52 protein-coding genes, 3 tRNA genes and 1 riboswitch (1 of these 56 cut by a window edge) are annotated in these 55,420 nt (G+C 60.3%); of the genes, 28 read left to right on the forward strand and 27 right to left on the reverse strand.

Annotation, left to right across the window (positions count from 1 at the left end):
- Both ACJ8PE_RS02000 and dhbA read left to right on the forward strand, forming a co-directional pair.
- A partial coding sequence (locus tag ACJ8PE_RS02000) for an isochorismate synthase (RefSeq protein WP_442536705.1) occupies positions 1–713 on the forward strand: 713 nt, incomplete at its 5' end.
- 100 nt (positions 714–813) lie between these two features.
- Complete coding sequence (gene dhbA, locus ACJ8PE_RS02005; RefSeq protein ID WP_039565253.1) at positions 814–1,572, forward strand: 2,3-dihydro-2,3-dihydroxybenzoate dehydrogenase; 759 nt, start codon at positions 814–816, stop codon at positions 1,570–1,572.
- Positions 1,573–1,609: 37 nt separating this feature from the next.
- Here the strand turns inward: dhbA and rarD are convergent, their stop codons facing one another.
- Positions 1,610–2,488, reverse strand: a complete 879-nt coding sequence (gene rarD, locus ACJ8PE_RS02010) for an EamA family transporter RarD (RefSeq protein WP_033643705.1) — start codon at positions 2,486–2,488, stop codon at positions 1,610–1,612.
- A 139-nt stretch (positions 2,489–2,627) separates the two neighbouring features.
- On the opposite strand from rarD, the gene alkB reads away from it, so the two are divergent.
- The gene (gene alkB, locus ACJ8PE_RS02015; RefSeq protein WP_147838501.1) at positions 2,628–3,275 is read left to right on the forward strand and encodes a DNA oxidative demethylase AlkB; all 648 of its coding nucleotides are present in this window, start codon (positions 2,628–2,630) and stop codon (positions 3,273–3,275) included.
- On the opposite strand, the gene ACJ8PE_RS02020 is transcribed toward alkB, so the two are convergent.
- Positions 3,258–4,193, reverse strand: a complete 936-nt coding sequence (locus ACJ8PE_RS02020) for a LysR family transcriptional regulator (protein ID WP_089191989.1) — start codon at positions 4,191–4,193, stop codon at positions 3,258–3,260. The two genes, alkB and ACJ8PE_RS02020, sit on opposite strands and share 18 nt — an antisense overlap.
- An 85-nt stretch (positions 4,194–4,278) precedes the next feature.
- On the opposite strand from ACJ8PE_RS02020, the gene ACJ8PE_RS02025 reads away from it, so the two are divergent.
- Positions 4,279–4,908 (forward strand): hypothetical protein, encoded by a 630-nt coding sequence (locus ACJ8PE_RS02025; protein ID WP_096242394.1) that lies wholly within the window; start codon positions 4,279–4,281, stop codon positions 4,906–4,908.
- A 5-nt stretch (positions 4,909–4,913) separates the two neighbouring features.
- On the opposite strand, the gene ACJ8PE_RS02030 is transcribed toward ACJ8PE_RS02025, so the two are convergent.
- On the reverse strand, positions 4,914–5,156 hold the full coding sequence (locus tag ACJ8PE_RS02030) for a hypothetical protein (RefSeq protein WP_015378427.1): 243 nt from the start codon (positions 5,154–5,156) through the stop codon (positions 4,914–4,916).
- Positions 5,157–5,474: 318 nt separating this feature from the next.
- On the opposite strand from ACJ8PE_RS02030, the gene ACJ8PE_RS02035 reads away from it, so the two are divergent.
- Positions 5,475–6,230 (forward strand): glycosyltransferase family 2 protein, encoded by a 756-nt coding sequence (locus tag ACJ8PE_RS02035; protein ID WP_094143562.1) that lies wholly within the window; start codon positions 5,475–5,477, stop codon positions 6,228–6,230.
- Between the two features lie 37 nt (positions 6,231–6,267).
- On the opposite strand, the gene ACJ8PE_RS02040 is transcribed toward ACJ8PE_RS02035, so the two are convergent.
- The 4 genes from ACJ8PE_RS02040 to ACJ8PE_RS02055 form a co-directional block, all read right to left on the reverse strand.
- Positions 6,268–7,908: a Na+/H+ antiporter gene (locus ACJ8PE_RS02040; protein ID WP_442536706.1), complete on the reverse strand. Its 1,641-nt coding sequence runs from the start codon at positions 7,906–7,908 to the stop codon at positions 6,268–6,270.
- 194 nt (positions 7,909–8,102) lie between these two features.
- Entirely contained in the window at positions 8,103–10,469 is a 2,367-nt protein-coding gene (locus tag ACJ8PE_RS02045; protein WP_332108395.1) for a membrane-bound PQQ-dependent dehydrogenase, glucose/quinate/shikimate family, read from the reverse strand.
- 429 nt (positions 10,470–10,898) lie between these two features.
- The gene (locus ACJ8PE_RS02050) at positions 10,899–11,072 is read right to left on the reverse strand and encodes a hypothetical protein (RefSeq protein WP_153303162.1); all 174 of its coding nucleotides are present in this window, start codon (positions 11,070–11,072) and stop codon (positions 10,899–10,901) included.
- Positions 11,073–11,567: 495 nt separating this feature from the next.
- Entirely contained in the window at positions 11,568–12,455 is an 888-nt protein-coding gene (locus ACJ8PE_RS02055; RefSeq protein WP_197762205.1) for a helix-turn-helix domain-containing protein, read from the reverse strand.
- Positions 12,456–13,152: 697 nt separating this feature from the next.
- On the opposite strand from ACJ8PE_RS02055, the gene ACJ8PE_RS02060 reads away from it, so the two are divergent.
- On the forward strand, positions 13,153–14,001 hold the full coding sequence (locus ACJ8PE_RS02060) for a helix-turn-helix domain-containing protein (protein ID WP_442536707.1): 849 nt from the start codon (positions 13,153–13,155) through the stop codon (positions 13,999–14,001).
- 717 nt (positions 14,002–14,718) lie between these two features.
- Here the strand turns inward: ACJ8PE_RS02060 and ACJ8PE_RS02065 are convergent.
- Positions 14,719–16,638: a sigma-54-dependent Fis family transcriptional regulator gene (locus tag ACJ8PE_RS02065; RefSeq protein ID WP_197793370.1), complete on the reverse strand. Its 1,920-nt coding sequence runs from the start codon at positions 16,636–16,638 to the stop codon at positions 14,719–14,721.
- On the opposite strand from ACJ8PE_RS02065, the gene ACJ8PE_RS02070 reads away from it, so the two are divergent.
- From ACJ8PE_RS02070 to ACJ8PE_RS02080, 3 genes are read left to right on the forward strand one after another with little or no spacing between them, the layout of a single operon-like run.
- Positions 16,637–16,861 carry a hypothetical protein gene (locus tag ACJ8PE_RS02070; protein ID WP_197762186.1) on the forward strand — a complete coding sequence of 75 codons (225 nt, stop codon included), beginning with the start codon at positions 16,637–16,639 and terminating at the stop codon, positions 16,859–16,861. The two genes, ACJ8PE_RS02065 and ACJ8PE_RS02070, sit on opposite strands and share 2 nt — an antisense overlap.
- A gap of 57 nt (positions 16,862–16,918) precedes the next feature.
- Positions 16,919–18,091, forward strand: a complete 1,173-nt coding sequence (ssuD, locus tag ACJ8PE_RS02075) for an FMNH2-dependent alkanesulfonate monooxygenase (protein WP_197793369.1) — start codon at positions 16,919–16,921, stop codon at positions 18,089–18,091.
- The gene (locus tag ACJ8PE_RS02080) at positions 18,091–19,470 is read left to right on the forward strand and encodes an FAD/NAD(P)-binding protein (RefSeq protein WP_404768841.1); all 1,380 of its coding nucleotides are present in this window, start codon (positions 18,091–18,093) and stop codon (positions 19,468–19,470) included. The genes ssuD and ACJ8PE_RS02080 overlap by 1 nt, the downstream gene beginning before the upstream one ends.
- A gap of 28 nt (positions 19,471–19,498) precedes the next feature.
- On the opposite strand, the gene ACJ8PE_RS02085 is transcribed toward ACJ8PE_RS02080, so the two are convergent.
- Positions 19,499–20,134: a flavodoxin family protein gene (locus tag ACJ8PE_RS02085; protein WP_197793367.1), complete on the reverse strand. Its 636-nt coding sequence runs from the start codon at positions 20,132–20,134 to the stop codon at positions 19,499–19,501.
- A 115-nt stretch (positions 20,135–20,249) separates the two neighbouring features.
- Here ACJ8PE_RS02085 and ACJ8PE_RS02090 point away from each other — a divergent pair, with 115 nt between their 5' ends.
- The 3 genes from ACJ8PE_RS02090 to ACJ8PE_RS02100 all read left to right on the forward strand — a co-directional run bounded on the left by ACJ8PE_RS02090 (position 20,250) and on the right by ACJ8PE_RS02100 (position 22,227).
- Positions 20,250–21,146, forward strand: a complete 897-nt coding sequence (locus tag ACJ8PE_RS02090; RefSeq protein ID WP_442536708.1) for a LysR substrate-binding domain-containing protein — start codon at positions 20,250–20,252, stop codon at positions 21,144–21,146.
- Between the two features lie 69 nt (positions 21,147–21,215).
- Positions 21,216–21,803, forward strand: coding sequence for a nitroreductase family protein (locus tag ACJ8PE_RS02095; protein WP_033643691.1), 588 nt, complete (start codon positions 21,216–21,218; stop codon positions 21,801–21,803).
- Positions 21,804–21,933: 130 nt separating this feature from the next.
- The gene (locus tag ACJ8PE_RS02100; RefSeq protein ID WP_033643690.1) at positions 21,934–22,227 is read left to right on the forward strand and encodes a DUF2623 family protein; all 294 of its coding nucleotides are present in this window, start codon (positions 21,934–21,936) and stop codon (positions 22,225–22,227) included.
- Positions 22,228–22,239: 12 nt separating this feature from the next.
- Here the strand turns inward: ACJ8PE_RS02100 and ACJ8PE_RS02105 are convergent, their stop codons facing one another.
- Complete coding sequence (locus tag ACJ8PE_RS02105; RefSeq protein ID WP_033651830.1) at positions 22,240–22,809, reverse strand: helix-turn-helix domain-containing protein; 570 nt, start codon at positions 22,807–22,809, stop codon at positions 22,240–22,242.
- A 38-nt stretch (positions 22,810–22,847) separates the two neighbouring features.
- Between ACJ8PE_RS02105 and ACJ8PE_RS02110 the strand changes: the two genes are divergently transcribed.
- Positions 22,848–23,366: a GNAT family N-acetyltransferase gene (locus ACJ8PE_RS02110; protein ID WP_033651829.1), complete on the forward strand. Its 519-nt coding sequence runs from the start codon at positions 22,848–22,850 to the stop codon at positions 23,364–23,366.
- Positions 23,367–23,383: 17 nt separating this feature from the next.
- Positions 23,384–23,824 carry a DMT family transporter gene (locus tag ACJ8PE_RS02115; protein WP_033643687.1) on the forward strand — a complete coding sequence of 147 codons (441 nt, stop codon included), beginning with the start codon at positions 23,384–23,386 and terminating at the stop codon, positions 23,822–23,824.
- A gap of 57 nt (positions 23,825–23,881) precedes the next feature.
- Here the strand turns inward: ACJ8PE_RS02115 and ACJ8PE_RS02120 are convergent.
- Positions 23,882–23,957, reverse strand: a tRNA-Asn gene (locus tag ACJ8PE_RS02120).
- Positions 23,958–24,285: 328 nt separating this feature from the next.
- Here ACJ8PE_RS02120 and nac point away from each other — a divergent pair.
- Positions 24,286–25,209, forward strand: coding sequence for a nitrogen assimilation transcriptional regulator NAC (nac, locus tag ACJ8PE_RS02125; protein ID WP_197793363.1), 924 nt, complete (start codon positions 24,286–24,288; stop codon positions 25,207–25,209).
- Between the two features lie 36 nt (positions 25,210–25,245).
- Here the strand turns inward: nac and ACJ8PE_RS02130 are convergent, their stop codons facing one another.
- Positions 25,246–26,709 (reverse strand): AMP nucleosidase, encoded by a 1,464-nt coding sequence (locus ACJ8PE_RS02130; RefSeq protein WP_197793362.1) that lies wholly within the window; start codon positions 26,707–26,709, stop codon positions 25,246–25,248.
- A gap of 139 nt (positions 26,710–26,848) precedes the next feature.
- Positions 26,849–29,152 (reverse strand): phosphatidylglycerol--membrane-oligosaccharide glycerophosphotransferase, encoded by a 2,304-nt coding sequence (gene opgB, locus ACJ8PE_RS02135; protein WP_197795375.1) that lies wholly within the window; start codon positions 29,150–29,152, stop codon positions 26,849–26,851.
- Between the two features lie 286 nt (positions 29,153–29,438).
- Here opgB and ACJ8PE_RS02140 point away from each other — a divergent pair, with 286 nt between their 5' ends.
- The gene (locus ACJ8PE_RS02140; protein WP_197793360.1) at positions 29,439–30,179 is read left to right on the forward strand and encodes a transporter substrate-binding domain-containing protein; all 741 of its coding nucleotides are present in this window, start codon (positions 29,439–29,441) and stop codon (positions 30,177–30,179) included.
- Here ACJ8PE_RS02140 and ACJ8PE_RS02145 read toward each other — a convergent pair whose 3' ends face one another.
- The 4 genes from ACJ8PE_RS02145 to ACJ8PE_RS02160 are packed head-to-tail and all read right to left on the reverse strand — an operon-like array spanning position 30,180 to position 33,335.
- Positions 30,180–31,115: an ABC transporter substrate-binding protein gene (locus ACJ8PE_RS02145; RefSeq protein WP_197793359.1), complete on the reverse strand. Its 936-nt coding sequence runs from the start codon at positions 31,113–31,115 to the stop codon at positions 30,180–30,182.
- A gap of 35 nt (positions 31,116–31,150) precedes the next feature.
- Positions 31,151–31,918, reverse strand: coding sequence for an ABC transporter permease (locus ACJ8PE_RS02150; protein WP_042784966.1), 768 nt, complete (start codon positions 31,916–31,918; stop codon positions 31,151–31,153).
- A complete protein-coding gene (locus ACJ8PE_RS02155) occupies positions 31,915–32,655 on the reverse strand; it encodes an ABC transporter ATP-binding protein (protein WP_197793358.1) in 741 nt (246 codons plus the stop codon). The genes ACJ8PE_RS02150 and ACJ8PE_RS02155 overlap by 4 nt, the downstream gene beginning before the upstream one ends.
- A complete protein-coding gene (locus ACJ8PE_RS02160) occupies positions 32,652–33,335 on the reverse strand; it encodes a TenA family protein (RefSeq protein ID WP_197793357.1) in 684 nt (227 codons plus the stop codon). The genes ACJ8PE_RS02155 and ACJ8PE_RS02160 overlap by 4 nt, the downstream gene beginning before the upstream one ends.
- Positions 33,336–33,397: 62 nt before the next feature.
- Positions 33,398–33,500, reverse strand: a riboswitch (TPP riboswitch).
- A gap of 149 nt (positions 33,501–33,649) precedes the next feature.
- Between ACJ8PE_RS02160 and ACJ8PE_RS02165 the strand changes: the two genes are divergently transcribed.
- From ACJ8PE_RS02165 to gap, 4 genes are all read left to right on the forward strand, one after another.
- Positions 33,650–34,672: an LLM class flavin-dependent oxidoreductase gene (locus ACJ8PE_RS02165; RefSeq protein WP_042784962.1), complete on the forward strand. Its 1,023-nt coding sequence runs from the start codon at positions 33,650–33,652 to the stop codon at positions 34,670–34,672.
- Between the two features lie 12 nt (positions 34,673–34,684).
- Positions 34,685–35,419 (forward strand): SDR family NAD(P)-dependent oxidoreductase, encoded by a 735-nt coding sequence (locus tag ACJ8PE_RS02170; protein ID WP_197793356.1) that lies wholly within the window; start codon positions 34,685–34,687, stop codon positions 35,417–35,419.
- A gap of 126 nt (positions 35,420–35,545) precedes the next feature.
- Positions 35,546–36,520 (forward strand): GlxA family transcriptional regulator, encoded by a 975-nt coding sequence (locus ACJ8PE_RS02175; RefSeq protein WP_404768926.1) that lies wholly within the window; start codon positions 35,546–35,548, stop codon positions 36,518–36,520.
- Positions 36,521–36,597: 77 nt separating this feature from the next.
- Positions 36,598–37,608, forward strand: a complete 1,011-nt coding sequence (gene gap, locus ACJ8PE_RS02180) for a type I glyceraldehyde-3-phosphate dehydrogenase (protein ID WP_033643676.1) — start codon at positions 36,598–36,600, stop codon at positions 37,606–37,608.
- Positions 37,609–37,662: 54 nt separating this feature from the next.
- On the opposite strand, the gene ACJ8PE_RS02185 is transcribed toward gap, so the two are convergent.
- Positions 37,663–37,738: transfer RNA gene (locus ACJ8PE_RS02185), tRNA-Asn, on the reverse strand.
- A 99-nt stretch (positions 37,739–37,837) separates the two neighbouring features.
- Positions 37,838–38,638: a DgsA anti-repressor MtfA gene (gene mtfA / locus ACJ8PE_RS02190; RefSeq protein WP_197793355.1), complete on the reverse strand. Its 801-nt coding sequence runs from the start codon at positions 38,636–38,638 to the stop codon at positions 37,838–37,840.
- 92 nt (positions 38,639–38,730) lie between these two features.
- On the opposite strand from mtfA, the gene ACJ8PE_RS02195 reads away from it, so the two are divergent.
- A tRNA-Ser gene (locus ACJ8PE_RS02195) sits at positions 38,731–38,820 on the forward strand.
- A 112-nt stretch (positions 38,821–38,932) separates the two neighbouring features.
- Here the strand turns inward: ACJ8PE_RS02195 and ACJ8PE_RS02200 are convergent.
- Positions 38,933–40,306 (reverse strand): MFS transporter, encoded by a 1,374-nt coding sequence (locus tag ACJ8PE_RS02200; protein WP_197793378.1) that lies wholly within the window; start codon positions 40,304–40,306, stop codon positions 38,933–38,935.
- A 255-nt stretch (positions 40,307–40,561) separates the two neighbouring features.
- Entirely contained in the window at positions 40,562–42,457 is a 1,896-nt protein-coding gene (locus ACJ8PE_RS02205) for a bifunctional sugar phosphate isomerase/epimerase/4-hydroxyphenylpyruvate dioxygenase family protein (RefSeq protein ID WP_442536709.1), read from the reverse strand.
- 229 nt (positions 42,458–42,686) lie between these two features.
- On the opposite strand from ACJ8PE_RS02205, the gene pcaH reads away from it, so the two are divergent.
- The 3 genes from pcaH to ACJ8PE_RS02220 are packed head-to-tail and all read left to right on the forward strand — an operon-like array spanning position 42,687 to position 45,036.
- Complete coding sequence (gene pcaH, locus ACJ8PE_RS02210) at positions 42,687–43,424, forward strand: protocatechuate 3,4-dioxygenase subunit beta (RefSeq protein WP_047025389.1); 738 nt, start codon at positions 42,687–42,689, stop codon at positions 43,422–43,424.
- Positions 43,424–44,044, forward strand: a complete 621-nt coding sequence (gene pcaG / locus ACJ8PE_RS02215; protein WP_197761180.1) for a protocatechuate 3,4-dioxygenase subunit alpha — start codon at positions 43,424–43,426, stop codon at positions 44,042–44,044. The genes pcaH and pcaG overlap by 1 nt, the downstream gene beginning before the upstream one ends.
- A 59-nt stretch (positions 44,045–44,103) precedes the next feature.
- Positions 44,104–45,036, forward strand: a complete 933-nt coding sequence (locus tag ACJ8PE_RS02220) for a LysR substrate-binding domain-containing protein (protein WP_122003968.1) — start codon at positions 44,104–44,106, stop codon at positions 45,034–45,036.
- A gap of 9 nt (positions 45,037–45,045) precedes the next feature.
- On the opposite strand, the gene pcaDC is transcribed toward ACJ8PE_RS02220, so the two are convergent.
- Genes pcaDC through ACJ8PE_RS02245 form a run of 5 tightly spaced genes read right to left on the reverse strand, consistent with a single transcriptional unit; the run spans position 45,046 to position 50,111 of the window.
- Positions 45,046–46,200 carry a bifunctional 3-oxoadipate enol-lactonase/4-carboxymuconolactone decarboxylase PcaDC gene (gene pcaDC, locus ACJ8PE_RS02225; RefSeq protein WP_197793377.1) on the reverse strand — a complete coding sequence of 385 codons (1,155 nt, stop codon included), beginning with the start codon at positions 46,198–46,200 and terminating at the stop codon, positions 45,046–45,048.
- Positions 46,191–47,540 carry a 3-carboxy-cis,cis-muconate cycloisomerase gene (locus tag ACJ8PE_RS02230; protein ID WP_197761181.1) on the reverse strand — a complete coding sequence of 450 codons (1,350 nt, stop codon included), beginning with the start codon at positions 47,538–47,540 and terminating at the stop codon, positions 46,191–46,193. The genes pcaDC and ACJ8PE_RS02230 overlap by 10 nt, the downstream gene beginning before the upstream one ends.
- Positions 47,541–47,543: 3 nt before the next feature.
- On the reverse strand, positions 47,544–48,746 hold the full coding sequence (gene pcaF, locus ACJ8PE_RS02235) for a 3-oxoadipyl-CoA thiolase (RefSeq protein WP_197793353.1): 1,203 nt from the start codon (positions 48,744–48,746) through the stop codon (positions 47,544–47,546).
- 10 nt (positions 48,747–48,756) lie between these two features.
- Complete coding sequence (locus ACJ8PE_RS02240) at positions 48,757–49,410, reverse strand: 3-oxoacid CoA-transferase subunit B (RefSeq protein ID WP_046687390.1); 654 nt, start codon at positions 49,408–49,410, stop codon at positions 48,757–48,759.
- Positions 49,411–49,421: 11 nt separating this feature from the next.
- Positions 49,422–50,111 (reverse strand): 3-oxoacid CoA-transferase subunit A, encoded by a 690-nt coding sequence (locus ACJ8PE_RS02245; protein ID WP_033651809.1) that lies wholly within the window; start codon positions 50,109–50,111, stop codon positions 49,422–49,424.
- Positions 50,112–50,300: 189 nt separating this feature from the next.
- On the opposite strand from ACJ8PE_RS02245, the gene ACJ8PE_RS02250 reads away from it, so the two are divergent.
- Positions 50,301–51,113 carry an IclR family transcriptional regulator domain-containing protein gene (locus tag ACJ8PE_RS02250; protein WP_033643667.1) on the forward strand — a complete coding sequence of 271 codons (813 nt, stop codon included), beginning with the start codon at positions 50,301–50,303 and terminating at the stop codon, positions 51,111–51,113.
- A gap of 127 nt (positions 51,114–51,240) precedes the next feature.
- Positions 51,241–51,873: a helix-turn-helix domain-containing protein gene (locus ACJ8PE_RS02255; protein ID WP_197793352.1), complete on the forward strand. Its 633-nt coding sequence runs from the start codon at positions 51,241–51,243 to the stop codon at positions 51,871–51,873.
- A 58-nt stretch (positions 51,874–51,931) separates the two neighbouring features.
- On the opposite strand, the gene ACJ8PE_RS02260 is transcribed toward ACJ8PE_RS02255, so the two are convergent.
- Positions 51,932–52,366, reverse strand: coding sequence for a DoxX family protein (locus ACJ8PE_RS02260; protein ID WP_099782183.1), 435 nt, complete (start codon positions 52,364–52,366; stop codon positions 51,932–51,934).
- 1,609 nt (positions 52,367–53,975) lie between these two features.
- Between ACJ8PE_RS02260 and ACJ8PE_RS02265 the strand changes: the two genes are divergently transcribed.
- Together ACJ8PE_RS02265 and tssB are read left to right on the forward strand one after the other, a co-directional pair.
- Positions 53,976–54,941 (forward strand): ImpA family type VI secretion system protein, encoded by a 966-nt coding sequence (locus tag ACJ8PE_RS02265; protein ID WP_033643664.1) that lies wholly within the window; start codon positions 53,976–53,978, stop codon positions 54,939–54,941.
- Between the two features lie 24 nt (positions 54,942–54,965).
- Positions 54,966–55,420, forward strand: the 5' portion of a protein-coding gene (tssB, locus tag ACJ8PE_RS02270) for a type VI secretion system contractile sheath small subunit (RefSeq protein WP_033643663.1). The gene runs 103 nt beyond the window's last position; 455 of the gene's 558 nt are visible here — the first part of the coding sequence; the start codon lies at positions 54,966–54,968; its stop codon lies off the right edge, out of view.

Below are 55,420 nucleotides of genomic sequence, written 5' to 3' on the forward strand. Positions count from 1 at the left end.
CCCCCCCCCCCCCCCCCCGCCTCCCCAATAACCTGATGGTGCAGAACCCGACCGGTTACCACTTCTCCCTGCCGCTGGCCGATGGCAGCGTGTTGATCGGCGCCAGCCCTGAACTGCTGATCCGCAAGCAGGGCGGCGAGATCCACACCAATCCGCTGGCGGGCTCGGCGCGCCGACAGGACGATCCGCAGCAGGATCGCCTCGGCAGCGAGCGCCTGATGCGCTCGACCAAAGACAAATACGAACACAAGCTGGTGATCGACGATATTCGTCGGCATCTGACGCCGCTGTGCGCCACCCTGAGCGTACCCAGCGGCCCGTCGCTGCTCAGCACCGGCACCATGTGGCACCTGTCCACCCGCATTCGCGGCGAGTTGCTGAATCCGGATCTCAACGTGATGCAGCTGGCCTGCCTGCTGCATCCGACGCCGGCGCTGTGCGGCTTCCCGACCGAAAGCGCCCGCCAGCTGATCGCCGCTCTGGAACCGCACGATCGCGGCTTGTTCAGCGGCATTGTCGGCTGGTGCGACGCCAACGGCGACGGCGAGTGGGCGATCGTCATCCGCAGCGGGCTGCTGCGCGGCAACCGGGTGCGGCTGTTCGCCGGCGCGGGCATCGTCGCCGCCTCGACGCCGCAGTCCGAGTGGATGGAAACCACCGCCAAACTGGGCACCATGCTCAACGCTTTCGGCCTGAACAGCGGCGCGCTGTAGGCCTCTTTGCGGCGCAGTCCGCGCCGCGTCATAGCCTTTCGCAGGAGACAACGATGAACAACAACATGACCCGGCGGTGCGCCCGGATGGCGGTGCGCGCATGAGCATTCAGATGGATTTCACCGGCAAACGCGTGTGGGTGACCGGCGCGGCGCGCGGCATCGGCGAGCAGATCGCCCGCCACTTTTTGACCCAGGGCGCCGAGGTGGTGGGGTTTGACCGAGAATTCGCCAATCCGGATCTGCCTTACCCCTGCGTGACGTTGGACATCAGCCGGCCGGAGCAGGTGGAGGCGGTGTGCCGCCAACAGCTGGCGGAGAACCCGCGACTGGACGTGTTGGTCAACGCCGCCGGCATTCTGCGCATGGGCAATACCGAAGATCTGAGCGTGGATGACTGGCACCAGTGCATCAACGTCAACGCCTCGGGGGCGTTTTACCTGTTCCGCGCCGTGCTGCCGCACTTCAAGGCGCAGCGCAGCGGGGCGATCGTCAGCATCGGCTCCAACGCCGCGCACGTGCCGCGCGCGCAGATGGCGGCCTACTGCGCCTCCAAGGCGGCGCTGACCAGCCTGAACCACTGCGTGGGGTTGGAGATGGCGCCGTTCGGCGTGCGGTGCAATCTGGTGTCGCCGGGCTCGACCGACACGCCGATGCAGCGCGGCATGTGGCAGACCGACGATGCGCAGCAACGCACCATCGCCGGCTTCCCCGAGATGTTCAAGCTGGGGATCCCGCTGGGTAAAATCGCGCGTCCGGACGAGATCGCCAACGCGGTGCTGTTCCTGGCCTCGGATTTGGCCAGCCACATCACCATGCAGGACATCGTGATCGACGGCGGCGCCACGCTGGCCGCCTGAGTCAGACCCGCTGGCGGCGCCACGCTGGCCGCCTGAGTCAGACCCGCTGGCGGCGCAGCAGGTGCCGCGCGCCCTCCGCCGCCAGCAGCAGCACCGCCAGCCAGATCGCCAGATAGGTTGGCCATTCGCTTTGGCTGATGCTCTCGCCGAGCAGCAGCGCGACGAGCACCAGCAGCACCGGTTCCACATAGCTCAGCAGGCCGAACAGGCTGAACGGCAGCATGCGGCTGGCGAGGATGTAACACACCAGCGCCACGGCGCTGATGACGCCGAGCAGCGGAATGCGCCAATACAGCTCGGCATTGATCTGCAGCGCCGCCGCGCCGCCGTCGCCGAAGGCGAACCAGGCCGCCGCCGGCAGCATCAGCGTCAGCTCGCACCACAGGCCGCCGAGATTGTCGGTGCCGAAACGCCGCCGCAAAATAAAGTAGAGCGGATACCCTAGCGCTACCACCAGCGTCGGCCACGATACGCCGCCCGCTTGATACAGCTCATTGCCCACCCCCGCCACGGCGCACGCCACCGCCAGTTTTTGCAGCAGCGACAGCCGATCGCGGTAGATCAAACGGCCCGCCAGCACCATGGTCAGCGGCAGCAGAAAATAGCCGAGCGACACGTCGAGCGCCTTGCCGTGCAGCGGCGCCCACAGGAACAGCCACAGCTGCACTCCCAGCAGCGCCGAGGTGAGCAGCAGGCCCAGCAGACGCGGCGGCCGTTGGCCTATCCCGACCAGCGTGTCGCTCACCTTGCGCCAATCGCCGGACAACGCCATGAACAGCGTCAGGAACGGCAGCGTCAGCAGCGTGCGCCAGCCGTAGACCTGTTCGCCGTTCAGCGGGGTGAGGGTAGAGGTGAAGTAATACATCGCGCCGAACAAGATGGAGGCGACGACCGAAAGAGTGATGCCCTTAATCACACGCATTCCTGGTGAGTGATTGATTTTATGGCGGCTACTGTAGAGAAATTTGCCGCCAACGACAATGGCGCAGCCGGGCGCTGGACAATCGGCGGCGGCGGGTTACAATGGATACTGTGTATTCATACAGGTTTTGGCGATGACAATCGATCTTTTTGAAGACGCGCTGCCGCCGCCGTGGCGTGAAGAGATCGCCCCCGGCGCGGTGGTGATGCACGGCTTTGTGCGCGATCACGGGCCGGCACTGCTGGCGGCGGTGCAGGGCGTGGTGGCACAGGTGCCGTGGCAGCATTTGACCACCCCCGGCGGGCATGTGATGTCGGTGGCGATGAGCTGGTGCGGCAACGGCTGGACCAGCGACAGCCGCGGCTACCGTTACTCGGAACGCGACGCGCGCAGCGGCAAACGCTGGCCGGCCATTCCGCCGATCCTGATGGCGTTGGCGGACGAAGCCGCGCAGCAGGCGGGCTTTGGCCCCTTCGTGCCGGATTCCTGTTTGATGAACCGTTACGATCCGGGCAGCAAGCTGTCGCTGCATCAGGATAAAGACGAGCACGACTTCGGCGCGCCGATCGTCTCGGTGTCGCTCGGGTTGCCGGCGGTATTTCAGTTCGGCGGGCTGCAGCGCAGCGATCGGGCGCGGCGCATCCCATTGGCGCACGGCGACGTGGTAGTGTGGGGCGGCCCGTCGCGGCTCTGTTTCCACGGCATCCTCCCGGTCAAGGAAGGCTACCACTCGCTGGTGGGGCCGCACCGCATCAACATCACGCTACGCAAGGCGCTTTAGCTGCGGCTCCTGCGCCAGGCAGGCGACGAGATAGTCGATAAACACCCGCAGTTTGGGCGGCAGATACTGGTTGGGCGCGTAAAGCAACCACAGGCCGCCGTGATAGCTGCTGAGGAAATCCCATTCCGGCAGTACCTGCACGATCTCGCCCTCGTCGAGCGCCTGGCGGGCGGTAAAGTACGGCAGGCTGCCGATGCCGATATGCCGTTTCACCGCGTCCAGCCGCACGCCGGTGTGGTTGGCGGCGTAGCGGCCGCGCACGTTGACCGTCACCGTTTTGCCGCTGCGGCGGAACTTCCATTGCGCGTCGCTCGGCGTTTCTCCCAGATAGATGCAGCTGTGCGCCGCCAGATCGTGCGGGTGCTGCGGCGCGCCGTGCTGCGCCAGATAGTGCGGCGTGGCACACAGCAGGTGGTCTATTCGCATCAGCTGACGGCCGATCAAGCCCGGCGACGGGCGATCGGTAATGCGTAGCGCCAGATCGACGCGGTCGTCGATCAGATCCATATAACGATCTTCCAGCCGCAGCCTCACGTCCACCTTCGGATAACGCCGCAGGAACGCCGGCATGTGCGGATGCAGCACGAAACGGCCTACCGCCTTGGGCACGCTGACGCTGACCAGCCCTTCGGGCTCTGCGGCGCCGCGCCCGCCGATCGCCATCACCGCGTCGGCCGCCGCCAGCAGGGTGCGGCAGTGCGCAAACGCCTCTTCGCCGCTTTCGCTCAGCCGCAGTTTACGGGTGGTGCGGTGCAGCAGCTGCAGCGCCAGCGCCTGTTCGAGCTTCGCCACGCTGCGGCTGACGGCGGAAGGTGAAGCGCCCAGTTTGCGGGCGGCGGCGGAAAAGCTGCCGCTCTCCACGACCTGGACGAAAACGGCCATTTCGGCCAACAGCGCGTAAGAAAGATTTGTGCTCATGACGCAAAGGTCCATTGTGATGGCGACGGATTATGCTCCGATTATGACATGAATATAATGGCTCTTCGAACCGAGGAGAAAAATGATGACCGAGCGACGTTATTACTACAGCGACGATTTACAGGGCCAGGCGCAGGTATTGAGCTGTGAGCCGGCCGAGGCGGGCGCTTACGCCGTGGAACTGGACGCCACGCTGTTTCACCCGCAGGGCGGCGGGCAGCCGGCCGACGTGGGAGCGTTGAACGGCGTCGCCGTGTTGCGGGTGCAGCAGCAGGGGGATAGGGTGTTGCACTATACCGCGGCGCCGCTGCCGATCGGGCCGGTCAATATGCAGGTCGACGAAGCGCAACGCCGGCTGCACGCCCGCTGGCACTCCGGCGGCCATCTGATCGGCTGGCTGGGGGAAACCCGCGGTTGGCGGCCGGTGAAAGCGCATCATTGGCCGGGAGAAGGGCGCATCACGTTCACGCCGGGGCCGGACGTACAGACGCTGGAGGCGGCGTTTTTACACGCGGAGCTGGCGCGCCTGATCGCCGCCGATTTGCCGCGTCGCCAACAGGCGGTGGACGGGATGCGCCAGATCGGTTTCGGCGATCTGCCCGCCTACGGCTGCGGCGGCACGCATGTCGCCACGTTGGGCGAGGTGGGCGCGATCGCGATTACCGGCGTAAAGATGAAGAAAGGGCAGCTGATCGTGCAGTATGCGCTGGGATAAAAGCGTCAGCGCCCAGCCTGCCGCAGCTGGGTGCAGAAGGCGCACTGGCATCCCGCCACCGGCACCGCCTCACAGCGGCCGATATTCACCGGCTGGGCGTCCATAGCGTGAAAGCCGTAAAACAGATTTTCGATGTTCTGTTCCGCCGCACGCGCCTGTTCGGTGCGCGGCTCGGGCACTTTTGACTGAAACGCCGCAGCCTTGCCGGCCAACAGGCTGAGAAACAGCAGCGAAAGCTGGATTTTCATCGTCGTCTTCCCTTTGCTTTTTTGATACGTTATAACAAAACCAAAGCGCCGCCAAGCGTCGCTCTCGCGCTCGGCGCCCGCCGGCGCGTGAGCCGGTGCGGTGAATTCCCGAGCTTAATTCAGGTTACTCATTGATTTTATTGAGATTGATGAAATGGTCAGATGCCATCATCCAGGGTATGACAGGGCAGCCAATATTCTAAATACTTAATTGAAGAGGCGCTCGGGGCAGGAGAAGCGCTTTGGGCGCGCGTTTTTGCACGGCGCGCCCGCCGTTTTTGGCATGGACTGCATTTTCTCAGTGTCGTGGATTGTAAAATGGATTTTTGTAACCGGATTTCCGTGTGTTTATTGACGTTTAATTCATCGCGCCTGCTGCGTGACGTGTTGCAACCTGTGGCGGCGTTCGCCGATGAAATCATCGTGGTGGATTCGGGCAGTACTGACGGCACCTTGGCCATTTGCGACGACTTCAATATCAAGCCTCTTTATCACCCGTTTGAAACCCATGGCCGGCAAATGAATTACGCCATATCCCGCGCGCGACATGACTGGGTTTTGTGCCTGGACAGCGATGAGATCATGGATGATGAAGCGGTCGACGCGATGCGGCTTTTCAAGCGCACCCCAGGCCCCGACAAAAATAACGCCTATCGCATTCGTCGCGATTGGTTTGTGTTGGGACAGGCGGTCAGAACGCTTTATCCCGTCTCGTCACCGGATTTTCCCATTCGCTTTTTTCATCGCCAGGTGGTGAAGTTCAATGATGCGCCGGTAGATGATGCGGCGGAAGGGGGCGCATCCACCTTGATACTGGCCGGGCACGTTAAACACGACACTTTTTTTTCCATCGAGGAAGTGTTTGCCAAGCTGAACAGCTATACGGCGCGCGTGGTGAAATACAAGGCGATAAGGCCATCGATTCTCCGAGGGGTGATTAGCGCCATCGGCGCATTTTTCAAGTGGTACATCTTCAGCGGCGCCTGGAAAGCGGGCCGGGTCGGGGCCGTGACCGGCGTTTACGCGGTGTCCTACAGCTTTTTGAAGTATTTCAAGGCGTGGTACCACAGATAGCCGAAGGCGGCGGGCGAAACCGCCTTCATCTCCTCGTTTAAACGCTGTCTTCAGCGATCAGCACCTCAGTGATATCAATGCGATGCAGCAGCTTTCTCTGTTTCTCATGGCTGATTTTCTTCATGCGGCGCAGCCGGTACAGCTCTTCTCTTTCTGCGTGCAACGAGGCTAAGTACAGCTGCTTTTCCAGCCGCTTCAGCGCCACGATATTCTTAACGTCTTCTTTGGTCAGGATTTTACGTTGCAGCACGTCCAGCATCCGTCGCGTCGTTTCTTCAATCAGCTCTGGCGTGGCGTCGTCCGGCGGGGCGACGAGCAGCTTTTCCTTGGTTTCGTTGACGGCCTTGGTCGCCGCGCTCGCCAAGGCTTCTGAAACGGAGAAAGCCTCTTCCTGATCTTCTTCCGGCGGCAGATTGCCGCGCAACAGGAAGGGCAGCGTGACGATGCCGACGACGATCGACAGCAAGATGACTCCCGAGGCGATAAACACCAGCTGATACCGCCCCGGGAATGGCGAGCCATCCAATAGAAACAGCGGAATTGACAGCACGCCCGCCAGGGTCACCGCCCCTCGCACCCCGGCAAAGGCGGCGACGAACAGATCGCGCGTGCTGAATTTCGAAAATAACAGCGGATCTTTGCGCATCAGGGTCGCGCTGCCGACCTTCATCAGCCACAGCCAAATCAAACGCACGGCGATCAAACTAAAATAGATGATCACCACGTAAGCCAGCAGCGTCTCCAGGCTGATGGAATGATCGATACCGGTTTGCGCCACGGTGAAGTTCAAGATGCCCGGCAGCTGTAGCCCAAGCAGAATAAACACCATGCCGTTAAACACGAACTCGAGCATTTCCCAAATATTATTGGTGCGTAAACGCACCAGCGGCATGCTGCGATTCACTTTGGATTGGCCAATCATCATGCCGGCGCTAACGGCGGCCAGGATGCCGGATACGCCAATTCTTTCCGCAATCAGATAGCAGGAAAAGGGCAGTAACAGCGAGAAAATAATCTGGGTGGCGGAATCGTTATACATCCATTTATGGATGAACTTAACCATTTGATTATAGAGAAAGACAATAATGATGCCGCACAGCACCCCGCCAATCGATACCTGAAGAAAGGTCAGAAAGGCGCTCTCCAGGGTAAACGCCATCGCGCCGAGCGCGACAGCGATGGAGAAGTTGAGGGAAACCAACCCGGAGGCGTCGTTCATCAGCGCCTCCCCTTCAATTACGCTCATCACGGGTTTGGGCATGCGTCCTTTACCGACGATGCTGGACAGCGCCACGGCGTCCGTTGGCGACAGAACGGCGGCCAGGGCAAATGCGGCGGCGAGGGGGATTGACGGGAGCAGGAAGTGAATCAGATAACCCACCCCGACGACCGTGATGATCACCAGCACCAGGGCCAGACAAAGGATTTCTCTGCCGTAATGGATGAACTCTTGCGCCGGCGTTTTCCAACCGTCGGCGAACAGCAGCGGGGGAATAAACAGCATCAAGAAAAGCTCGGGATTGAAGTCGATATGCAACCCAAACTGCGGCCAGGCCAACACGGCGCCAACGATGATTTGCATCAGCGGAAGCGGGATTTGGAAGGGCAATATGCGCGTCACGACGCCGGACAACGAGACGGTGAGCAATAAGATCAATATGGTGAAGAATGTTTCCATCGTGAACCTTTTGTGGATTTAATTTTTCTCGCCGTTATCAAACGGTTTTTCTGCATGCCGCCCCTCAGGCGGGCTCGTCGGGCAAGGCTGAACAGCGGCCACGGCGGCCGCTGTCGATAAAGAAAGCGCAGTTGAGCAAGGCCGGTCTTCGCCCCGCTTGCCTGTGGAATGGCGCAGGCAAACGGGGCAAAGGGTTAAGGCAGCGCAAACGCCATCACGTAATCGCCGGTTTCTGACGAATGCGCGGCGCCGCCGACCACAATAACAATGTATTGCTTGCCGGTTTTAGGCGAAACGTAGCTCATCGGTGTCGCGCTCGCGCCGACCGGCAGCGCATATTTCCAGACTTCTTTGCCGGTGCTGCTGTTGTAGGCGCGCAGATAATAGTCCTGGAAGCCGGCGAAGAAGACCAGGCCGCCGGCGGTCGTCATGGTGCCCGCGTAGGTGGGCATGCCAACCGGCATCGGCAGGTGCGATCTGATGCCCAGCGGCCCCATTTTTTCGGCGGTGCCGGCCGGTATCTGCCAGGCGATCTTTTTGTTTTTGTAATCGACGGCGGTGATCGTGCCGTAAGGGGGTTGGTTGCAAGGCACTTCGAGCGGCGACATCCACATCAACGTGATCATGCCGTATGGCGTGCCGATCATGGGAGAAGGCCCGTGGCCATCGATCACTTTTTGCGGGTACTGCTTCGCGACGCGTTCATAGCTGTCGCGCGCCACTAACCAAAACACATTCGGGATCCGCACATCGTTCATGTAAGCCATGTGGTTCACAGGATCAATCGACATGCTGCCCCAGTTGAGACCGCCTATATTGCCGGGCTGCTCGAGCGTTGGGCGGGTGCCGATCGGGGTCATGTCGCCCTGGTAATTCATCTGTTTGAACAGGATGCGGCAGGCCATCTGGTCAAACAGGGTGGTGCCCCACATTTTTTCTTCGGTCAGGCGTTCGGCGCCAATGGTCGGCATGCCGACGGAGAACGGCTGGGTTGGCGAGAGGTGCTCTTCCTCTGCGGCGCCTTGGGTCGGCACGGCTTTCTCTTCAACCTGCGCCAGCGGTTTGCCGGTCTCCCGGTTCAGGTAGAAAATCTGCCCGCGTTTGGTGCCGAGCAAAAGGGCGGGTACCGGGCGATGTTGCTCATCAAAACCGTCTACCAGCGCGGGTTGGGACGCGAGGTCATAATCCCAAATGTCGTGATGCGTGGTTTGGAATTTCCAGCGCTCACGGCCTGTTTCAATATCAATGGCGACCAGGGCAGAGTTGTACTCATCCGAATTTTTAGGGCGGTTCATGCCGTAATAGTCGGGTGTCGCGTTGCCGAGCGGCGCGTACAACAAACCCAATTTGTCATCATAGGCGGCGGTAGTCCACATATTGGGGGTGCCGCGCGTATAGGTGCTTCCGGCCGGCGGAGCCTTGGTGATGCCCGGGTTGCCTAAGTCCCACGCCCAGTCCAACTCGCCGGTTTTGGCGTCGAACGCCCTGATGACGCCGGAAGGCTCACCTTTCATCACATTATCGATGACCCAACCGCCGACGATAATTTTCCCCCGGGCGATAGTTGGCGCTGACGTTTGGAAGTAATAACCCGGTTTGACTTCCCCCATATGCTGGCCGAGATTCACCTCACCGTTTTGACCGAAGGCGGGGCATTTCTGGCCCGTTTTGGCATCCAGCGCAATGAGGCGGGCATCGATCGTGGTGTGAACGATCGTTTTCTCGCACAGAGCGCCTGGCGCAACATCCTCATTTTTGTAGTAGCCAAGCCCGCGGCAGCGTTGCCAAACGGGGGAGGTGGAATGCGAGTCAAATTTCCAGCGCGCTTTACCCGTATCGGCATCGATAGCGGTGATAAGACCGTTGGGCGTGCAGCTATACACCACATCATCAATCGCGAGCGGGGTATTTTGGTCCACGCCCGGCCGGAAATCGCCGGTGCGATAAACCCAGGCGAGTTTCAGATCTTTGACGGTTGAACGGTTCACCTGATTGAACGGCGCGTAGCGCGTTCCTTCCGTCGTGCGGCCATAGGCGCTCCAATCGGCAGGCGCATTGTCGCTTTTGCTCTCGATAAACGTCACGTCGCCAGCAGGGGTAATTTCGCCATGGGGAAAGAAGGCGCCGATAAAGAAAGCGACAAAGGCCACGGATAATGCCGAACCGGCGATGTAAGCCTGCTTTTGACTCTTGGCGCCGTGCAGGTATGAGGGAAGTAAAAACGCGGCGATAATAGAGAGGCCGGCGGGCACCAGCAGACGAGGGAACAAGGCCCAGTAGTTAAGCCCCGATTCCCAAAGCGCCCACAGCACCGTCATCAAAAACAGCAGGCCGGTTAAGTAACAAGCCGATTTGCTGCGCTTGAGGACCAGCACTGCGGCGGCGATGTAGCCTATCCCGGTAATGGCATAGTAGAACGATCCGCCGAGGGCGATCAGCCAAATTCCCCCCACGGTTAACGCGACGCCAGAAAAAACCAGCAAGCAAAAGAACGTGATTATTGCGGCTCTCTTACCAAACGATGTTCTAATCATATGTTTTCCTTTGACTTTTAAATCCACATTGGATCACCATCCCATCGCTGCCAACGCGTGAAAATGCCGGCGCGAAAGGCAAGGCATGTCCCGCCTTGAGACTTTTTATTCTTTAACGCTTTAGGGGCATTGAGTTGTCGTTTTGATATCCATTTCAACAGTGGCCATTGCGGCTTGGATCAGTCGCCAGACCAAGATAAGGGGTTTTTATTGGGCGATGACAGAACGCGCGCGATAAAAATAACCATCAACATTTTTATTTAATCCCGGGTTGTAACCGTCTCGCAGAGATACGGTTTTGGGTGCGCTGGGCAATCCGATATTTTATTTCAGTGATAAGCGCATTGAATGAAAGAGCCTCTCTGGACTAATTATTTAGAGTGATGATGAATGCGAAATTGCTTTTAATCACGAGGTTGCGTAGAGGTTTACCTGCGTTGAGTTCAGAGTGAAACATCATTCTTTATCAAGCCGGTGTCGATAGAAACGGCGAAAAAAATGATTTAATGCCATTCTTTCCCCATCGACATAGACAATATAACCTTTCCCGCGTTCGCCGACGGTGACTTTTTCAACATTAACATTAGGATAGTGTTTTTTTAGGTTTTTAGACCATGCTTGAATACTCATAATTCTATTTTCCTGACGCGCTTTATTCTTGTTTAAGGCATATTGATAGCACCCGTAAAAATAAGTCTCGTGGAAATAAAATATCGTCACTACCTGGGGATGTCTACAAGCGTGCAGGCGGGATAAAGCGAAAAATGCCGGTTGCGCTCAGGCGGGGTATTTAGCGCAAATATAATAAAAACAATAAGTTATCCAATCGGTCGCACAAAAAGCAAATGTTGGTAACACATTGATATTTAAGGTTTTGGTACGTAAGTCATATCGAAGTCAACGCTTAACGGATAAGCGGTGATTCCTTGTGGGGCCGAGAAAATCTCATCTTGGCGCGAACTCCAGGGCGATATTGATGTGTTTTCCAATTGGATAAGTCTTAAAGTTGGCGCTTTGCGGCGAGTGGGTAATGAGTGGTTTTGAGTCTAAATCCATCATGGCTCTTTATTGATAAATATAAATCATTACCCTTTTTAATAAATAGCAACGCCGATAGTGACAGGATTACCGTGCTGGCCCTGGCGCTACCTCTTTCTCTCTGTGCTTGATAGGGAAGACAATGGGGATATAGGTCTTCATCTCTATTCTATCGCCGCCTTTGGGGGTGATAATTTCAATGAGAAAGCGATCGATCATGCCAACTTTATTTATCGGGAATGATTTGGTGTAGATACTTTGCGTGAATTTTTGCGCCTCATCACTTGCGCCGTCAAAACTGAACTCTGCATAAAGTTGCATGTCTTTTTTTCCCTGGGCGTCGGCCAGAGAGGCAAGCACGCTGCCAAGACAGTCTTCTTCAGAAATATAAAGGGTCTTCAAATAGATGCTGACGTGATTCTCTTTCTTGATGCTCGCGCCAAAATTGAAAAAGTTAATCACGCCGCTGTCCGTTTTTTTCATGTTATCAATTGCCGCCAATCGCAGCGCGGAAACCGCAGGATGGAAGTGATCTATCTCTGCATCAACGCCATCCCCTGAATCGTCGAAAAATTTTGGCAGGTGCACATAGCGATGCTCGGGAATGCCGTCGAGAAACAGCAATGGGATGGCGGAGGACACGTCCCACGATTTACTTTTGCGATACTGCATCGGCGAGGTTCTGAATTGCTTGCGAAACGCCCGTTCAAAGGATTGATATGACTGAAAGTTCAGCGCTTTAACGATATCGGAAATAGAGAGGTTCGTCGCTTTCAACATAAATGCGGCGCGAATGAGTTTTCTGCCCCTCACATAGCTCCCGAAAGTCATCCCTGTTTCATCTTTAAACGCTTTTTGGATATGCCCGCGTGAATATCCGCTTTTTTCTGACAGCATCTCAACGGTGAGCTTCTCATTGAACCCACTTTCTTCCACCCAGGCGAGCAGCTCCTCAATGACTTTGGTTATAAACATGCAGGAGCTCCCTTTTGGTTATCTGCCTAATGGTTGCGTTGGGTAAAATAACGCGTTATCGGTATTCAGCGATAAGCCCCCAATTTATCCGTTCTTTTAGGCAATATCCTGAGTATAGAGCGCTTGCAATATTAACGCGGTAAATTAAAAAAAATGTACTTAAAAGTGTCATTTACCAGATAGCAGCGTATGGCGAAGAAGGAGAAGGTGCAGGGATACATTTTAAGTGTATTAATTTATTGATTTTTATGAGTTTATGTGAATGAGCCAAGGTAGGGGGAGCACATTTTTTGCTCATTGATAGATAAAAACTCTATATGGCTGTCAATTTATTGACAGTAACATCTTTTCGAATCGAAATAATTAACTATTCTATGTTTAAGAGTGGGTGGTTAAGCGGCAAATAGGCCAGACAGGGGATTGTGCAATTAAATAATGGTTAATCCAAGGGGGTATCAAGGATAATGACATTCAGGGAGGAGTATGAGGGGGGTATTTTCACGAAAAATAGCGTTTGCTATTTATCTTCTGGCTGTGGCCTGCGTTTTTTGAGGCAGAATAAACGCTGAGCGTTGTTCTGTCTTGGCGTCCGTGGTTTATCAGCGTTTTTCCACACGACTTCTTTGTGAATCTCATCTTGTGCGAGAGGGGAATCGGCATCTTTCGCCCTGGAACTGATTTCAGTGCAACGTGATGCGTGGATATATTTGAACGGATATGGGAATGCCATTCTTCGAAAGAAAGCAAGCCGGACAGCTTTTGGTTGCGCAAGAAGAGAGATGCATTCAATAATAAAAATAGCAAGATGACAGGCTTTACTATGGATTGTTCTAACAAGTTCAGACGCAATATTTTAGATGAGATAATCGCTATCATTGAAAAAGCCATTGATACACAAAGCCATGTATCAATAAGGGCGCTATCCATTAAGTCAGGGTATTCCATCGGGCATTTACAGCGGATGTTCTATTTGTATGAAGGGATGAAGATAGGGACTTATATCAGAAAGCGCAGACTAAGCCGCGCGACGTTATTGCTGAAATGTACCGATATGAAGATCTATGAAATCGCGTTGCTCTCCGGATTTAGTTCTCAGCAATCATTTAGCCGTGCGTTTTCAAATCAATTCGGTTGCCCGCCAAGAACATTCAGAACCCTGCGCGATTGGCCTTTTCTCAATTATCAACCGATTATTGGCTTCGATAAAGAGCCTTTCCCCAGCAGCATCGTGTACTTGAATTTGCATGAGTATTACGAGAATAAAAGGATCGTGCAACTGCTTTCGCCGGTAATCAGCCGGGGGAAGATGAAGGTAAACGTAAAGAATCCAATAACCTGTAGCCTGTACAACGCATCGGCAAAGTACATTGCGATCAGACGCAATGAAAAAAAGATGAGCGAAAACGAGTTCATCCTATCGCTCTATGAGGGGGTGTTGGCTTCCCTGGATATCTTCATCATGCAAAGCGTAATCTTTAAAATTCACGATCACTGCCCAGGTGAAAAGGAAAACGTCAGCATGTGGTATTTCATCCCGATAAAATGAGCTTTGTTTATCGCGCGCGGCTGCAGGTTGCCTGATCACAACGGAAAGCTTGGGTTATGCCATCGATATTTTGATGGCGCCCTCCCGTCGACGCCCCATAAGCCTGTTTCCGCCAACGTAACGGTTGGTGAGGAAGAAAAAAACCGACCGCGAGGGTCGGTAAGCATGGGGTATTCAATAGGTATGACAACACTACAATTAAATAATAGCGCGCGTTGAGGTTTTGTCTTTACCGAAAAGTGTTATCTCACGGAACAATGGACTCGGCATGCGCGTATCCTCTTTGGCAATAAGACGTGGGGCCTGCGATGCGCAGGCGTCATGAAATGAAGATAAAAAAAGCCGGCGATTAACGCCGGCCAATGAAACATCGACAATCTCTCTGAGATGCACGGCCCTACACGGGAAATAAGGCCATGCAGTTGCTATGTAATCCTACCTGGTGCGCTTTTTTTTACCAAAAAACGATATTTTTGGCAGGGGAGACGGGGAAATAAAAAAGCCGGTCGTGACGACCGGCGAATGCGAAAATAACAGGGTAACGTTAATTGAAAGTGCACATAAAATGATAGCGAATTAATCCTAGCACTGACATCGGCGGTATATTTTACCTAAAAATGTCTTTGCGGCATTGGCATTACCGCCCGGCTCCGACGGCGATATGAGTTTGCGCGCAGAGGAGAAAGGGCGGCCGATGCTGCGCCCCCCGAAGCCAGGCTAAGATCCCAGCGGCCAAACCGCCTCGCGCACGGCGATCGCTTTGGGCAACAGCCCCAGGGCGTAGAAGCGGTCGGCGATGCTTTGCTGCTGGCGGATCACCTGCAAATCCATGGCGCGGATCTCGTGGCTGCGGCGCGATAGCGCGAGTTCCAGCGAGGCGCTCGCCAGTCCCAGTTCGTCGGAAAGGTGACGAGCGGCTTCTCTCGGCTGCGCGGCAATGTAGCGGCCGGTGTGCTGCAATGCTTGCATCAGCGGCTGCAACAGATCGCCCGAGCGCTCGGCGAAGTCGCGGCGCGCCAGATAGAATTGCTGATTGAGCACCCGTTGGGTGCCGTCGGCGATCACGCGCAGTTCCCCGCTGCGCTGCGCGTCGCTGAGCAGCGGATCCCACATCATCCAGGCGTCCACCGCCTGCAGGTCGGTCGCCGACAGTGGATACTTCGGCGGCGCATAGACGATGCGCACATCGTTCAACGTCATTCCCTGTTCGTCCAACATCTGCAGCAATAAATAGTGCACGTTGGAGCCTTTGTTGAGTGCGATGCGTTTGCCGCGCAGATCGGCGGCGCTGCGTATCAGGCTGTCTTGCGGCACCACCATTGCCACACTTTGCGGCGCCGGCGGCTCAAACCCGACATATACCAGCGCGTTGCCCTGCGCCTGCGCGAAGATCGGCGGCACTTCGCCGGTGGTGCCGAAGTCTATTTCATCGCCGTCGAGCGCGTGCAGCAGCTGCGGCCCGGCGGGAAACTCGCTCCACAGTACGCTGATGCGCTGTGCGGCGAAGTGCTGTTCCAGGCTTTGCCGCGCCTTGAGCACGCCGAGGTTGCCAAATTTTTGATAGCCGATGCGCAGTTCGCGTTCGGGCAGCGGCGCTGCGCTGATGGCCGGCGAATGCGCGGGCGCGCCGACGCTGCGGCGGCGCGGTTTGATCAGGCCAAGATGCGCCAAATGGGTGCGCAGGGTATTGCGGCTGACGCCGAGCAAGGCCGCCGCCTGCAGCTGGTTGCCGCCGCTGCGTTCGAAGGCGTTGCGCACCAGCGCATCCAGCACCCGTTGGTAGAGCTGGGTACCGTCGCCTTGCAACTGCTGCTGCACGAAGCGATCGATGGCGTCGTCACCGCCGCCGCCGTGATCCGTCAGGCGTTGCGTGAGTCGCAGTTGCTGCGGGGCGATCGGCCCCTCCTGGCTCAGCAAGACCGCATTATGCAGCGTGTTCTCCAGCTCGCGCACGTTGCCGGGCCAGGGGTAGTCCAGCAACGCCTGCTGCGCCTCCACCGTCAACTGCAGCGGCGGCCGTCCCAGCCGGCGGGCGTACAGCGCAAGAAAGTGTCTGGTCAGCGCCGGAATGTCCTCCGGCCGCTGGCGCAACGGGGGTAAGGTCACCGCCGCGACGTTCAGCCGGTAATAGAGATCTTCGCGGAAGCGTCGTTGGCGGATTGCGCCGGCCAGATCGACGTGGGTGGCGGCGATGACCCGCACATCGATCTTCAGCGGTTTGCGCGAACCGACGCGGGTGATTTCCCGTTCCTGCAACACGCGCAGCAGCTTGACCTGCAGCGACAGGTTGAGTTCGCCGATCTCGTCCAGCAGCAGGGTGCCGCCTTCCGCCGCTTCGAACCAGCCCTGATGGGTGCCGACGGCGCCGGTGAAGGCGCCTTTCTCATGGCCGAACAATTCGGCTTCCGCCAGGCTTTCCGTCAGCGCGCCGCAGTTGACCGCCAAAAAAGGGCGATGGCGGCGCGCGCTGTGGTGGTGCAGATAGCGCGCCACCACCTCTTTGCCGGTGCCGGTTTCGCCGACGATCAGTACGGTGGCATCGGTAGGGGCCAGCCGATCGAGCACGCTTTGCAGAGCGAGCGACGCCGGATCGATCAGCACCGGTTTGTCGGCGGCGAACGGTTGGGGATCGTACATGGGCGTCTCCTGGCTGACGGCGAAGGGGGAAAAAAATCTTATCCCAGCCCATGAGCGGCCGCGAGAGGGCAAAAGGCGCACGGTGCTGCATTGGCAACAGCTTTTCGTCGCCGCCTGCTGCCAATGCAGCAGCGCTTGGGCGGTGATGTCTTTTCAACGCATTGATATGCATCGCTTTTTAAAATCCGCCACTGTGGCATGCATCCTGCTTTTCGTTTTATAACCAAGCAAGATTTTTCTATCGATAAATATTGGGAATAGTTATATAGGAAAAGCATAAATGACTGAGTCAGCGAAAGAACGCATCAACGTTTTCTGGTTTCTGCCGACCCACGGCGATGGCCGCTATCTGGGCACGGCGCAGGGCGGGCGCCCGGTAGACCTGCCTTACTTGCAGCAAGTGGCGCTGGCCGCCGATAACCTTGGCTATTACGGCGTGCTGATCCCAACCGGCAAAAGCTGCGAGGATTCCTGGCTGGTGGCGGCGGCGCTGGCACCGATCACCCGTCGGTTGCGCTATCTGGTGGCGGTGCGCCCCGGCCTGCAGCCGCCGAGCCTGGCGGCGCGCATGGCCGCGACGCTGGACCGGTTGTCGGACGGGCGCCTGCTGATCAACGTGGTGACCGGCGGCGATCCGGTGGAAAACAAAGGGGATGGCATCTTCCTCAGCCATGCCGAACGCTACGAGGTGACACAGGAATTTCTCACGGTGTATCAACGGCTGCTGCAAGGGGAGAAGGTGGATTTCAGCGGTAAGCATATTCGCGTAGAAGGCGCCGAACTGCTGTTCCCGCCGGTGCAGGAAAACGGCCCGCCGCTCTATTTCGGCGGCTCCTCGCCGGCTGCGCTCGACATCGCCGCCGGGCAGATCGACACCTACCTGACCTGGGGCGAGCCGCTGGCTCAGGTGGCGGAAAAGCTGGCGGCGGTGCGCCAGCGCGCCGAGCGGCAGGGGCGTAAACTCAGCTACGGCATTCGCCTGCACGTTATCGTGCGCGAAACCGAAGACGAAGCCTGGGCGGCGGCCGAGCGCCTGATCGCGCATCTGGATGACGACACCATCGCGGCGGCGCAGCAGATCTTTGCGCGCATGGACTCCACCGGCCAGCGCCGCATGAGCGAGCTGCATGGCGGCTCGCGCGAGAGTCTGCGCATCGCCCCCAACCTGTGGGCCGGCGTCGGCCTGGTGCGCGGCGGCGCCGGCACCGCATTGGTGGGCAATCCGCAGCAGGTGGCGGCGCGCATACGCGAGTATCAGGCGCTGGGCATCGACAATTTCATCCTTTCCGGCTATCCGCATCTGGAAGAGGCCCACCGCTTCGCCGAACTGGTGATGCCGCTGTTGCCGCTGGCGCAGCCGGCCCATCAGACGACCCGCACGATCAATACCGGCCCGTTCGGCGAAACCATCGGCGGCGATCGTCGTCCCGGCCCGGTACAGCGGGAGGGCTGATGGCGAAGCGTACCCATATTATCGTTATCGGCGGCGGTTTCACCGGCGCGGCGCTGGCGATCCAGCTGGCGCGCGGAGCGGTGGATGTCACGGTGATCGAACCGCGCGCGGCGCCGGGCTATGGCGTGGCCTACTCGACCACTGAACCGACCCACCGCATCAACGTCCCGGCCGATCGGATGCAGCTGGCGGATGAGCCGGCGGGGGATTTTGACCGCTGGTATCGCCTGGGCGGCGGATTGGTGGCCGATCCGCAGGCGTTGTGGCACGACGGTAAAGCCTATCCGCAGCGCGGCGCCTTCGGCCGCTATGTCGAGGAACGTTTCCATCAGGCGGCGCAGTCGGGCCGGGCCCGCTTGCGGCACCTGCGCGATCGGGCGCTGCACCTGCAGCCGCAGGCGCAGGGCGCGACCGTCATCACCGCGGGCGGCGAACGGCTGTGGGGCGACTATGTGGTGTTGGCGACCAGCCATCCGCCGCCCGCGCTGCCGCGGCAGATCGCCCCGGAGCTGGCGCGCGATGCGCGTCTGATCGCCAATCCCTGGGCGGCGGAGGCGCTGGACGACGTTGAACCCGGTGAGGCGTTGGCGATCGTCGGCACTGGGTTAACGATGGCCGATACGGTGGCGGCGTTGCACCGCCGCGGGCATCGCGGGCCGATTACCGCCTTCTCTCGTCACGGCCTGCTGCCGCGCCCCAATGCCGAAGGGGAGTACCCGACATGGTCGTTTGCCTCGCCCGCCGGACTGCGCGATGGGGTGCGGCAGGTGCGCCTTGAGGTGGCGCGCGCCGCTCGGCAACGGGTGCCGTGGCAGGCGGTGTTGGACGCGGTGCGCGCCCAGGGGCAGCGCCTGTGGCAAGCGTTGACGCCGACCGAACAGCAGCGCTTTCTGCGGCATTTGCGCGCCTATTGGGACTTGCATCGCTATCGCCTTGCGCCGCAGGTGAGCACGCTGCTGGCGGATCAACAGGCGGCAGGCACGCTGCAGGTATTGGCCGCTCGTTTGCGTAGAGCGGAGCGAACGCCGCAGGGCGTAAGGTTGACGATTCTGCCGCGCCAAGGCGCAGAGCGTGCGCTGCAGGCGCAGCGGCTGCTGATCACCACGGGCCCGGCCCATGCCGGGCTGATCGCCGCCAGCCCCTTGCTCCATTCACTGGCGGAGCAGGGGGCGCTGCGCGCCGATCCGCTGGGGCTGGGGCTGTGGGTCAATGCTGACAGCCAGGCGATCGGCGGCGACGGCCTGGCCAACCCGCGCCTGCTGGTGGCCGGCCCGGCGGCGCGCGGCCGCTTCGGCGAACTGATGGGGCTGCCGCAGGTGGCGGAACACGCCGAAAGCGTCGCGCGTCATCTACTGGCGGCGATCGCCGCCGGAGGGTGACAGCGCGGTTTGCCGGCAGATTCAAGCGTCAGTCCGCCCACACCTGCGTGCTGCGCGGGCTGTCCATCTGATAATCCGAATAGGGGCGGGTGAAGAACTCGCGCCCCAACTCGCGGGCGGCCTGCAGCGGGTTGCGCGGATCGCGGGCGATCTCGCCGCGCTGGTTGCCGGCGCCGTGCACCACGCCGACGAACGCGGAATGGGTGTAGCGGCTGAATTCCTGGAGCTGATGCACGATGCCCAGCGCCGCGCCGGGGTAGGTCTCTTCCGACGCCACTGCCAGCCCGATGCGTTTACCGCTCATGCGCTGGTGCACCTGTTCCGCCTGAGGGTAGGCGTTGGAATAGAAGCTGAACGAGCGATCGAAAAAGGCCTTGGTTTGCGCCGACATGCCGTACCAGTAAATCGGCGTGCAGAATACCGCGCCGTCGGCCGGCAGGAAGTGCTCCAGGAACAGCTCGGCGTAGCGATCGGCCGGCGGCGGCGCGTGGCGCTCATCGCTCAGAAAACCGCTCAGGTAATCGTCGAGAAAATGCAGGCTGGCGACGGTGCCGGCTTCGGCGGCGCCCGCCATGATCGCCTGTGCCAGCGTGGCGCTGTTGCCGTCGCGGCGCGGGCTGCCGACCAGCACCGCCAAACGCTTGGGTTGATGAGTTGCATTCATGTCATATTCCTCTGTGTGAAATGAATTCAGCCTTACTCTAGAAACAAACCCCGGCGGGCGACAAATGACGGCTTTTCTGCCAGGATGAATTCAACTCACCTGGAGAGGCTTCGCCATGTTCGCTACGCTGCCCGTCAACGCATTACGCACCTTCGAATCCGCCGCTCGCCTGCGCAGCTTCAAGCTGGCGGCGGCCGAACTGGCGGTGACGCCGACGGCGATATCACACCAGATCAAAGCGCTGGAGCAGCAGTTGGGGTTTGCGCTGTTCGAACGGGTGCCGCGCGGCGTGCGGCTGACACCGAAGGGGGAAACGCTGTTTGCCGGGGTGCACGGCGCGCTGCTGGACGTCGCCACCACGCTCGAAGGCCTGCGGCCGCAGCCCAGCGCAGGATCGCTGTGCGTTTCGGTGACGCACTCGTTCGCGGCGCTGTGGCTGGTGCCGCGCCTGGGGCGCTTCTATCAGGCGTATCCGCACTATCTGGTGCGCCTGGAGGCCTGCGCCGAGGTGATCGATCTGCAGCAAGACGCCAGCGTGGACGTGGCGGTGCGCTACAGCCGCGCGCACTATCCCGCGCTGCATCAGGCGGCGCGGCTGGAGGAAAGCTTTGGCGTCTACGCCGCGCCGGGGCTGGCCGCCGCCGAGCCGGAAAATCCGGTGCTGATCACCGTCAAGTGGGGGGATTCGGTGCTGTACGACAGCGGCTGGCATGACTGGTGCCGGGCCGCCGGGGTCGATTGGTGGCGACGCCATGCGGCGATGCGCAGCTATCACGAGGAGCATTACGCCCTGCAGGCGGCGGTGGCCGGGCAAGGGTGGGTGCTCGCCAGCTCGGTGATGGTGTCCGAGATGGTGGACAACGGCCTGCTGGCGGCGTACCGGCCGGAGGTGCGCGTACCGGGCGCCGCATACAGCGTGCTGTGCGCGCCGGGGCGCGAGCGGCATCCGCCAGTCAGGGCGTTTCTGGCCTGGCTGCAGCAGGAACTGCCGCAGGACAATGGCACGAAATAAAAGTTTTACCGTCCTAAGCTGTGGGAATATCAGCGAACTTTTGTTTTTACTTCACTGCGAGAACCTATCATGAGCCAGCCAAGAATCTCCGATTACCCGATTGACGCGCAATTTATCGAGCGCTGGTCGCCGCGCGCGATGACCAACGACGCCATCGACGATCAAACGCTGCTGAGCTTCTTTGAAGCGGCGCGCTGGTCGCCTTCGGCCTACAACATTCAGCCGTGGCGCTTTGCCTACAGCAAGCACGGCTCCGACAGCTGGGAGAACTACCTGGAGTTCCTGATCGACTTCAACCGCGGCTGGGCGCAACACGCCTCGGCGCTGGTGGTGATCGTCTCCAAAACCACCAGCCTGAACGGCGAGCGGCTGGTGGACAACCCGACCCACGCGTTCGACACCGGCGCCGCCTGGGCCAACCTGGCGCATCAGGCGCACCTGAAAGGCTGGCTGACCCACTGCATGAGCGGCATTCACCACGACAAGATTAAGGCGGCGCTGCAGCTGCCGGACGATTATGCGGTGCATGCCATGGTGGCGATCGGCAAACCGGGCGACAAATCCCGCCTGCCGGATTTCCTGCAGGAGAAAGAAGCGCCGTCGGGCCGCCTGCCGCTGGGCAACACCGTCAGCGAAGGGCTGAATTTCACGCTGTGATCGCGCGTTCTCGCCGAGGCCCGCTTGGCGGGCCTTTTTTATGCGGCGAGTAAAACTTAGGGAGTATGTTCGCGTTCGCCCATTCGCTGTATATTTTGTTATATAGCGATTGCGTGATAAGGAGGAACCGATGGGGGATCATTTTGGCAAAGGGCTGTTGGCGGGATTAAAAGCGGACAACCTGAAACCGGAGGCGGAGCTGTCGCGCTTTTGCTCCGACTACAAGCGCGGTTTCGTGCTCGGCTATGCGCACCATTTGGCGCAGCGCTGCGGCGACGAGAACCGGGCGGCGTTCGAGGCCGGGCAGCTCAGCCGCGCCTATGGGCTTGGCAGCGAGCCGATGAGCGAGTTCTTCTCCGGTGGCGACAGCCGGTTGGCGGAGAAGTTTTTCCGCGCCGGCTATAACCGCCCGGCGCAGGGTTAGGGCAGACGGCCGTCAGGCGGCGCTCAGCACCGCCACCATATACACGCACGGTTGGTCGCTCTGATTTTCAAATCGGCAGTCCGCCGGCGGGCCGAGCTCAAGGCAGTCTCCCTCGGCCATCTCATGGCGCGCGTCACCCTCGATAAAGACCAGTGCGCCGGATAAGACCCAGATCAGCTGACGTTTGAACGCGTACACCGAAGCCGGCATCGGGATAGCCGCGCCGGCCGGCAGTTCGATGCGCACCAGATCGAGCGGCAAATCGGTGCGGGGCGACACGTGGCGCCGCACGTAACCGCTCTCGGGATCGACCCAGATAGGTTGATCTTCCCGGCGCAGCAGCCGGCCTTCCTGCGTTTCCGCTCGGGCGATCAGCTTGGACATGCTGAGGCCGAACGCGCCCGCCAGTCTGCCCAACAGCATCGCCGTCGGGCTGCTCTCGCCGCGTTCGATCTTATGAACCATCGCGCGTGAGACGCCCGCCCGTTCGGCCAGATCGGACAGCGACCAGTGGCGCGCCTCGCGTTCAATGCGAATGCGTGCGCCGATCAGCTGATTTAGATTGTCTAATTTAATATTCATATCGTAGTATTATAGTGGACAATTGGCCGGGGTAAACCATGATTATACGAAATGCGACGTTCAACGATAGCGCGGCGATTGCCGCTATCTATAACGACGCGGTGTTGAACAGCACCGCCATCTGGAATGAACAAACCGTGGATGCGGCCAACCGCGCGGCGTGGATCGGCGAACGGCAGGCGGCGGGTTACCCGGTGCTGGTGGCGGTGAACGCCGAGGACGAGGCGATCGGCTACGCGTCGTTCGGCGACTGGCGCGCCTGGGACGGTTATCGCCACACCGTGGAACATTCGGTGTATGTCCATCAGGCGCATCGCGGCGCAGGGATTGGCAAGGCGCTGCTGCTGGCGCTGATCGCACGGGCGCGGGAAATCGGCAAACATGTGATGGTGGCCGGCATCGAATCCGGCAATCGGGCCTCGATTAAGCTGCATCTGGCGCTCGGGTTCCGCGACGTGGGGCGCATGGAACAGGTGGGCGCCAAATTCGGCCAATGGTTGGATCTGACGTTCCTGCAACTGAGGCTCGACGAACGGGCGACGCCGCCCGCGCGCTGATCCCGGGAGACAGGGCGATGAATATGCTGTTACTGCTGATCGCGGCCGGGATGGGGCTGGTGGTGCAGAATCTGCTGATGGTGCGCATCACCGAAAGCGTCTCGACCATCCTTATCACGCTGGTGATCAACTCCAGCGTCGGTTTGTTGCTGCTGGTGGGGTTGCTGCTGGCCAAAAACGGCCTCGGCGCGGTGACGGAAGTGACCGGCGCCGCCAGGTGGTGGATGCTGTTGCCGGGGCTGCTGGGATCGCTGTTCGTGTTCGCCGGCATCCTGGGCTACCAAAAACTGGGCGCGGCGGCCACCATCTCGATCCTGGTCGCCAGCCAGCTGTGCATGGGGCTGTTGGTGGACGTCTACCGCGCCGGCCCGGCGGCGCTGCGCGAGAATCTGCCGGCGCTGTTCGGCGCTCTGCTGCTGGTGGCGGGCGCCTATCTGGTGGCGAAACGCAGCTTTTGACGGCGGCTGAAAGGCAAAAAGCCCGCTCGGGTTTCCCTGAGCGGGCTTCTCTAAATATGGCTCCTCTGACTGGACTCGAACCAGTGACATACGGATTAACAGTCCGCCGTTCTACCGACTGAACTACAGAGGAATCGTGTGAACGGGGCGAATAATAGCGGGGCGGTTGCGGCTTGTAAAGCGCGAAAACGCCCGGCGCGCGCGTTTGCTGCAAGATTGCCCAACCTGCTGCTTTTTCTCGCTTTTATCGCTTACCTCACGCGCAGCGCTGCCGGATTGCCCGCTGAGGCGGCGCCGTTGCCTGCCGGTGGTGCAACGCGTGCCCTGCGTTGTGGCGCGCCTCGCCCGATAAACGGCCATTTGTCGCCGTTTTTGGCCTTTTGACGACTCTGGCCTGGATCTTGCTGCGGTTGCATGACCGGATTTCGCCATTCTCAATTTAGCGGCTCGCTGGAGGCACTATGAATCTCAGACGTCTGAAGTACTTCGTGAAAATCGTCGATGTCGGCAGCCTGACCCAGGCGGCGGAGGTGTTGCATATCGCCCAGCCGGCGCTCAGCCAGCAGTTGGCGACGCTGGAGGGGGAGCTGAAGCAACAGCTGCTGATCCGCACCAAGCGCGGGGTGCAGCCGACCGAGGCCGGCAACATTCTGTATGCCCACGCGCAAACCATTTTGCGCCAGTGCGAGCAGGCGCAGAGCGCGGTCAACAGCGCCGGGCAGGCGATGAGCGGCCAGGTGTCTCTCGGGTTGGCGTCGGGGAGCACCGCAGCGCAGCTGGCGCTGCCGCTGCTGCAAACCCTGCGCGATCAGCAGCCGGGCATTTTGCTCAGCCTGCATGAAAACAGTGGCGCGGCGCTGGCCGGACAGGTGGCCAACCAGATGCTGGACATGGCGATGGTCTACGGCGCCAAAATGCCTGCCGGTCTGCACACCGTCGCGCTGATGCGAGAGGATCTCTATTTGGTGGCGACGCGCGCGGTGCCGCATCCCGGCAACAGCGTCGAGCTACTGGACGTGGCGCGGCTGAACCTGTTCCTGCCGCGCGAGGGCGATGCGGTGCGCAACCAACTGGAGGAGGCGATGGCGCTGCGCAAGCTGGCTGTCAACGTGGTGGGGGAGATCGAATCCTCGGGCGCGCTGAGCGCTGCGATCGCCGGCGGGTTGGGGGCGACCGTATTGCCGGAGTCGGTGGCGCGCGCGATGATCGGCCCAGCCAAGGCCTGGATGGCGCGCATCAATGCGCCGACGATGTCGGTGCCGCTGTCGCTGTGCATGTCGGGCCAACAGTCGCTGTCCGCCCCGGCGCTGCTGGTGAAAGACCTGTTGCTGTCGATCGCCGGCGGCCGCAGCCAGGAGAAGCGCGCGCTGGCGCTGGTGCGTTGAGGAAAAAACGGCCCGCCGCAGCGGGCCTGAGCACCGTTATCGGAACGGCGGTTCGTTGAAGGTGCGCAGCTTGCGCGAGTGCAGGCGATCGCCCTCAGCGCGCAACAGATCGATGGCGCAGATGCCGATCTGCAGGTGCTCGGAGATTGCCCCTTCATAGAAGCGGTTGGCCTGGCCCGGCAGTTTTATTTCACCGTGCAGCGGTTTGTCGGAGACGCACAGCAGCGTGCCGTACGGCACCCGGAAGCGGTAACCCTGAGCGGCGATGGTGGCGCTCTCCATGTCGACCGCCACCGCGCGGCTGAGGTTGAAGCGCCGCGCCGAAGCGGAGTAACGCAGCTCCCAGTTGCGATCGTCGGTGGTGACCACGGTGCCGGTGCGCAAACGCTGTTTGACCTCTTCACCGGGCATGCCGCTGACCATCTTGGTGGCGTCGTACAGGGCGCGCTGCACCTCGGCGATGCTTGGGATCGGGATATCCGGCGGCAGCACCGCATCCAGTACGTGATCGTCGCGCAGATAGGCGTGGGCCAGCACGTAATCGCCGATCTTCTGGCTTTCGCGCAGGCCGCCGCAGTGGCCGATCATCAGCCAGGCGCTCGGGCGCAGCACCGCCAGGTGATCGCAGATGGTTTTGGCGTTGGACGGGCCGACGCCGATGTTGATCAGCGTGATCCCTTGGCCGGTGCGCGAGATCAGGTGATAGGCCGGCATCTGGTGGTTTTTCCACGCCAGATCGGACACCGCCTGTTCGGGCGCGCTGGTTTCCGGCGTGATGTAGGTGCCGCCGGCGCTGGAGAGCGCGATGTACGGGCTGGCCGGATCGGCGATCTGCGCGCAGGCCCAGCGCACGAACTCGTCCACATAGCGGGTGTAGTTGGTGAACAGCACGAACGGCTGGAAATGCTCCACCGGGGTGCCGGTGTAGTGCCGCAGACGCGCCAGCGAGAAATCCGCGCGCAGCGCATCGAAATGCGACAGCGGGAAATGGTTGTCGGTGGTGTGGTACAGGCCGTCGGCGGTCTCGTCACCGATCTGCGCCAGCTCGGTGGTGGGGAAATGCTGCGCGATACCGGCGCTCATTGAGCGATCGAGCGCCAGGCTGGAGCCGTCGATCACATAAGGGAACGGGATCTCCTGCTGCGACGGCGCCACTTCGATATGGGCGGCGTAGTCGTGTTCCAGCATCGCCAGCTGTTCGGCCAGATAGTGGCGGAACAGCTGCGGCCGGGTCACGGTGGTGCTGTAGCTGCCGGGATGGGTAAAGCGGCCGAAGGCGCGGGTTTTGTTCGGGCCGGACTGCTGCCCGTCCCAGCTGACGCGCAGCTCGGGATACATGAACAGCCCGGCGGCGCGCGCCTGCGGGTCCGGCAGGGTGCCGTGGCTGATAAAGTCACTGACCGCCTGCCGCAGCGCGTCTACCGCGGCGTCATACAAGGCTTCCAGTTGATCGAGTGCCTGATCGGCGCTGAGGCCGCTGCGAGGTGGGGCATAGCTCATACTTTCTCCTTCGATGTCCCGGCTCTGTGGCGGGATTGGCGGCGTTTCACCGTCACAGGTTAGCCGAAGCAGGGCGTAAAAGCTTGGTCGAAATGACGGGCGCGGCAAAGAAATTACCGCGCCCGTGAAGGCGGGGGGATCAGGAGGCGGGAGCGGCCGCTTCGACCTTCAGCGATACCAGGCCGATGCCCAGCTTCTTCGGCGTGAAGCCGCCGCTGGCGCTCTCTTTCGGCTCGGTCGGTGCCGGCGGGGTAATGCTGATTTTCTGCGCGCCGCGCGGGTTGTCGAAACGCAGGGTGACGGTGCTGTCCTGCTCGCCGAGCGACACGAAGCGCTCTTCGTCGCCGACGCGCACCGAAATCGGTTCGCCGACGTTGTTGCCGTAGGCGCGGGCGCGCAGCACCAGATCGAAGGTTTTCGGCAGCGGATCGACATAATCGATGTCGACCGCCGGCGCCAGGTTGGCGTCGGACCAGCGGCCCCACTCCTCGACGGCGGAGACGCCGGTAATGGCTTTCACCTGTTCCGGCATGCCGGGCAGCATGAACTCGATGGCGTCCGCCCGGTACTTCATCGCCGCGTCGTCCACCTGCAGGCGGGCGACGGCGTTTTGGTAATCGGCGACGCTGTCCGCCGCCGGGCCGGTAAAGTTCACCTTACCGCGGAAGCGCTCGCCGCTGGCCTGCACGATCTGCGGCGGCGAGGCCAGGGTGCCGGAGGCCACGCAGATGTCGGTGCTCAGCGCCAGCTGCGGCGCCCAGACCCGGCCGATCTCGTAGCATTTATCGACCCAGACGAATTTCTCCCCCGCCCCCAGCCCGGCCAGCTGCTTGCGCAGCGGGGTGGAGAGGTAGACGTTGAACATCGGTTCGATGCGGTTGTCGCCCACCCGCAGGATGAACGGCACCTTGTAGGTGACGCCGGAGAAGCTGAAGCTGCGCTGGCGCGTGTCCACGCTGTAGTCGCTGATGCGGTTCGGCAGGCCCCACTGATTGATCACCGCCGGTTTCCAGCCGTTGATCTTCTCTTCGATGTTCAGGAACACCGTGGACAGCGACGGCGCCGACAGGCTGCTGCGGCCAAGGCCGATGTAGTTGTCGCCGCCCATCACGTCCAGCACCGTGGCACCGTTGTCCAGCGTGCTGCGCTTCTCGTTGCGCTGTTCCGCCAGTGGCCGGGTGCCGTCGATGATGAAGAACAGGTTGCGGCGCTTCTGTTTGGTCAGGATGTCGTAGGCGGTGTTGTTCATCGCCAGATGATCGGAGGACACCACGATCACGGTGTTGCTGAAATAGGGCGAGCGTTTGATTTTGTCGATCAGCGCGGCGATGTGTTGCTGGCTGCAGGCCACCGCGCTCAGCGAGCGGTTTTCCTTGTTCTGCCAGGCGTAGCTTTTCTTGCTGCAGCCGGCGGAGATAAAACCGTCCGGGTGATGGGTATCGACGGTCAGGGTAAACAGCGAGAACGGCTGGCGCTGTTTGGACAGCTCGACGAACTTGCCGTACACCACGTCCAGCACGCTGTCGTCGTACCAACCCCAGTCGTTTTTGTAGCTCGGATCGGCGACCTGTTCGCGCAGCTCTTTGAAGCCGTAAACGTGGTCGAAGCCGTGGGATTTCAGGAAGGTGTCTTTACCGGCGAACGCCAGCTCGGCGCCCTGATAGAAAGAGTTGCTGTAGCCGGCGGCCTTCAGCACGTCGCCCAGGCAGACGTTCTCCGGGTAGAAGGTGGAGACCGCGCTGGAGGCGTTGCCGTCGAAGGGGGCGAACAGCGGAATGCCGCACTGCGAGGCGACCATGCCGGCGATGGTGTAACCGGTGCCCGGCAGCTGCTGGGTGTTGCTGAAATCGATGCTGTCCGTGCGCAGGGCGTTCAGCTCGTCGGCCAGGCCGGGAAACAGCTCGGTATCGAAGTAGGTGCGCTCCAGACTCTCGGCATAGATGTACACCAGGTTCGGCCGTTTGCCCTGCACGGTCTTTTTCGGCGCCTTGTAGTAGGTGGTGAAATCGGCGGTATCGCCGACGATCTGGCTCTTGACCAGCAGCGAGATGTCCTGAAACGCCGGGGTGGTGCCGACCGAGAACAGCGCCAGCAGCACGGCGACGACGCTGTAGGCCACGCTGCTGCCTTTGGCCTTGCGGCGCAGCAGGCTGCGGGCCAGCACCGCGAAGATAAGTCCCAGCGCCGCCAGCAGGCCGATAAACGGCAGCACGTATTTGCTGATGCCCGCGCCTTTGAGGCTGCTGGTGACGGTATAGATCACCGCGTCGGTGATGCCGTCGCCGGTGAAGTAGTTGCTGGCGATCAGGATGACGTTCAGCACCAGATAGCTGCCGAGCAGCGTCAGCAGAATGGCGAACCACCAGCGGTTGGCGGCGGCCCGGGTGCGATAAATCAAAATCGACGCCAAAAAGAGAACAAACGAAACGACTGCTAAAACCATCCGCCAAACCTTGTCTGATTGAAATAAAACCGTTGCTGCCCTGGGTTGCGCCGCCGAGTGTGCCGCGGCGCGAAAAGTGAAGGGTATAGCCTATTGCCGGCGGCGGAACAACGCGCGATCTCCCGCTACGGCCGACGAGCGGCGGCTATTGTACATTTTTATGACAATAGTGTGACGTTAATCACGCCGACGGCGGCCTCGGCGGCGAAAGCTTGCTGGTCGGAGGTTTCGCTCTACGCTTAATGAGCGCCACGACGGCGCGTCCATCAGCCATTCAGGAGGAAGTATGCAGACGATTTCCGCAGCGGTACTCGACGATCTGGCCCCGCAAGGCGTGTTGCGCGCGGCGATCAATCTCGGCAATCCGGTGCTGGCGCAGGCCGGGGCCGGTGGCAAACCGCAAGGCGCTTCGGTGGAGCTAGCCACCGCTCTGGCCCAGGAGCTGGGCGTGGCGCTCGAACTGGTCACCTATGACGCGGCGGGCAAGGTGTTCGCCGATCTGGAGAGCGGCGCCTGGAACCTGGCGTTTATGGCCATCGAGCCGGTGCGCGCGGCGCAGATCGCCTTCAGCGAACCCTACGTGATCATCGAGGGGACTTATCTGGTGGCGAACGACGCGCCTTACTCTGAGGTGGCGCAGCTCGACAGGCCGGAGGTGCGCATTGCGGTCGGTCAGGGTGCCGCGTACGATCTGTTTTTGTCGCGCACGCTGCAGCAGGCGCAGCTGGTGCGGGCGGCTACTTCCGCCGAGGCGATCGCGCTGTTTTTCGAACGCGGGCTGGAGGCGGCGGCCGGCGTGCGTCAACCGCTGCTGGCCGCCGCGGCCGCCCATCCCGGCTACCGAGTGCTGGATGGGCATTTCACCGCCATTCGCCAGGCGATGGCGGTGCCGAGGCAAAAAACGCAGGGCGCCGCCTACGTGAACGCGTTTATCGAACGCTGCAAGGCCAACGGGCTGGTGAAGGCGGCCCTGCAGCGCAGCGGCCAGGGCGAGGTGACGGTGGCGCCGCCGGCCGCCTCGGCGTGATCAGTTCAGCTCCACCGCATACTGGTCTACCGGGGTGACTTTCTTGATCAGCTTGTTGTCGAACAGAAATTGTTCGTATGCCTGGTAGCGCGCGCGATCCAACTTGGCCGGATCGCGGGCGAACAGCGGCAGGCTGGCTTGCCACGCCTGTTTGTTCAGCTCGGTATTCAGCTCCGGGTGCGCCTTGGCGAACGCCAGCCAGGTGTCCTGCGGGTGCGCGTGCAGGTAGTCGCTGCCTTGCTTCAGCGCGGCGAGGAATTTGCGGATTTTCGGCTCGTTCACCGCATCTCGGTTGGCGACGATGATCAGCTCGTCGTAGGCCGGCACGCCGTAATCTTCGACGTTGAACACCACCGGTTCTTTACCCTGCAGCTTGAGCTCCAGCGCTTCGATGTTGCGGTAGCCGCCGATCACCGCATCGACCTGGCCCGCCAGCAGGGCGCTGGTCAGCTGGAAGTTGACGTTGATGAGCTTGATGTCCTGCGGCTTGAGGTGTTCGTGTTCGACCATGGTGGCCAGCGTCGCCTGTTCGATGCCGCTAACCGAGTAACCCACCGTCTTGCCCTTGAGATCCGCCGGCGACGTGATGTTTTTATCCAGCGCGATCACCGTATTCAGCGGCGTGTTGATCAGCGTGCCGACGCGCATCAGCGGCAGGCCCTGATCGGCGAAGAAATGCAGCTGCGGCTGATAGGTGATGGCGAGGTCGGCCTGTTTGGCGGCCACCAGCCGCGGCGGCAGCGCCGGATCGGACGGCGGCACGATCTTGACGTCCAGCCCTGCGGCCTTGAAGGCGCCGATCTGCTCGGCCACCATAATTGGCGCGTGATCGGGGTTGATGTACCAGTCGAGCACCAGCGTCAGCTTGTCGGCCGCGCCGGCTTGGCCGGTGAGGGCGGCGCCGAGCAGCAGTCCGCAGAGGGTTTGTTTGATCATGGTCGTTCCTTTATCCCTGGTTATGGTTGCAATCATCAGTCGTTTTCCGGCGCCCAGGCGATCAGGCGCCGCAGCAGCGCATCCACCGCGGCCCACAGCAGCACGGTCATCAGCACCAAAATAAACAGCGCGGCGAAGCAGACGTCGGTCTGCATGCGCGCGTTGGCGTTCAGCATCACGTAGCCCAGCCCCTCGGCCGAGCCGACCCATTCGCCGATAATGGCGCCGATCGGCGCGACGGCGGCGGCCATGCGCAGGCCGGAGCCGAAGGCCGGCAGCGCCGCCATCAGCCGCACGTGCCGCAGCTGCGCCCAACGCGAAGCGCGCATCGTGCGCGCCAGATCGAGATAGTCGTTGTTAACCCGGCGCAGCCCGTCGAAAAAGGCCGACACCACCGGGAAGAAGATCACCAGCACCGCCATCGCCACTTTGGCGCTCATGCCGAAGCCGAACCACAGCACCAGCAATGGGGCCAGGGCGAACACCGGTATCGCCTGGCTGGTGAGCACCAGCGGCATCAGCCAGCGTTGCAGCCGCGGCGAGAAAATCATGCACAGCGCCAGCGCCGCGCCGAGCAACACGCCGAGCGCCAGCCCGCTGACGATCTCCGAAGCGGTGACCAGCGTGTGCCAGGCGAGATAGCCGCGCCCGTCCCACAGCGCCTGCGCCACTGCGCCCGGCGTGGGCAGCAGAAAGGCCGGAATGCCGCTTTGCGCCGCCAGCCACCACAGCAGCAGCAGGCCGATGAAGACCGTCAACCCACGCCGCAGGCGGGTGAAGCCGCGCTCTTTGGCGATATTCATTGCGCTGCCCTCACCATTTGCAGCAGCAGCTCGGCCTGGCTTTTCAGCAGGTCGGCGTCATCCGGCGCGCGCGGCGGTTGCCCGCTGATGCGGTGGGTATCGTCGAGGCCCAGCGGCCAGGGCGATAGCACCAGCAGCCGGTGGCTCAGGCGGCAAGCCTCCATCGAGTCGTGAGTGATCAGCAGCACGGTATTTTGCGCCAGCAGCTCGGCGGCCAGGCTCTGGATCTCGGCGCGGGTAATGGCGTCCAGCGCGGAAAAGGGTTCGTCCATCAGCACGATCGGCTGGCGTTCGTAGAGCGTGCGGGCGATGGCGGCGCGCTGGCGCATGCCGCCGGACAGCGCGGCGGGCAGGCTGCGGCTATGCGCGGCCAGGCCTACGCGCTCGAGCAGGTGCGCTGTCCATGCCCGATCCGGCGCTTCGCCGCGCAGCCGCGAGCCGAGGGCGACATTGTCTTCGACGCTCAGCCACGGGTAGAGCAGGTCTTTTTGCCCCATGTAGGCGATGCGCCCGGCGATCGGCAGGCCGTCGCTGCCGCTCACCGTACCCGAGCTGGCCTGCGCCAGCCCGGCGATGATCTTCAGCAGGCTGGTTTTGCCGGCGCCGCTGGCGCCGAGCAGGGAGACGAAGCTGCCGCCGGCGATGTCGAAGCTCAGCCGCTCAAAGATCGTCTGTTGACCGAAGCGCAGAGTGAGATCCCGCACCTGGATGCCGGGCGGGAGGCGCGGGGAGGTCATGAGGCGTTCAGCCCCATTTGCCAAAATGCCGCTTCCAGCTGGGTGGCGGTGGTGAAAATCTGCGCCAGCTCGGTAAAGCGGCTTTGTGCGCCGCGCTGGTGGCCGACGGTTTCCAGCAGTTCGATGGCGGCGCGCACGCCGGCCAGATAGCCCTCGTCGCCGTAGTTGCGGATCCAGGAGGCGTAAGGATTGCCCTCCATTTGGGTGGCGGGATCGTGCAGCAGCCGCAGGCCGATTTCGGCATAACCGGCCACGCAGGGCAGCAGGCCGGCCAGCAGATCGAGGGCGTCGCCCGCATGACCGATGTCCAGCACGTAGCGGGTGTAGTTCATGGTTTCCGCCGCCTCCGGCTGGGCGGCGATCTGCGCTTCGCTCAGCCCCCATTCGGCGCAGTAGGCCACGTGCAGCGGCAGCTCGGCGACGATGCCGTTGAGCGAGGCGGTGGCGGCGCGCATTTCCGGCAGGGTGCGCAGCTTGCTGACCAGCAGCGCGTAGGCGCGGGCGAAGTGCAGCAGGAACAGGTAGTCTTGGGTCAGGTAACGGCGAAAAGCGCGTTCAGGCAAGGCGCCGGCGGCCAACTGCTGCAGAAACGGGTGATCGACATAATTTTGCCAGTGGCAGCCGGCCTGTTGGCGCAGCCGGCCGTAAAGACCGCTTTCGAACAGGGTGGTGATGGACATGGGACCTCCTTGAGTCAGTGGAGATCCGGGCACGCTGAGGTATGAACAGGCAACGGGTGATCGCGCGGTTGCCTAACCGTCCCTTCGCTGGCATGACCCAGATCAGGTTCAAAGGGTTCGGCTTACGCCATCTCAGCCCGTAACAGGACACCCCTCGGAGCTGCCTGTTATACGACATTTGTTTTTTGATTACAATCGCCGGGCGGCGCGGCGGCAATCGGTTCGTTTAGTGCGATCGGGGGCGATTTTGCTGGCGCAAAGCGTGCGATTTTTGTCACTGTAGGCCCATGTTTTGCCTTTGAGGACGATGCCCGATGAAAAAGATTGGTTTTCTCTCGTTTGGCCACTGGACGCCTTCCGCCCAGTCCGGCACCCGTTCCGCGGCGGATGCGCTGCTGCAGTCCATCGATCTGGCGGTCGCCGCCGAAGATCTGGGCGCGGACGGCGCCTATTTTCGCGTTCACCATTTCGCGCGTCAGCTGGGATCGCCGTTCCCGCTGCTGGCCGCCATCGGCGCCAAAACCCAACGCATCGAGATCGGCACCGGCGTGATCGACATGCGCTATGAAAATCCGCTGTACATGGTGGAAGACGCCGGCGCGGCGGATCTGATCGCCGGCGGGCGGCTGCAGCTCGGCATCAGCCGCGGCTCGCCGGAGCAGGTCATCGACGGCTGGCGCTATTTCGGCTATGCCCCGGCCGACGGCGAAACCGATGCGGACATGGCCCGCCGCCATACCGAAGTGTTCCTGGAAGCGCTGCGCGGCGAAGGGTTCGCCGAACCCAATCCACAGCCGATGTTCCCGAATCCGCCCGGGCTGCTGCGGCCGGAGCCGTTTTCCGCCGGGCTGCGCGACCGCATCTGGTGGGGCGCAGGTTCCAATGCCACCGCCGTCTGGGCGGCGAAGCTGGGCATGAACCTGCAAAGCTCGACGCTCAAGAACGACGAAACCGGCGAACCCTTTCATATCCAGCAGGCCAAGCAGATCCGCGCCTATCGCGCGGCCTGGCAAGAGGCGGGCCATGCGCGCGAGCCGCGGGTTTCCGTCAGCCGCAGCATCTTCGCGCTGGTGGATCAGCGGGATCGCAACTACTTCGGCGGCAGCGGTAAGGAAGGCGACCAACTGGGGTATATCGATGCGCAAACCCGGGCGATCTTTGGCCGCAGTTACGCCGCAGAACCTGACGCGCTGATCGAACAGCTGGCGCAGGACGAGGCCATCGCCGAAGCGGATACGTTGCTGCTGACCGTGCCTAATCAGCTGGGCGTGGATTACAACGCGCACGTCATCGAATCGATTTTAACCCATGTCGCGCCGGCGCTCGGCTGGCGCTAAACGGAGGATGGCATGTCACGCATTTTCATTACCGGTTCGGTGGACGGGCTGGGCCGCGCCACCGCGCAAACGCTGTTGGACGAAGGGCATCAGGTGATTCTGCATGCGCGCGCACCCGGCCGTCTGGACGCGGTGCGCGATCTGCTGGATCGCGGTGCACAGGCGGCGATCGGCGATTTGTCCGATGTACAGCAGACTCGGCAGCTTGCCGAGCAGGTCAATCGCCTCGGCCGTCCGGACGCGGTGATCCACAATGCCGGCATGTTCACCGGGCCGCAGGTGATGCCGGTGAACGTCATAGCGCCCTACCTGCTGACGGCCCTGATCGAACGTCCCAAGCGTATCGTCTACCTGAGTAGCAGTATGCACTTTGACGGCGTGGCGGAGCTGAACGGCGTAGACTGGCTTGGCGGTGCCGCCGGTTCTTATTCGGACAGCAAGCTGTTCGTCACCACGCTGGCCGCCGCCGTGGCGCGCCTGTGGCCCGACGTCATCAGCAGCGCGGTCGATCCCGGCTGGGTGCCGACCAAAATGGGCGGCGCGGACGCGCCCGACGATCTGGCGCTGGGGCATGTGACGCAGGCATGGCTGGTGAGCAGCGATGAACCACAGGCCCTGGCGTCCGGCGGCTATTGGCATCATCAGCAGCGCTTCGAGCCTCACGCGGCGGTACACGACGAGGCGTTTCAAACGGCGCTGCTGGCGCAATTGGCGCGCGCCGGCGGGGTGATCTTGCCGCAGGTTTAAATGGCTATTCCTTCCAGGCCCGTCGGGGTTATCGGCGGGCTTTTTTATGCCTACAGGGTGAACCGGCGGCGCTTTTCTTATACAGTGGCTTCCTGACCTGTTTTGACCGTTCTCTCTATTATCGCCATGCACACATTCCTGATTATCGTCCCTGAAGGGGGCATGCTGTTCGAAGCGGCGGGCATCGCCGATATCCTGATGCAGGCTAATCGCCTGAGCCCTGCCGAGACGCCGCTGTATCAGATCGCGGTCGCCACTACGCAATCTCACCGAGTGGTGCACGGCCTGTCAGGCCTGAGCCTGCTGGCCGACCATCGCCTGGCGGATCTCGATCCGTTCCTGCCGCGCGATACCGTGATCGTCGCCGGCAAAGGGGCGAGCGAAGAAGAGGGCGCCCTGGTGGCGGATTGGGTGCGCCGCGCGGCGCCGCAGACGCGCCGTATCGCCTCCGTTTGCGGCGGCGCACTGTTGCTGGCCGAAGCCGGGTTGCTGGACGGACGGCGGGCGACCACCCACTGGCGACTGGCGGAAACGCTGCAGGCGCGTTTCCCGCAGGTGCAGGTCGAAAACGGCCCGATCTACGTGCAGGACGGGCCGATTTGGACCTCCGGCGGCGTCAGCTCCGGCTTCGACCTGACGCTGGCGCTGGTGGAGGACGACTACGGCTTCGTGCAGGCGCGTGAAGTGGCGCAGGATCTGGTGATGTTTCTGCGCCGCCCCGGCGGGCAGGCGCAGTTCAGCCGCTACCCGCTCAACCAGGCCAAATCGCCGGGCCCGATCCGCGACCTGCAGTCCTGGATCCTGGAAAACCTCGCCGACGATCTCAGCGTCGAACGGTTGGCCGAACGCGTGGCGATGAGCCCGCGCAACTTTACCCGCGTGTTCACCCGCGAGACGGGCATTTCTCCCGCCAAATTCGTCGAAGAAGGGCGGTTGCATACCGCCAGACAGCGTCTGGAGCAAAGTGTGGAAGGCATCGAGCAGGTCGCCCTGGCCACCGGCTTTGGCAACGGCCTTAACCTGCGGCGGGTGTTTGAGCGAAAACTGCAGCTGACCCCGAGCGAATACCGCGAACGCTTTCATGCGCGCAATTTGGCGTAAATTGATCGGTAAACGTCATTTACGCCGCTTCGGGGCAGGGCTAGAGTTGAGGCAAAGCCCAAAACGAGGAGTGCATCATGGTGAGAGTAGGCATTAATGGATTCGGCAGGATCGGACGCAACGTGCTGCGCGCGGCGCTGGGGCGCAGCGATTTTGAAGTGGTGGCGATCAACGATCTGACCGACAGCAAGACGCTGGCGCACCTGCTGAAATACGACACGCTTTCCGGCACGCTGGCGGCCAGGGTCGAAGCCGGCGACAACCAGCTGCTGCTGGACGGCCGGCCGATTCAGGTGTTTTCGCAGCGCGATCCCGCCGAGATCCCCTGGAGCAGCGTGGGCGTGGACGTGGTGATCGAAGCGACGGGCTTCTTTACCGACAAGGCCAAGGCGGAAGTGCACATCACGCATGGCGGCGCCAAGCGGGTGATTATCTCGGCGCCGGCCAAGAACGATGACATCACGCTGGTGATGGGGGTTAACGATCACCTCTACGATCCGGCGCTGCATAAGGTGGTCAGCAACGGCAGCTGCACCACCAACGGGCTGGCGCCCGCCGCACAGGTGCTGCATCAGGCGTTCGGCATCGAATACGGGTTGATGAACACCACGCATGCCTATACCAACAGCCAGGCGCTGCACGATCAGCCGGAAAAAGATCTGCGCGGCGCACGGGCGGCGGCGGAGTCTATCGTGCCTTACTCCAGCGGTGCGGCCAAGGCGCTCGGCAAGGTGATCCCCGAACTGGACGGCCGCCTGACCGGTTATTCACTGCGGGTGCCGGTGCCGGTGGTTTCCATCGTCGATCTGACGGTGACGCTGAAACGCCCGGCGACGGCGGAGGAGATCAACGCGGCGTTCCGCGCGGCGGCGGCGTCCGGCCCGCTGAAAGGGATCCTGGGATACAGCGATGAGCCGCTGGTGTCGAGCGACTACCGGGGCGATGCGCGCTCGTCGATTATCGACGGTTTGTCCACGCTGGTGATCGGCGGCAATCTGGTGAAAGTGCTCGCCTGGTATGACAACGAGTGGGGCTTCTCCAATCGGTTGGTCGATCTGGCGCTGCTGATGGAAAAGCGCGGGCTGTAAACGCCCAACAGCAAAAAGCCCGCTTAAGTTGCCTTAAGCGGGCTTTTCTAAATATGGCTCCTCTGACTGGACTCGAACCAGTGACATACGGATTAACAGTCCGCCGTTCTACCGACTGAACTACAGAGGAATCGTGTGAACGGGGCGCATCATATCCAGCTGCCCCGGGTGTGTCAACGCTAAATTTCCCCAGGCGGTGCGACTGCTCGGTATCTGAGCAATAAGCCTGTCAATCAGCCCATTGCGCGTCGTTTTCTGCCTGGGCGCGCAGCAGGCGCGCCAGCGGATCCTGGCGGTAGAAGCGGCAAAAGTGCTGATACAGCGCCGGGAAGCGTTCGGCCAGCAGCTCGGGGGCGCTGAAGAAGTACTCCGACAGCACGGCGAAGCACTCGGCCGCATCGGTGGCGGCGTAGGCATCCATGCTGGCGGCCTCTTCGCCGACCATGTCGATCTCGTCCTGCAGGCTTTCCATCGCGGCGTGCAGATCGTGCTCCCAGGCGGCCACCTCGCGCAGCGGGATCGGCGGCACGCCGGTGGCGACGCCGCCGTTGCGCATATCCAGCTTGTGTACCGCTTCGTGGATCACCAGATTAAAACCGGAAAGGTCGAAAGAGTCCTGCACGTCTTGCCAGTTGAGCACGATCGGCCCCTGTTCCCAGCTTTGGCCGGACTGCACCACCGGCCCCGAGTGCACCAGGCCGATCTCGTCCTGCCATTCGTCTTCCACCACGAATGGGGTGGGGTAGAGCAGAATTTCGTTGAAGCCGTCGAGGCACTCCGCGCCCAGCTCCAGCACCGGCAAGGCGAACAGCAGGGCGATGCGCGCCTGCATCTGCGAGGTGAGCTGCAGCCCCTGCAGCGGCACGATGCGCTTTTGCTGCAAAATCTGCCCGGCGACGGCCACCAGCCGCTGCCGCTCTTGCTCATTCAGCGGCGAGAGCAGCGGGATCGCCAGCGCGTCCCGCCACTGTGCCTGGGTATCCGCCTCGGAGTGAGAAGGTTGAGTCGCTTTCCACGGCCATTTAATCATCAGGTTGCTCGTAAAGTCGTCACTTGAACGTTCAGCGGTATGCTAATGCTGTAAAAATGCCGTAAAAGCGGGCATGATAGCAAGCGTTGTCAGGAGAGATGCCGGAGCGGCTGAACGGACCAGTCTCGAAAACTGGAGTAGGGGCAACTCTACCGGGGGTTCAAATCCCCCTCTCTCCGCCATTATTCAATCACTTACGAAAAAATCTTTCAACGATCCCCATCACAGTTAAAGCGCCCCGGCCCTGCAGGCCGACACGCCTTCCCCTTTGTTCTCGATTATTTCCCGACGCAATCAAACATCATTCGAACGCGCATCCAGATAGGCGGCATATTGATGCTCTGTCGCTTGACGCGCCTGATGACGCCGCTTGGCGACGATCATCGCCACCGTCAGCAGGGCGGGCAGCGCCAGGACGGCGAAAATGGTGCTGAAGCTCCAACCGAGCGCCAGCATTTCAGCCCCGGCCAGCGCGCTTAAGATAGCGCCCAAACGGCCGATGCCGTGCATCCAGCTGGAGCCGGTGGCTCGCGCTTCGGTGGGGTAAAAGCTGGCCGACAACGCGTTCATGCCGGTGTTGGCGCCCCCGATGCAGAACCCGATGGCCATCGCGCAGCCGCTCATCAGGAGGGGGTAACCCATCGCCATCCCCATCAGCAGAGTGAACAGCGCCCCCAACCCATAAATCGACGCCAACGCGCGATGCGGTTCGGATCTGTCCATCAACCACCCGGAAAATAGCGACCCTAATGTCCCGCCCGCCTGAAACAGCGCGGTGATGACCGCCGCTTGCGCGATGTTGAAACCGCTGTCTTTAATCAGCAGCGGCAGCCAACTGCCTAAGGTGTAGTACAGAAACAGCGCGCTAAAATACGCGCCCCACAGCATTAAACTGCCGAAGCGGTACCGTGCGCTTACCACCAGTTTAACCGGATGAGTGCAGACCTGGCCCGGCGGGGGCAGAACGACGGTAGAATGTCGAAAATCGCGATCGGGCGCCAGTTTCGCCAGAATGCGCTGAATGCCGCCCTGATCTGCCCGTTTCGCCACCAGGAAACACACCGATTCGGGTAACGCCGCCATCAGCACGGGCGCGAACAGCAGGGGCAAGATCCCGCCGAGCAGCAGCACGGCATGCCAGCCGAAGCGCGGCATCAGCCAGGACGCGGCGAATCCGCCCAAGGCGGCGCCAAAGGTGAAGCCGCAGAAAACCACGGTAATCAAGAAAGCGCGGCGTCGGGCGGGCGCGAACTCCGCCACCAGGGTGCCGACATTCGGCATGGCGGCGCCGAGCCCCAATCCGGTGAGCAGGCGAAATAACATCATCTGCTCCATATTTTGAGAAAACGCCGTCACCAGCGTCCAAACGCCAAAAAAGAATACGCTGTTGATGATGACGACTTTGCGGCCGAATCTGTCTGACAATGGTCCGGATAGCATCGCGCCCAGCGACAGGCCAATCAGCGCCGCGCTGATCACCAGCCCCAGTTCGCGGTTAGTGATTTGCCAATCCGCCTTAAGCTCTGGCGCAATAAATCCCATGATAACGATATCGAATCCATCCAGAGCAATGATGCAAAAGCCGAGTAGCACGATCATCTTTTGCCATTTGCCTAACGGGCGGTCGTCGATCAGCGCCCGAACATTGATTGCGTTGTTTCCCGACATGGGGTGCTCCCGGTGCAGTAGTTGAGTGTCATCACTATAAGCAGCCCCTGGGCGGACGTTAAACGGCGATAATCGAAAAAATGTGCGTTTATCGGACAATTGAGCCGGCGGTGAGTGACGAGGCAGTGTTAACTTTATGTTATAAAAAGGGATTGCCGTGAGAATGGCTGCGCCGGAGGCCACTGAGAGTGTGAGCGCGATCATTAACCTTTTCAGTAAGATGGAAGAACAGGCGGGCCGTGATGGCCCGCGCGATTAACGCATGGCGGTGAGCCGAACCGGGGCGTTGGCGGCCCCAAAGCCGCGGTAGCCGCCTCGGCGCTCCAGAAGTTCGAAGAAGAAGCGGCCTTTTTCATAGGGCACGGTGTAGACATGCAGCAATTCTCCGCCCTGATCGTCTCGATCGTAGAGCACATTGCCCGCTTGCAGCTGTGAGAGGAAAGCGGGGTCCAGATCGAAACGCGCTCTGAGATCGTGATAGTAGTTATCGGGAATACGCAGCGTTTTTAATCCGCGCGCCTGCGCCGCTTTCACCATGCTGAACAGATCCTCGCAGCCAAAGGCGACGTGCTGTAAGCCTGCGCCCTGATAGGCGGTTAACGCCTGGGCGATTTGCGTTTCCCGGCTCACCGACATATTCAGCGGCAGCCGGATGGCGTCGTTGGGGCTGCGCAAGACGCGGCTGCGAACCAAACCCAGCGGATCGGGCAATTCCCACTCGTTGTCCTGCACAAAACCCGGCACGCTGCGCAGGAACATGATCCAGTTGCCGCTCGATTCATCCGCCAGCGCAATCGCCAGGTGATCGATGCTCTGCAGCGCGGGCGGCGGCGCGCTGCGATGCGTCAGATGAAAATCGGCGTGATAAATATCGTTCTTGGGATCTTCGTCCGCTTCCACCAGATAAATCAGGCTGCCGTCCGGTGCGCACAGCGCGGGGATTTGCCGCTCGTTGGGGCCGGTTTCGCCTTGCCAGATGGCGTACCCGTAGTCTTGCGCCCGTTGCAGTAAACGCGCTACGCCGCGCACCCGCCACGCCACGGCGCACAGGGAAATGCCGTGCAGGTGATAATAGCCGCTGGCTTGGCTTTCCGGCTGGGCATTCAGAATGACATTCACTTTGCCGTTGCGATAGAGGGCGACGCTTTTGGAGCGGTGCTCGCCGGCGTGAACCAATTCCAGCTGCGTCAGCCATTGGCCCATCGCCAGCCCGTCGTTGTGCGAGACGGCAAATTCGATAAACTCCAGCGCCAGCAAGGGTGGATGCGGCTGCGAATGGAATAAGGAACGTTCCATGAGCGAGGCCATGGCGTTGGGCAGCAGAGGCTGTTTGGCCAACCAGTCATAGGTTTGCTCCTCCAGCCACAACAACGATCGGAAACCGTCCTGGGCCGTGGGGAGCACCGGCGAGGCGCGGAAACCATCGTTAAATATCTCCAGCGACCAGGCGCCGCGATAGCCATGCGCGGAAAGTTGGGTCATGAACTGGGTCAGATTCAGCTCCCCTTGGCCGGGGAAGCAGCGGAAATGGCGACTCCAGGCGAGCACATCCATCTTCAACAGCGGGGCGTCCGCCAGTTGGACAAACACGATTTTTTCGGGCGGCACGTCCTCGAGGCCATCGAGGTTATCGCCGCGCGACAGGATATGAAAACTATCGAGAATGATCCCCAACGCCGGATGATCTACGGCCTTCACGCGCGCCCAGGCGTCGCGCCACATATTCACGTGACGTCCCCAGGCCAGTGCTTCATAACCGACAGTAATATCATACTCGGCGGCCAACTCCGCCAACGCGCGCAAATCGCTCACTTGCGTGGCCATGTCTTCGCTGCTGTCGGGCGAGACATTGCTGCAGAGCAGCATGCGAGAACAGCCCAGTTGCTGCATGACTTCGAACTTGCGCGCTGCGCGGGAAAGGTTCTGCGCCAGCGTTTCGCGCGGGCCTCCTTCGAAGTCCCGAAACGGTTGGAACAGTAAAATTTCCAGGCCCAGTTCGGCGCACAACTCACGGATTTCCGCCGGTGAGCCGGGGTAGTAGACCAGATCGTTATCGAAAATTTCGACGCCATCAAAGCCTGCGGCGGCGATAGCCCGCAGTTTTTCCGGCAGCGAACCCGATACCGAGACCGTCGCGATAGAACGTTTCATCATTGCCTCCAGTTAAGCGGTCATGGATGACCTGAAAGCGACCATTCAGCAGCGAGGCGGACCACCGACGGGAATTGAATCATGTTATGGACCAAATGAAATGTTTCGTCAATTCAGAACATTACATTACTTTTGGTTATATAAAGCGATCGGTTTTCTCACTTTACTTTTACATATTGCGCTTCCTACACTCTGTCGACATGTACCCTCAAATAATAAGGATACCGGGATGAAAAGTGATTGGATGGCGCGAGAACTGGTGCATCGCGATTACAGTCATCACCCGCCGGCGCTGGCGCCGCTGTATAAAACCAGCGTGCTGCGGTCGCCGCGCAATGCATTAATTTCATTGCAAAACTCGCTGTCTGAACTGACCGCTCCCGTCTTCACGCCAACGGATATCGGCCCGATGGATCACGATCTGATTCTGAATTACGCCAAAGACGGCTTACCGATCGGCGAGCGGATCATCGTGCATGGATTTGTGCGCGATGCCTTCGGGGCGCCGGTGCGCAACGCTCTGGTCGAGGTATGGCAGGCCAATGCGGGAGGGCGCTATCGTCACAAGAAAGATCAGTATCTGGCGCCTATCGATCCCAACTTTGGCGGCTGCGGCAGGATGCTGACCGACGACAACGGGTATTACTGTTTTCGTACCATCAAGCCGGGCCCGTATCCCTGGCGCAATCAGGTCAGCGACTGGCGTCCGGCGCATATTCACTTCTCGCTCTCCGGCGAGGCGTTCGCGCAGCGGTTGATCACGCAGATGTATTTCGAAGGCGATCCGTTGCTCGTTCGCTGCCCCATCTTGCAGTCGGTAGGCAGTGACGATGCGATGCGCACGCTGATTGCCGAGCTGGATATGCACGCCGCCGTGCCGCTGGACAGTCTGGCTTACCGCTTCGATCTGGTGCTGCGGGGCCATCGAGCCACGTGGTTTGAGAACCGTACACAGGGAGCCGCGTGATGAAAAAGTATTTGGCTGAAACGGCCTCGCAAACCGCCGGGCCTTATGTGCACATCGGTTTGGCGCCGCATGCCGCCGGCTTTGATATTTTCGAGCGTAATTTTACCCATGTATTGACGCAACCGGAGACGCGCGGGGAGCGCATCGTGGTGGAAGGGCATGTCTATGACGGCTCCGGCACGCCGGTTCGAGACGCGCTGGTCGAAGTCTGGCAGGCCAACGCCGCCGGGCGATATCAGCACCCCGCCGACGGCCAGTTGGATAAACCCGACGATCCGGCGTTTCGCGGCTGGGGGCGAACCTGTTCGGATTTCACCAGCGGCCTGTGGCAATTCGAGACGATTAAACCGGGGCGCGTGACGGGGCGCGACGGCCGGTTGATGGCGCCCCATCTCAATCTGTGGATAGTGGCCCGCGGCATCAACATCGGGTTGAACACGCGTCTCTACTTTGCCGACGAACAGGCGGCCAATGCCGAAGATCCGGTGTTGAATCTCATCGAGTGGGAAAAACGGCGCAGCACGTTATTGGCGCAAAGGCGGCAGCGCGGGGATCAGACGGTGTACCATTTCGACATCTGGTTACAGGGCGAGAACGAAACCGTTTTTTTTGATATTTGATCCTCCGTTCGCCCTGACAATGAGCTTGCCGCGCCGGCGGCAAGTTAATACTATAAATCATGAACATGACTTCTCGCTTTAGCCAACGCATCCGCCTTCGTCATCTGCACGCCTTTGTCGCTACCGCGCAACAGGGGACGTTGGTGCGCGCCGCACAGCAATTGGGCATCACGCAGCCCGCGCTCTCTAAAACGCTCAACGAACTGGAAAGCCTGGCCGGCGAGCGCCTTTTTTCGCGAAATCGGCAGGGGGCGGAACTGACCGCCGCCGGAACGCGTTTCCTGCAGGATGCCAGCCGCGTTTTGGATGCGCTGAATGTGTTGGGGCGCACGCTTGCCTCGGACAGCGAGGCGCTGCCGGCGCCGCTGCATATCGGCGCGCTGCCCACCACGCTGGTGAGCCTGGTCGCGCCGGTCGTGGTGGGGTTGCAGCAGCAATCCCCCGGCTGGCGCATGCAGGTTACGACGCTGGCCAACGATGCGCTGATGATGGCGGTGAGATCGGGGCAATTAACGTTAGGCATCGGGCGCATGTCAGACCCCTCCCGCATGGAGGGGCTCAACTTCGAGCTGCTGTACCATGAAACGCTGCGGCTGGTGGTTGCTCCTCATCATCCGCTGTTGCATTCGGATGTCTCGCTGGCGGAAGCGTTGAGCTGGCCATTGGTGCTCTCCCCGCGGGGTACGGTGCCGCGTCAGAATGCGGAGGCGCTCATTGTCAGCCACGGGCTGGCGGTGCCGGAAGGGTGCGTCGAGACGTTGTCGGTCACGCTGGCGCGCTGCCTGACGCTACAGTATGGCTATGTGTGGCTGGTGCCTTACGGCGCGGTGCGTGACGACTTGTTCAGCAATCACCTGCGTGCGCTGCCGTTGCCTACCCAGGGCATGGCCGAGCCGCTGGGCATCATTACCCGGCAAGAGGCGCTCTCGTCCCCTGAGCAGCAGCGCCTGGTTGCTGCGCTGCGCCAAAGGGTGCTGGATGTGCCGGTATAACCGTGTCTTCTAGTCGTCCGGTCGCCGCCCGGCGTCGTATTCGGCAAAGACGGACTGCGCCAGATGAAAAGCGGCGTTCGAGGCGGGTAAGCCGCAGTAAAGCGCCGCATGCATCAGAACTTCTTTGATCTCTTCACGCGTGACGCCGTTATTGAAGGCGGCCCGGATATGCATTTTCAGCTCAGCTTCGCGATTCAAGGCGATCAGCATCGCGATGGTGATCAGGCTGCGGGTATGGCGCGACAAGCCCGGACGCGTCCATATTTCCCCCCAGGCGTAGCGAGTGATGAAATGCTGAAACTCCTCGTTGAGCGGCGACAGCGCCGCGAGGGTATTATCGACATGCTCATCGCCCAACACCGCTCTGCGCACCGTCAGGCCTTGCTGATAACGTTGCCGCTGCGTGAGCTGCTCATCCAAAAAGGCCCGGAACGCGCGGTTAAATGCCCGCCAGGCTTCGATGCTGGACAGGTGGGCGGCGGGCAGGATGACGCATTGCGCGTCGGGAATGCCTGCCGCCAAGGCTTTTGCATCGTCGACGGTCGTTACCGCATCCTCATGTCCGGCGATAACCAGCGTCGGAACGCGGATGCCTGCCAGCTCGGCGCGTAAATCGGCGGTCGCCAGCGCGTCGCAGCAAGCGGCATAGCCCTCGGGATCGCAGGCGGTGAGCTGTTGCACGACGGTTTGCACCCTCACGGGAGCGGATTGGCAAAATGCCGGGGTGAACCAGCGCGCTGCCGCGCCATCGCTGACGGCGGACATGCCGCACTGGCGCACCCGCGCGGCGCGTTCTCGCCAAAGCTCCGTCACCCCGATTTTCGCGGCGCTATTGGCGATCGTCAGCGTCAGCAAGCGATCGGCATGAAAGCGCGCCAGCCATAACCCCGTCAGCCCCCCCATAGAGATGCCGCAGAAATGCACCCGATCAATCGCCAGAGTGTCCAGCAGGGACAGCACCTGTTCGCCCAGTCGCGCCAGCGAGCCGGGCTGTTCATCGGGCGCAGAGTCGCCGTGGCCGGCAACGTCGTAGCGCAGAATGCGATAGTGGGCGATGAACGCGTCGCGCTGCGGCTGCCACATTGCCAATGAGGTGCCCAGCGAGTTGCCAAACAGAATAACCGGGGCGTTTTCAGGCCCCTCAAGGACATAATTCAACATGATTGCTCCCTCTCGGCCATCGCCAGGACTTGTTGAATGAAACGCTGCGTGCTGCCGGTGGCATTGGCCGGATCGAGCAAGGTTTCCAGGGTTTCCCGGCTGAGTCGGGAAGAGACTTCCGCATCGGCGCACAGAAGGGTTAACAGGGGTTGCTGGGTGGCCAGGGCTTGCCGGCAGCACCGTTCTATATGATGGTGCGCCTGTTGACGGCCGAGGGTGGGGGCCAAGGCCAGGGTAACCGATTCAGCCATGATCAGCCCCTGCGTCAGCGCCAGATTGCGCCTCATCGCCGCTTCATGCACCTCCAGACCGTTAATGAGATCCAGGCTTTGCGCCAATGCCGCCCCGCTCAGCACCAGGAGCTGCGGCAGGCTTTGCCACTCGGCCTGCCAGCCGCCCAGCGCACGTTCGTGCTCCTGCACCAGGCCGGCATACAATCCCGACATCAACGCAGGCAGACGGTTGGCCGCGCTGAGGATGGCGGCACAGAGCACTGGATTACGCTTATGCGGCATCGTGGAGGAGCCGCCGCGTCCGGGGGCCGACGGTTCGCTGATTTCAGCGACTTCGGTCTGCATCAACAAAGACATGTCGCGCGCCAGCTTGCCGAGCGAGCCCGTCAGGCCGGCATACCAACTCGCCAGCTCCAACAACCGATCGCGTTGGGTATGCCACGGCGTGGCGCTGCGCGGCAGGGCCAGCGCTTGCGCCAGCGCCCGCTCAACGCGCTCGCCCTGTTCGCCGAGCGAGGCGAGCGTGCCGGCCGCGCCGCCGAATTGCAACGCGAGCACGCGTGGCCGCATTTCAGCCAGACGAGCCCGATAGCGCAGCAAGGCGTCCAGCGTGCCGGCCAGCTTCAGCCCCAGCGTCGTTGGCAAAGCGTGTTGCAGCCAGGTGCGGCCCACCATTAACGTTGCGCTATGGCGCCGGCATTGCGCCGTCAGCGCCGCAATCAGCTGGTTGAGCAGCGCGTCGGTTTTATCGAACGCGCTGCGCAGTTGCAGCATCAGCCCGCTGTCAATCGCATCCTGACTGGTCGCCCCCCAGTGAACGAAACGCGCCGCTTCCGGTGAGGTTTGCGCCACCAACGCCGTCAATTGTTTGACGAGGGGAATGGCTAAATTGCCCGCCAATCCGGCGGACTGCGTCAGCGCGGCGGCGTCGAGCTTTTCCGCCTGGCAGTGGCTGCGTATGATCCGCGCGGAAGCGTCATCGATAATCCCTGCAGACGCCAGGGCCTGCGCCAGGCCGGCTTCGAAATCAAGCATGCCCTGCAGCAGCGCCGTGTCGCTGAAGCAGGGCGTTAATGGCGAAGCCATAAACATTGCGCTATAGAGAGACATTCGTTATATCCGTTCCAGAATCAAGGCGACGCCTTGCCCGACACCGACGCACATGGTGCACAGGGCAAAACGCCCGCCGGTGCGCCGCAGTTGATAAGCGGCGGTCATGGCCAACCTGCCGCCGGATGCCCCCAGGGGATGCCCCAGCGCGATAGCGCCGCCGTTAGGGTTGACCTGTTCCGCGTCATCCGGCAGTCCCAGGGCGCGCGTCACGGCCAGCGCCTGGGCGGCAAAGGCTTCATTCAACTCGATGACGTCCATTTGCGCCAGGCTCAAACCGGTTTGCGCCAGCACTTTGCGGATCGCGGGAACCGGCCCGTAACCCATGATGCGCGGCTCTACGCCGCAGGCGGACATGCCGATCACACGCGCCAGCGGGGCGAGTCCATACTGCACCGCCGCGCGTTCGCTGGCAATGAGCAGGGCGCTGGCCCCGTCGTTGATGCCCGAGGCGTTGCCGGCGGTGACGCTCCCCTCGGGGCGCACGACGCCTTTCAGGGCGGACAGCGCGGCCAAAGAGGTGCTGCGGGGATGTTCGTCGCGAACCAGGCTGAGCGGCTCGCCTTTGCGTTGCGGAATGCTGACGGCGATCAGTTCCTCATCAAACAGGCCCAGCTCCTGAGCGCGGGCGGTGCGCTGTTGGCTGCGCAATGCAAAGGCGTCTTGATCGGCGCGGCTGACGGCGAAATCGCGAGCCACATTTTCGGCGGTTTCAGGCATGGTTTCGACACCGAACCGCGCGCGCATCTGCGGGTTGATAAAGCGCCATCCCATCGTCGTATCTTCCATTTTCAGCGATCGGCTGAAGGCGCTGTCCGCTTTGCCGGTGACAAAGGGCGCGCGCGACATGCTTTCCACGCCGCCCGCGATGATGACCTCCGCTTCGCCGCATTTAATGGCGCGCGCCGCCATGCCTACCGCGTCCAATCCCGAACCGCACAGGCGATTGAGGGTGGTGCCCGGCACGGTGTGGGGCAATCCGGCCAACAGCAGCGCCATTCGCGCCACGTTGCGGTTGTCTTCACCGGCCTGGTTGGCGCACCCCAGAATAACGTCATCAATGGCGTGGGGATCCAACTGCGGCAGTCGGGCTAGCAGCGCCTTCAGGGGCAGAGCGGCCAAATCGTCGGCGCGCAGCGCGGATAATGCGCCGCCGTAACGGCCGAATGGCGTACGAACGGCATCGCAGATAAAAGCCTGTTGCATGGCGATTTCCTCAAGCGGGGATCAAGTCAGATTGCAGTAAACGTATCGGGGTTAACGCTTGCAGCGCGTCAAAGGTGAGCCCCGGACACAGCTCCAGCACCTGCGGGCCGTCCGGGGTGATATCAATGATTGCCATATCCGAATAAATGCGGCTGACGCAGGCCAACCCGGTCAACGGGTAGCTGCACTGTTCCACCAGCTTGCATTCGCCGGTCTTGGTCAGGTAGTCCATCATCACATAGACTTTGCGCGCGCCGATGGCCAGATCCATGGCGCCGCCCACCGCCGGGATTGCGTCTTCGGCGCCGGTGCTCCAGTTGGCTAGATCGCCGGCAGCCGAGACCTGATACGCCCCCATCACGCAGATATCGAGGTGGCCGCCGCGCATCATGGTAAAAGAGTCGGCGTGATGGAAATAACTGCCGCCGGGCAGCAAGGTCACCCGTTCTTTACCGGCGTTGATGAGTTCCGGATCTTCTTCGCCCGGCGCGGGTGACGGCCCCATGCCGAGCAGGCCGTTTTCGCTGTGCAGAATCACCTCTTTGTCGGCGGGCAGGTAGTTAGCGATGCGGGTCGGCAGCCCAATCCCGAGGTTGACGTAGGCGCCTTCCGGAATATCGCGCGCTACCCGTTGGGCTAATTGGTCGCGGGTTAATTTTTGCATGTTATGACTCCTCAGGCAGAGAGGGAAAAGGTCGCGGGGTGCGCCACCGCTACCAGGCGCTGGACGAAGATGCCCGGCGTTATCACGTTTTCCGGATCCAGTGCGCCAAGCGGCACCAATTCAGCGACCTGCGCTATCGTCGTGGCGGCGGCCATCGCCATCACCGGGCCAAAATTACGCGCCGCTTTGCGGTAAACCAGATTGCCCCAGCGGTCACCCCGATGGGCCTTTATCAAGGCGAAATCCGCCTTTAAGGGCGTTTCAAACACGTAATGCCGTCCGTCGATTTCACGCGTTTCTTTGCCTTGCGCCAGCGGCGTGCCAAAGGCGGTTGGGGTGAAAATGCCGCCCAACCCGCTGCCGGCGGCCTGCATGCGGGCGGCAAGGTTGCCCTGAGGCACCAGTTCCAGTTCGATCGCGCCGCGGCGATAAAGGTCGTCAAAGACCCACGAATCGGCCTGGCGCGGGAAGGAACAAATCATCTTTCGCACACAGCCGGTCTTGAGCAGCGCCGCGAGGCCGCTGTCGCCGTTGCCGGCGTTATTGCTGATTACCGTCAGCTCGCGGGCACCGTGTTCAATCAGCGCATCGATCAGTTCCAGCGGCTGTCCCGCGGGGCCAAAGCCGCCAATCATGATGCTCGCGCCGTCCGGAATGATGGACACGGCGTCTTCCAGGGTGGCCACACTTTTATCGATCATCAGTTGTTCCTTTCATTCGGCGCCCGCCGGGGGAGTGTTTATCGTCAATGGGAAAAGTAGATCGTCCCTTTCAGGCAAACAATACCGATTATCGAAAAAGTGTGCGATTATCGGCTATTATTTGAGAGGCATTCGCAGGTTGTGATCGTCGGCACACCGATATTTCAGGCAGACAGCGGGGTAACGAGAATGGAAAAAGAACAGGAAATTACGCGCAGCAGCACCGATCCCTGGAAGGGGGATCCCGACTTTATGGCCTCTTTGGCGCGAGGATTGGAGGTCCTGCAGGCTTTTACGCCGCAGCGGCGGCTGATGTCGGTGTCGCAGATTAGCCAGCGTACCGGCATTCCGCGCGCGGCGGTGCGCCGCTGCCTTTACACCCTGAGTAAGCTGGGCTTTGTGTACGCGGAAGACGGCAAGAATTATGAGCTGCGCCCGCGCGTCTTGTCGCTGGGTCACAACTGGCTGGGGGCTTCGCCGTTGGCCAACGCCGCGCAGCCGGTGTTGAGGCAACTCAGCCAGACGCTCAATGAGTCCTGTTCCATGGCCATATTGGACGGCGATGACATTCTTTATATCGCCCGCGCATCAACTTCGCGGATCATGACCATCGATTTGCACGTCGGCAGTCGCTTACCCGCCAGCACGACGTCGATGGGGCGGGTGCTGCTCAGCGGGCTCGCCAGTGAGACGTTGAACGACTATTTGGCGCGATTGACTCAACTGCGTTACACCAGCCATACCCTGGTGAGCGTCAGCGCATTGCGGGAAGAGCTGGCGCGCGTGCGTCAGCAGGGATATGCCATCAACGATCAGGAACTGGAGATTGGCCTGCGTTCACTGGCGGTGCCGCTCACCACGCCGGACGGCCGCATCGCCGCGGCGTTGAACGTCGGCGTGCATGCCGGCCAGGTTTCCGCAGAGCGTTTGCACCAGCACCACCTGCCTTTGTTGCGCTCGGCCGCCGAAGAGATATCGCTGCTGCTGCACGACTCACCTTGAGCGAGCGCGCAGGGGGCGTATGCGGCCGATTTTTTCCGCGTCTTGCGGCGCGGTGCGGTGTTGTATTGTGGGCCGCGGGTAAGGTAATTTGCTGAGGGCATGATGACTGACGCGGGGGCCAACGGACATGAACGAAAGAATCGACTACCACATCGAGAAATACCATTTCGCGCCGCTGGATGAAGCCCCGCGGCTTGCGCGCCAGTGGAGCGAGGTGTTGAACGAGTGTCGTCAGACGCAGGCGGGCGCGGAAGAGCGCCTGCGCATTGCGTTGCTCAACGTGGACTATGTGACCAGTTTCGAATTGCCGTTTCGCTTATTGCTGGTGCGGGCGCCGCAGTTGATTGCCGGCCTGCGCGATGAGCTGTCGATCAGTCAAAAAAATGTGGTGTTCAACGGCAAGCGCTTTGGCTGCGTTTACAGCCTGAAGAGTGATTTAAGCGACGTGCCCGAGGCCTTCCAATACGGTCTGTCGACCCGCATTCACCGAACCTCGGCGTCGGGCGTGGACGCGCTGCCTTACCGGGAAATCGCCAAGGCGCTCAAGGCGCCGCGTGAGCGGCTTAAGCTGGCGCTGGAGCAGGGGCTGCGCGTCACGGCGCTGGACGGACTGTTCTGGTTCGGCATACAACGCATCGCCGCCGATGTGCGCAGGCTAAGAAAAACCGGCATGACGATCGTGACGGCGGAAACGGAGATTTTCGACACCCTGACCGGCACGACGCGCAAGGTACCGGTTTACCGGCTGGCCGACCGTTAATGGCCGTTATAGATAAAGAGGAGGCTCAGACCAGGAGCCTCCTTATTGATAGCGCGGTTTATCGATAGGCTTCATTGCGCGCGATGGCATACTTACCGCTGCCCAACAGCAGTATGGCGACCCCACCCATAAAGAACACCAGTTCGTTTTCAATGCCCCAGGCGCCGACGTCGGTGACGGTGAAGACCTTGCCGGTGCCCACCATCAAAAACGCCACCACCAGCGTGAGGGCGTAAACCCCTGCGGCGGGGCGGGTGAACAGCCCTAAAACGATCAGTATCGGCGCCAGGATCTCCCCAACATATACGCCATAGGCGATGAAGGCGGGCAGCCCTTGTTGTTGTAACGCATCGGCGATCCAGCCGACGCCATGCTGAATTTTCGCGACGCCGTGAAACAGCATCAGCCCGCCGAAGGTTAGCCTGAGCGCCAATTTGCCTGCGTCCGGGTGGTCAAAAAAGCGAGTGAATGCCGCATTGAGTGACTTAACCATGGCTTTTTCTCCTGAATAGGAATGATTTTCAATCAATATATCAGTCGGGTGAATGCGAAAGCTGTTCTGGATCAGGAAAACGGCGGGCTTGGCGTTAAATTGCCGGACGAGGCCAGCGATGCGGTCTGATTTTTAGGCGGAATAACCTGTGCGCACGGGCCGAACCGGGGATGAGAAAAGTCATCGGCAGGGTTGGCCCGCCGCGCAGCCCATCTCTTTTCTGTATGTGTTGGCTACCTGATTTGCGTTTTCATCAATGATTGTCAAAGGACGGGCAACGTAAAGATTCATAAGGTTTTTTTGTAGCAATGAACAGGTGCGCGTTTTCGCTTTAATAACCCAATAGAGTTACCTTTATTTTTATTTTGAACCGCTAAATCATTAACGCTTTTTTTCGGCCTTTTTATTGGGAATTATCTTGCTTATTTTGCCTTGCGAAAGTTGATCCTGTGGGACGCACGGCCAGTGGCGGGTTTTATTTTTATAGATTTTCTTATTTTTTGATGACAATTCAATGCCGAAGAGAATGAGTGAGATTGACTGAGGGGGTTATGAGTGGGTGTAAATTTCCATGAACTATTTTTCCTGGCGTAAAAGTAATCGATTCAGCGCTGTTTTAAGTTATTGAATTGTTTGTTTTATGTATATTGATTTGTTATTTTTTTATTAAAAAAATAATATTTTTTCTTGATATTGGTTTTGCCTTTGCTAGTATCAAATTAGTGGTCTTATCAGTTAGGGAAACATTTCTTGTATATGGAACAGATCGCTGGTCTTAACACGGTTACTGTCGTTGCAGCGCTTACGTGGTTATTTCGCGGTTATAGTAAATGATATCTCTGATGCCACTTTAGTCTGCGAGACCTTTTACCGCAGTGGTGCTTTTGCCGCGGTAAGCCGTATGAGAACGCACATGAAGGGGAATTGAATCTTAAATTATTCTGATCATTGCCCTGAGTTAACTATAAAAGAACGATGCTTTATCCACCAGGCTGTTTGTGTACCAATAGGTATTCGGTGCACCACGGCGGAATGTTAATCTGTGCTTTAGCTTTAAAATTAATAATCAAAACTCTCGCCAAATTGTTTATTTTCACACCAGGTTTCGCATGTGTAAGTACCGAGTGCTGGAAATGAAAGTCACACTGCCATCGTCTTCTATTGATCATTGCGTGCTACCCGCTTGCAAGAAACGACTGGCTGTCATGGTTTTATGAAAAAATTTCACTATTTACTGTGGTTATCATTTGCTAATTAAATTATTTGTATCCAGTGGTATTACTGGAATTATCCTACCAAGGATGAAACGTTGTTTTTAGGGCAGTTTTTGATTTTTTTCCTATTCTTAGCTTGCATAATTATCGTTTGCAATTTATTGATTTTAAAAGGAAAAAATAAATATGTAAATGTAAAATAGTTTAAACCGATCACTGTGATTCTATTGATAGGTTCAATCTATTATTGTTGTTAATATTAATACATCTAAACAATTTGCGAGCTTGGTGACGACTAACTTACGCTAAAAGGACTCTGGGAAAGACTGGCGAACGTAAAAGCCCGCTTTATTAGGCTTTATGTTTCTAGTGCTGATTGAAAAGGATATCAGGCCATGAATGAAGTCATCTCAACGGAAGTGAATGGCGTCGAATTTGATCCACGATACAGTGAAATTGAATTCACGCTTTCGGAATATGACAGCCAAACCGATCCGCTTAATGCCGTAGACAATGCGCGTGATATCAATTGGCACGCCATTCGCGAGCAGTCTGCCGCGTTGCTGGAACAGTGCTTCGATTTACATGTCGTGCTGTGGTTTATGCGCGCTAATCTTCATATCGACGGTTTTTCGGCCTTCTACCAGGGCATTAAGGATATTGACGCCAAATATGCCGAGGAGGGCGCCACCATTTTCCCTCAGGCGGATATGGAACCCTCATCGGACAGCTTTCATGCGGCCGCATTAGGGTGGCTCGCCACATCGTCCTGCCTGCACGAAATCAAGAACAGCAAGATTTTTCCCGACACGCCGTTAACCACCGACGAGCTGCTGAATATGCGGCTTGACGAGCAGGAAGGCAAAAGCCTGCATTTTTCGGAGGTGGTAAAGGTGCTGGGGCAAGCCGACAGTTATTTTGCCGGCAGAAATCTGCCTTCGCTGAAAGAGCAATTGGCGCTGGAAATCGATGCGCTGGAGCGCGTCGAGAATTACGCCAATCTGCAGGCCGAAGATTATCGTTTGGACTGCCGGCAGGTGCGCGACTATTTGAAACAGTTCAACCGCCAGCTGGCTTCACTGGAACAGCAGGAATTGCCGGCTGAACGGGATGACGCGGAGATTGACTCGCCGGATGCTGACGCGCCTGTCGCCATGCCCGGCAAATATATCCGTTCCCGGCAGGATGTCATCTTGCTGTTGGATCAGGTTTTGGACTATTTCCAAAACTATGAGCCCAGCCATCCGGCCCCCATTCTTATTCGACGTTCACAAAAAATGATCGGTATGGACTTCGCGACGATTGTTGAGGAGCTTTTGCCGGAATCTCTGGCCTCGTTAAATCAATTGTCCGGGAAGTAATTTTTATCACAAAGGAGTTTTCCAATGGCTAAGGACTCAAGCTCTCAGAAATTTATCGGTAAAAATAACGCGCCGCGCGTGCAAATTGAATATGACGTAGAGCTATACGGTTCACAAAAGAAAGTGGAGTTGCCCTTTGTTACGGGGGTCATGTCCGATCTCTCTGGGCATCGGAAAAAGCCTTTGCTGCCGATCGAAGAGCGGAAATTCCTGACCTTTGATCAGGACAACTTCAACGATCGCATGCGCGCCATCAAGCCTCGTCTGCAATTTTACGTAGAGAACACCCTGAGCGAAGACGATGCGTTGCTGGATGTGGAATTGGAGTTTGAATCGATGGATGACTTCACGCCTGGCGCCATCGCCAAACGGGTTCCGCAGATGCAACGTCTGCTTGAAGCCCGGGAGCATCTCACGGAGCTGATCACCTATATGGATGGTAAATCCAGCGCGGAAGAAGTGGTGAAGAATCTGCTGGA

The sequence above is a fragment of the Serratia sp. CY74737 genome (assembly GCF_052166775.1).
Classification (GTDB): Bacteria; Pseudomonadota; Gammaproteobacteria; order Enterobacterales; family Enterobacteriaceae; genus Serratia; species Serratia ureilytica.

Bases quoted from the DNA above. Each gene is read 5' to 3' on its own strand.
- ACJ8PE_RS02255 (WP_197793352.1), top strand. From the start codon at position 51,241: ATGAACGAAAGAATCGACTACCACATCGAGAAATACCATTTCGCGCCG.
- ssuD (WP_197793369.1), top strand. From the start codon at position 16,919: ATGACTGAGTCAGCGAAAGAACGCATCAACGTTTTCTGGTTTCTGCCG.
- ACJ8PE_RS02200 (WP_197793378.1), bottom strand. From the start codon at position 40,306: ATGTCGGGAAACAACGCAATCAATGTTCGGGCGCTGATCGACGACCGC.
- ACJ8PE_RS02205 (WP_442536709.1), bottom strand. From the start codon at position 42,457: ATGAAACGTTCTATCGCGACGGTCTCGGTATCGGGTTCGCTGCCGGAA.
- ACJ8PE_RS02070 (WP_197762186.1), top strand. From the start codon at position 16,637: ATGGGCGTCTCCTGGCTGACGGCGAAGGGGGAAAAAAATCTTATCCCA.
- mtfA (WP_197793355.1), bottom strand. From the start codon at position 38,638: ATGATTAAATGGCCGTGGAAAGCGACTCAACCTTCTCACTCCGAGGCG.
- ACJ8PE_RS02130 (WP_197793362.1), bottom strand. From the start codon at position 26,709: ATGAGCTATGCCCCACCTCGCAGCGGCCTCAGCGCCGATCAGGCACTC.
- pcaH (WP_047025389.1), top strand. From the start codon at position 42,687: ATGAAAAGTGATTGGATGGCGCGAGAACTGGTGCATCGCGATTACAGT.
- ACJ8PE_RS02100 (WP_033643690.1), top strand. From the start codon at position 21,934: ATGGGGGATCATTTTGGCAAAGGGCTGTTGGCGGGATTAAAAGCGGAC.
- ACJ8PE_RS02160 (WP_197793357.1), bottom strand. From the start codon at position 33,335: ATGTCCATCACCACCCTGTTCGAAAGCGGTCTTTACGGCCGGCTGCGC.
- ACJ8PE_RS02230 (WP_197761181.1), bottom strand. From the start codon at position 47,540: ATGTCTCTCTATAGCGCAATGTTTATGGCTTCGCCATTAACGCCCTGC.
- nac (WP_197793363.1), top strand. From the start codon at position 24,286: ATGAATCTCAGACGTCTGAAGTACTTCGTGAAAATCGTCGATGTCGGC.
- ACJ8PE_RS02265 (WP_033643664.1), top strand. From the start codon at position 53,976: ATGAATGAAGTCATCTCAACGGAAGTGAATGGCGTCGAATTTGATCCA.
- ACJ8PE_RS02020 (WP_089191989.1), bottom strand. From the start codon at position 4,193: ATGAGCACAAATCTTTCTTACGCGCTGTTGGCCGAAATGGCCGTTTTC.
- ACJ8PE_RS02065 (WP_197793370.1), bottom strand. From the start codon at position 16,638: ATGTACGATCCCCAACCGTTCGCCGCCGACAAACCGGTGCTGATCGAT.
- ACJ8PE_RS02055 (WP_197762205.1), bottom strand. From the start codon at position 12,455: ATGTTTATAACCAAAGTCATTGAGGAGCTGCTCGCCTGGGTGGAAGAA.
- pcaG (WP_197761180.1), top strand. From the start codon at position 43,424: ATGAAAAAGTATTTGGCTGAAACGGCCTCGCAAACCGCCGGGCCTTAT.
- ACJ8PE_RS02145 (WP_197793359.1), bottom strand. From the start codon at position 31,115: ATGATCAAACAAACCCTCTGCGGACTGCTGCTCGGCGCCGCCCTCACC.
- ACJ8PE_RS02150 (WP_042784966.1), bottom strand. From the start codon at position 31,918: ATGAATATCGCCAAAGAGCGCGGCTTCACCCGCCTGCGGCGTGGGTTG.
- ACJ8PE_RS02110 (WP_033651829.1), top strand. From the start codon at position 22,848: ATGATTATACGAAATGCGACGTTCAACGATAGCGCGGCGATTGCCGCT.
- ACJ8PE_RS02140 (WP_197793360.1), top strand. From the start codon at position 29,439: ATGCAGACGATTTCCGCAGCGGTACTCGACGATCTGGCCCCGCAAGGC.
- ACJ8PE_RS02260 (WP_099782183.1), bottom strand. From the start codon at position 52,366: ATGGTTAAGTCACTCAATGCGGCATTCACTCGCTTTTTTGACCACCCG.
- ACJ8PE_RS02220 (WP_122003968.1), top strand. From the start codon at position 44,104: ATGAACATGACTTCTCGCTTTAGCCAACGCATCCGCCTTCGTCATCTG.
- ACJ8PE_RS02165 (WP_042784962.1), top strand. From the start codon at position 33,650: ATGAAAAAGATTGGTTTTCTCTCGTTTGGCCACTGGACGCCTTCCGCC.
- ACJ8PE_RS02115 (WP_033643687.1), top strand. From the start codon at position 23,384: ATGAATATGCTGTTACTGCTGATCGCGGCCGGGATGGGGCTGGTGGTG.
- pcaF (WP_197793353.1), bottom strand. From the start codon at position 48,746: ATGCAACAGGCTTTTATCTGCGATGCCGTTCGTACGCCATTCGGCCGT.
- ACJ8PE_RS02090 (WP_442536708.1), top strand. From the start codon at position 20,250: ATGTTCGCTACGCTGCCCGTCAACGCATTACGCACCTTCGAATCCGCC.
- ACJ8PE_RS02030 (WP_015378427.1), bottom strand. From the start codon at position 5,156: ATGAAAATCCAGCTTTCGCTGCTGTTTCTCAGCCTGTTGGCCGGCAAG.
- ACJ8PE_RS02175 (WP_404768926.1), top strand. From the start codon at position 35,546: ATGCACACATTCCTGATTATCGTCCCTGAAGGGGGCATGCTGTTCGAA.
- ACJ8PE_RS02085 (WP_197793367.1), bottom strand. From the start codon at position 20,134: ATGAATGCAACTCATCAACCCAAGCGTTTGGCGGTGCTGGTCGGCAGC.
- ACJ8PE_RS02250 (WP_033643667.1), top strand. From the start codon at position 50,301: ATGGAAAAAGAACAGGAAATTACGCGCAGCAGCACCGATCCCTGGAAG.
- ACJ8PE_RS02155 (WP_197793358.1), bottom strand. From the start codon at position 32,655: ATGACCTCCCCGCGCCTCCCGCCCGGCATCCAGGTGCGGGATCTCACT.
- gap (WP_033643676.1), top strand. From the start codon at position 36,598: ATGGTGAGAGTAGGCATTAATGGATTCGGCAGGATCGGACGCAACGTG.
- ACJ8PE_RS02040 (WP_442536706.1), bottom strand. From the start codon at position 7,908: ATGGAAACATTCTTCACCATATTGATCTTATTGCTCACCGTCTCGTTG.
- opgB (WP_197795375.1), bottom strand. From the start codon at position 29,152: ATGGTTTTAGCAGTCGTTTCGTTTGTTCTCTTTTTGGCGTCGATTTTG.
- ACJ8PE_RS02245 (WP_033651809.1), bottom strand. From the start codon at position 50,111: ATGATCGATAAAAGTGTGGCCACCCTGGAAGACGCCGTGTCCATCATT.
- ACJ8PE_RS02240 (WP_046687390.1), bottom strand. From the start codon at position 49,410: ATGCAAAAATTAACCCGCGACCAATTAGCCCAACGGGTAGCGCGCGAT.
- ACJ8PE_RS02035 (WP_094143562.1), top strand. From the start codon at position 5,475: ATGGATTTTTGTAACCGGATTTCCGTGTGTTTATTGACGTTTAATTCA.
- ACJ8PE_RS02095 (WP_033643691.1), top strand. From the start codon at position 21,216: ATGAGCCAGCCAAGAATCTCCGATTACCCGATTGACGCGCAATTTATC.
- dhbA (WP_039565253.1), top strand. From the start codon at position 814: ATGAGCATTCAGATGGATTTCACCGGCAAACGCGTGTGGGTGACCGGC.
- ACJ8PE_RS02025 (WP_096242394.1), top strand. From the start codon at position 4,279: ATGACCGAGCGACGTTATTACTACAGCGACGATTTACAGGGCCAGGCG.
- alkB (WP_147838501.1), top strand. From the start codon at position 2,628: ATGACAATCGATCTTTTTGAAGACGCGCTGCCGCCGCCGTGGCGTGAA.
- ACJ8PE_RS02105 (WP_033651830.1), bottom strand. From the start codon at position 22,809: ATGAATATTAAATTAGACAATCTAAATCAGCTGATCGGCGCACGCATT.
- ACJ8PE_RS02080 (WP_404768841.1), top strand. From the start codon at position 18,091: ATGGCGAAGCGTACCCATATTATCGTTATCGGCGGCGGTTTCACCGGC.
- ACJ8PE_RS02050 (WP_153303162.1), bottom strand. From the start codon at position 11,072: ATGAGTATTCAAGCATGGTCTAAAAACCTAAAAAAACACTATCCTAAT.
- ACJ8PE_RS02170 (WP_197793356.1), top strand. From the start codon at position 34,685: ATGTCACGCATTTTCATTACCGGTTCGGTGGACGGGCTGGGCCGCGCC.